Raw genomic sequence first — 57,671 nt, 5'->3', positions numbered from 1 at the left:
GAGGCAGACCCCGTGGATGGTAACTATGCCACCGTAACGCTGAATGGCGGCGGTAAAGCCGTTACCGGGGATGTGGCCATCAATCCGGGCGACAGCATCACTTTCGATTTTACCATCACTACCCAGCGGCCGATGGCCTTTGTGGGCATACAGAAAAATCCCGTGAACCATACGGCCTTCCTGGTAAGGGACACGCTGAAAACTGCCACAACTACCTATAGCGCCAGCAAAACGCTGAAGGCGGATACAATCAATGGCAGCTACCTGTACCGCATTGTGGCGCATGACTCCTCCGGTACTTACATCGGTTCCAAAGACCTGGTCATCACCGTGAATCCTGATTTTTACTATTACACCGTGCGGGTGCTGCGGGTACCGGATACGACCGGCAAAACCAATCCCTGCTACATGGCCGCCACGACCGGGGAAACGTTTAGTTATACCACCGGCGCGGCCAATTCCGCGAAAATCGATTTTGGTATCATGTTCGACACCACGGGGCTGGCTTCACCTTCCACGACGGATGACCTGCGCTTTTGCCTGTACGCATTGAGCGCGCCGCAGGGGCAGCTGCCTTTCTATGACCTGGGTAGCTGGACGAAAAATAATACGATTATGAAAAAGGCTACTAGTCCGGCGTTTAATAAATTATTATCAGGGGGAGACCTTAGAGCCGCGGCCAGAACAAACCTCGCTTCAGGGACAACCAGCAAGGTAACCCAACTCGCAGCGGGTAATCTCGTGTTTTTTAAAACGGCCTCCGGAAAAGCCGGTTGCCTCAGTGTCAACTATGTGAACGGTAATTCTCCTGCAGCCAGCAGCTTTATGAACGTGGACATAAAAATAGAACGCTAATTAATATCTTTCCGAATACACAATCTCCGGTGAAATGAAAACAGTCGTAATGAAAAAAGAAGTTCTCCGCCTGGCATTGATGACAACTGTTGGTTTATGTGTTGCATCGAATGTAAAAGCACAGTATCCGCAAATACCTGCCGATGTGCAGCGGGCGGCGGATTCGCTGATGAAAGCCGCCACCAGGCACTCCGACTCTGCCTGGGCCGTAGCATGGCCTATCATCCAGGAAGAGGCCAAACAAGGCAAACCCTTTATTCCATGGGCTTCCCGTGTGGATGAACTCCCGCAGGCGGAAATAGCCGCTTTCCCCGGAGCTGAAGGCGGCGGCAAATATTCCTTCGGGGGCCGCGGCGGAAAAGTATATGTAGTGACCAACCTGAACGATGACGGGCCGGGAAGCTTGCGCTGGGCTTGTGAACAGGGCGGCGCCCGTACGATCGTTTTCAACGTGGCGGGCATCATCCGGCTGAAAACGCCGCTGATCATCCGCGCCCCTTATATCACCATTGCAGGGCAAACGGCGCCTGGCGATGGCGTGTGCATTGCCGGAGAGAGCGTGTGGATCAATACCCATGACGTCATCATCCGCTATATGCGCTTCCGCCGCGGCGAAACCTGGGTGGGCCGCAGGGACGACGCCATTGGCGGCAACCCCGTGGGCAATATCATGATCGATCACGTGTCCGCCACATGGGGCCTGGATGAGAACATGAGTATGTACCGGCATATGTACAACGACAGCACCGGGAAAATTGAAGATAAATTCCCGACGGTCAATATCACCATTCAGAACTCCATCTTCGGCGAGGCGCTGGACACCTGGAACCACGCCTTTGGCAGTACGCTCGGCGGGGAGAACTGTACGTTTATGCGTAACCTCTGGGCCAACAACGCGGGCCGTAACCCTTCCGTAGGCTGGAACGGCGTGTTCAACTTCGTGAACAACGTGGTGTTTAACTGGGTACACCGCAGTATAGACGGGGGTGATTACCGCGCGCAATTCAACATCATCAACAACTACTTCAAACCTGGGCCGGCCACGCCTAAAAACAATGTAGGGCATCGTATCCTGAAGCCTGAAAGCGGCCGCAGTAAATTGAAGTATAAAGTATATGGCCGCGCTTACGTTAACGGAAACATCATGGAAGGCTATCCCGAGATCACTAAAAATAACTGGAACGGCGGGGTGCAGGTAGAAGAAGAAAGCAACGCAGGGGAATACATGGCTAACATCAAATGGCCTAAGCCGCTGCCTATGCCAGGGATTACCATCCTGCCGGCAGAAGAAGCCAAACGTTACGTGCTGGCCAACGCCGGCGCTACCTTGCCCCGCCGCGATGCGGTGGATACCCGCATCGTGAAACAGGTGGCCACCGGCAAGATCGAGTGGGACCCGAAGGTGACGCCGCCGGAAACCCAGTTCAAACATCGCCGCCTGCCGCTGGACTCCTATAAGATAGGCATCATCACGGATGTGAGCCAGGTGGGCGGATACCCGGAGTACAAGGGCGCGCCTTATAAGGACAGCGACAACGACGGGATGCCGGATGATTACGAAAAGAAGAAAGGGCTCAATCCCAACAATGCGGCCGATGCGGCGCAGTATGCCAAATCCGGTTCCGGCTATACGAATATTGAAGAGTACCTCAACAGCGTAGTGCCGCTGGCCAATGTAACACCGGCTAAATAAAGATTAAACAGAGCAATGATAAAGGTGCGATTGTTATTTTCAGAGAAGTTGGCACTGATAGCGGGCATATGCCTGCTATCAGCTGTTTCAGGCTATGCCCAGAAAAAACCGAAACCTGTTCCGCCCATTGCGTTTGCGCAGGGCAGGCTGCAATATGCGCCGGATTCGCTGGGCAACCGTATCCCGGATTTTTCCTACAGCGGCTATAAGGCCGGGGAGGCGGCCATCCCGGAGGCGCCCGTGCGGGTGGTAGTGCCGCTGCAAAGCGGGGACGCTACCCGGCGCATTCAGGCTGCGATTGACTATGTGAGCAAGCTGCCGCTTTCCAAAGCAGGATGGCGGGGCGCAGTGCTATTGCAGGCGGGTAACTACCGCGTGCAGGGGAGCCTGCTCCTGCATACGGCAGGCGTAGTGCTGCGTGGCAGCGGTTTTGGAGATGGGGGCACCATCCTCACCGGCGCGGGGCGGGACAGGGAAACGCTGATCCGCATTGCCGGCAAGGATGACCGGGTGATGAAAGACAGCACCACCATTACAGATACCTATGCGCCGGTGAATACCCGCACGCTGCATGTGGCTACGGATAAGGGATTGCAAACGGGGGACCTGGCCGTGATTACCCGGCCGGGCACGCAGGCATGGATCAACGCACTTGGCACGGATCATTTTGGCGGAGGCATTACCGCCCTCGGCTGGAAGCCCAACCAGCGCAATATAAACTGGATCAGAACAATCACCGTTACCGGTAATAACACCATATCCCTTGATGCGCCCATCACCACCGCCCTTGAGCAGGCGTATGGATACGCTACCCTGGCCACTTTCAGCTGGCCGGGGCGTATTCATGACTGCGGCGTGGAAAACCTGCAGCTGGTGTCCGAGGTGGACGGCAGTAATCCCAAGGATGAAGATCACCGCTGGATGGCCATTACCATGGATAACGTTACCGATGCATGGGTGCGCCAGGTAAGCTTTTCCGGGTTCGCAGGAAGCGCTGTGGCCATTTATGAAAACGCTTCCCGTATTACCGTGGAAGATTGTATCTCCTTACATCCAGTTTCAGAAATAGGGGGGGAGAGAAGAAATACTTTTTTTACAGCAGGGCAGCAAACACTTTTCCAGCGTTGCTATGCAGAGTCCGGGATCCACGATTTCGCGACAGGCTTTTGTGCCGCGGGCCCCAATGCATTCGTGCAATGCGAATCCAGTCGCCCGTATAGTTTCAGCGGCGGGCTGGACAGCTGGGCTTCCGGCGTTTTATTCGACATCGTCCAGGTGGATGGCAACGCCATCAGTTTCATGAACCGCGGCCAGGACGGACAAGGGGCCGGGTGGAATATAGCCAATTCCGTACTCTGGAATTGCAGCGCCGCGCGGATCGACTGCTATGCGCCGCCTACGGCTCAAAACTGGGCGCTGGGCTCCTGGAGCCAGTTTGCCGGCGATGGCTACTGGGGTGAATCCAATAACAGCATAGAGCCGAGGAGCCTGTACTACCAGCAACTAAAAGAGCGTACAGGCGTGGCCGATATATCGCGCCAGCTGATGCTGACAGAAACGGACGCCAGTAGTAGTCCGTCGGTGGCTACGGCCGCCGCGCTCACCCAGGCCGCCCGCACTCCCGCCAAAACATTAAAAGCATTTATTTACGAAGCGCCACAGCGTAATCCTATCAGCATACAGGCTGCCGGCGTAAAAACGATTGACCAGCTGGTGCGCCTGCCTGTGGAGGAACAGCCTGCAACAACGGCCGCTATTCATTTGCAAAACGGCTGGCTGGTAAGCGAGGGCGCTATTGCCACGGGCCGCCGCATCAGCGTGCCGTGGTGGAACGGCAGCGCCAGGCCGTATGGGCGGCTGGCCGCAGGCCCGGCCATCACCCGCTTTGTGCCGGGGCGTACAGGCCGCGGCTGGACGGACGACCTGGCAGCGCTGGCAGATACGATGCTGCTGCGCCGCACCATTGCCGTAGAGCAGAACTACGGCTTGTGGTATGACCGCCGCCGGGATGATCATGAGCGCATCCGCCGTATGAACGGCGAGGTATGGGCGCCTTTTTACGAACTGCCCTTTGCCAGAACAGGCCGGGATACCGCCTGGGATGGGTTAAGCAAATACGACCTGACTAAATACAACCACTGGTACTGGAACCGCCTGAAGCAGTTTGCCGACCTGGCGGATCAGCGGGGGCTCCTGCTGGTGCACCAGATGTATTTCCAACATAATATCCTGGAAGCGGGCGCGCATTATGCGGACTTCCCCTGGCGCGCGGCCAACAACGTCAACAACGCAGGCTTCCCTGAGCCGGTGCCTTATGCGGGCGACAAGCGCATTTTCATGGCGGAGCAGTTTTACGACACTACGCACCCGGTGCGGCGGGCCCTGCACCAGCAGTACATCCGCCAGTGCCTGGATAATTTTGCCGGCAACAAAGGCGTGATACAGCTGACGGGCGAAGAGTTTACAGGGCCGCTGCATTTTGTGCAGTTCTGGCTCAACACCATTCGCGCCTGGGAAGCGGAAAAGGGGCAGCGGCCGCTGATAGGCCTCAGCGCTACCAGGGATGTACAGGATGCTATCCTCAACGATCCTGCGTATAATCAACTGATCGACGTGATTGATATCAGGTACTGGTACTACCAGGCAAACGGTACCGCCTACACGCCGCAGGGAGGCCAGCACCTGGCCCCGCGGCAGCATGCGCGGCTCCTGAAGCCCAAAAGCACCTCCGCCGGGCAGGTGTACCGCGCGGTGCTGGAATACCGGCTGCGCTTCCCGGAGAAGGCGGTGATCTATTCCGCCGACGCCTGGGATAAATTCGGCTGGGCGGTACTGATGGCCGGCGGCTCCCTGCCGGTAGTAACGGCAAAGGATAAACGATTTTTATCGGCGGCTGCCGGCATGCGGCCGGTGGCAACCGCTGACGGGCAATGGGTGCTGGCGGGGGAGCAGGGCCGGTTGGTGTACACGGAAAACGGCCGCGTAAATGCGGACCTCGCGCAAAGCAACGGGAGATATACTATTAACTGGATCAATACCGCTACCGGCGAAGTGCTGGCTACCAAAGAGGTAGCGCAGGGCGGTAAAGCCGTACAGCTGAACAAGCCTGCCAACGGCAGCTGGGCGCTGTGGCTGAAAAAAACAGGATAACAGGTTATGAAAAAATGGATATTGGCAATAGGCGTATTCGTATATGCGGCAGCGTTATCCGCACAGACGGCGCTGCCTTTGAAAGTAGCGGAAAATAAACGCTACCTCGTTACCGCTGACGGCAAGCCCTTCTTTTGGCTGGGCGACACCGGCTGGCTGCTGTTCGTGAAATGCACCCGGGAAGAGGCGGTGAAATACCTGGATACCCGCAAGCGGCAAGGGTTTAATGTGATACAGGTCATGCTGCTGCACGACGTGCGGAAAGCAAAAAATGCCTATGGCGATTCCGCCCTGATCAACGGAGACGTATCCCGCCCGCACCTGACGGCGGACCCGCATAACTACTGGAACCATATCAGCTTTGTGATCGATGAAGCCGCCAAACGCGGGATGTACCTGGCGCTGGTGCCGGTATGGGGCAGCAATGTGAAAGCCGGCTATGTGACGGCAGAACAGGCGGCGGCCTACGCGCGCTTCCTTACCTCGCGTTTTGGCAGCAAGCCTAATATCATTTGGGTAAATGGCGGCGATATCCGCGCGACGGAAGGGATGGAGGTCTGGCAGACCATTGGCCAAACGCTGCGGCAGAACGATGCGCAGCACCTGATCACCTACCACCCACGGGGGCGCTATTCTTCTTCAGAATGGTTCCACCAGGCGCCCTGGCTGGACTTCAATATGTTCCAGAGCGGGCACAGGACCTATGCGCAGGATACCAGCGCCAATGATAAAAACCATTACGGGGAAGACAACTGGAAATACGTGGAAGCGGACTATCGTTTGCAGCCCGCCAAGCCGGTGCTGGATGGAGAGCCTTCCTACGAAAATATTCCACATGGGCTGCACGACAGCCTGGAAGTACGCTGGAATGCGGCGGACCTCCGCCGGTACGGCTATTGGAGCGTGTTTGCAGGCGGGGCTGGATTTACCTACGGGGAAAATGCCGTGATGCAGTTTCATTCGAAGGGCGACGAAGGCGCGAACTACGGGGTGAATATGGACTGGGAAAAAGCGATTAACAGCCCGGGCGCCAACCAGATGCAGTACCTGAAGCAGCTGATAGAATCCCGCAGGTACCTGGACCGCCAACCGGCGCAGGAGCTGCTGCCGGAGAACAATGGCGCGCAGTACGAGCACCTGGTAGCGACGAAAGGCCGTGACTACGCTTATGTATATACGTTTACCGGCCACCCGTTTAAAGTGGATCAGGCGAAGTTGGGATTCCGCGTGGGAAAGGCGGCCTGGTATGATCCGGCCAGCGGTAGGTACCGCAAAGCGACGCCTGATCAGCGCGCAGCGGTGGTGAGTTATACGCCGCCGGCAGGGAGAGAGAATGGAAGTGATTGGGTGCTGGTATTGGAAAAATAGCATTTGGCGCAAAGCTGACCAGTAAAATAATTGATACCATTATGCCTAAACCGCTTTTATATATCCTGCTCGGATTAGTTGCTGCACTTACCGCATGCTCCCGCCGGGCTTACCTTTTCACCTCTTTCAGGGAGCCCGCCACAGACGGCCTCCGGCTGCTCTATTCCTACGACGGTTACCGATGGAAGGATATGGATACCGTATTCCTGCGGCCGGAAGCAGGCGCCCAAAAAGTAATGCGGGACCCCAGCATGGCGCTGGGGCCGGACGGAACTTTTTACCTGGTATGGACCAGCAGCTGGCGCAATGATCAGGGCTTTGGGTATGCCACTTCCAGGGATTTGCTGCACTGGTCCCAACAGGGGCAGCTACCCGTGATGCAGGGCACAGGCGCGGTAAACGTATGGGCGCCGGAGTTATACTATGACCAGGCCGCCAGGGACATGAAGGTGGTATGGGCTTCCTGCATCCCGGGCAAGTTTGCCAAAGGGTTGGAGGAGGATAGTAACAACCACCGGCTGTATTATACACGTACAAAGGATTTACAGCATTTCGGGAAGAGTGAATTGTTCTTTGATCCGGGATACAGCGTCATTGATGCGGTGATTGTGCGGCAGTCCAAGCACCGATACGTACTGGTATTTAAGGATAATACAAGACCGGAGCGGGACCTGAAGGTAGCGCATGGCCGTAGTCCGCTGGGGCCATGGAGCAACGTTTCAGCGCCGTTTACCGGTAAACTCACGGAAGGGCCTTCCGTGGTGAAGCTTAAAAATAAATGGCTGATCTATTACGATGCCTACGGCAAAAAGACGTATGAAGCGGTTGAAACCGCGGACTTCAGAACCTTCCGGCCGGTGGAAAATATTGCGCTGCCGGAAGGCCACAAGCACGGTACGATTGTGCCGGTGAAAAGGAAAGTAGTAGACGGCCTGTTGAAACAACTCGGAAAACCATGAAGCTGATCAGGATGAGCTGCCTGGTATTGTCCGCCTGTATGCTGCCTCTATTTGCAGCGGCGCAGGATACGGTACGGTACACCGGCGCCACGTTATCGAATGTAGACTACCACCATGGCCAGTTATCGCCGGCCATCGGGGTGCATAATATCCAAACCATGCGGGCCAACCGCGGCGATACCGGCGTTACCAGCTGGACGTACAACCATGCGCCCATGCTGGCCTACTGGCAGCGCCGCTTTTACCTGGAATACCTCAGCAACCCCGTTGGCGAGCACGTGCCGCCGGGCCGCACGTTGCTGCAATCCTCGGCGGATGGCTACCATTGGAGTACGCCGGTGGTCATCTTCCCGGAATACAAAATACCGGATGGCTTTGTGAAGCCGGGCCGCAAGGATACTGCCCGCAACAGCCTGGCGGTGATGCACCAGCGCATCGGCTTTTATACTTCCAAATCCAACCGGTTGTTTGCCCTGGGGTATTACGGCATTGTACTGGGTGCGAAGGATGACCCGAACGATGGCAACGGCATTGGCCGCGTGATCCGGGAAATCAAGGCGGACGGGAGCTTCGGGCCGGTGTACTTCCTCCGGTACAACCACCAGTTCAATGAAAAGAACACCAGCTATCCTTTTTATAAATCCTCAAAGGACAAGGGATTGATCGCCGCCTGTGAGGAGATATTGCATAACGGCCTGCTGATGCAGCAGATGGTAGAAGAATCCGACCGCAATGATGAACTGATCCCTTTAAAGAAAGACTTCAAGGCCATGAGCTACTATCACCTGCCGGACGGGCGGGTGGCGGGCCTCTGGAAATACGCGCTGACGAGCATTTCCACGGATGAAGGCCGCAGCTGGCAATATAACCCAACCCGGGCGCCGGGCTTTGTAAATGCCAATGCAAAAATATGGGGGCAGCGTACTTCGGATGGCCGCTATGCCACCGTGTACAACCCGTCGGAATTTCGTTGGCCCCTCGCCGTTAGTACCAGCGCAGATGGCCTTAATTATACCAACCTCTTGCTGGTCAACGGGGAGATATCCGCCCTGCGCTATGGCGGCGCTTATAAAAGCTATGGCCCTCAGTATGTAAGGGGCATCCAGGAGATGGATGGCCATCCGCCGGATGGGCATATGTGGGTGACCTACAGCATGAACAAGGAGGATATTTGGGTGAGTAAGATACCGGCGCCGGTGATCGACAAGCAGACGGAAGATGTGCAGGAAGTATTTGCGGATATGCCGGCGGAGCAAACCCTCCGGTACTGGAATATTTATAGTCCGCTCTGGTGCAGGGTGGCAATGGAAGGCGGGGCGCTGGCGTTGAGGGACAGTGATCCGTTTGATTACGCGAAGGCCGAGCGGGTATTCCCCGAAGGCCGGCAGGTACAACTGGAATGCAGTATTACCCCGCAGCAGGATAGCACCGGCCTCCTGGAAATAGAGGTGACGGACCCCAAAGGCAGTCCCTGCCTGCGTTTGATATTGGATAGTACCGGTACCGTATATACGAAACAAGGTTACCGGAACCGGAGTATAGGGCGCTATAAATCCGGCGAGCGGTTAAAAATAAAACTGGACATTAACACCGCTACCCGCTTTTACACCGTGCAGCTCAATGATGCCAGGCCGGTGTTGAACGTGTACTTTGCGCCGGTGGCCAGCGTGAACCGCATCGTATTTCGTACAGGCCATACCGTGAGATTCCCGGATGCCGATACGCCAACGGACCAGGATTATGACCTGCCGGCGGCGGACAGCAAGGCGCCGGAAGCCCGTTACCTGATTCATTACCTGAAAACTGCTACACGCCCATGAGGAAGAGAATAATGATTGCTTTGCTGCTGCTTTCCGGGATGGCCGGCGCGCAGCCGAAACACCAGGAGAAGGCGGCGGGATTGCATTCTTCCGGCCATGCGGCCGGAAGGGCCAACCAGGGACAGCACCTTTCCGGCCATGCGGGCAAGCCCATGGTATTGCGCTTTGCGGATTTTAAGCATTACGTTTCCTACTTCAATACCATGGAAGATGAAAACATAAAGCAGGCTATCCCGAACGACGGCGCCGCTGCGTGGATGCAGGAGAACATTCCCTTATTCGAATGCCCGCAGCAAAATTTCGAGGAGCTGTATTATTACCGCTGGTGGACCTTGCGCAAGCACATCAAGCATACTGAAAAAGGTTATGTGTTCACGGAGTTCCTTATCCAGCGTTCCTATGCGGACAAGTACAACCTGATTTCCAGCGCGTTGGGGCACCATATTTACGAATCCAGGTGGCTGCATAATCCGCAGTACATGAACGATAACCTGCACACCTGGTACCGGGGTAATAACGGCGGCCCTATGAAGAAGCTGCGCTTTTACAGCAGCTGGAATATAGACGCCATTTACAACCGCTACCTGGTAAACAACGATGCCTCCTTCGTGAAGGACCTGTTCCCTGACCTGGAAAAGGATTACAGCGCCTGGGAAGCAGAGCGCCGCCTGCCCTCCGGCCTGTACTGGCAATACGATGTGCGGGACGCCATGGAAGAAACCATCAGCGGGGGGCGCAAGGAAAAGAATGCAAGGCCTTCCATCAACAGCTACATGTACGGCAATGCCCGGGCATTGGCAAGCATAGCAACAATGAACGGAGAGCCGGCCAAAGCGGAGCTTTACAACAGGAAAGCCGATACGATCAAACAGCTGGTGCAATCCAAACTCTGGAACGCCGGCCAGGAATTTTTTGAAGTGCTGAAAGAAGCGGATACCCTTTCCGCGGTGAAGGAAGAGATCGGGTTTATACCCTGGTATTTCCACCTGCCGGACCCTGCGTACAGCGTGGCCTGGCGCAGTTTAACGGATACGAAAACCTTTTGCGCGCCTTTCGGCATCACGACGGCGGACAGGAGCCACCCCGCGTTCCGCAGCCACGGCTGCTGCAAATGCGAGTGGGATGGAGCGGTATGGCCTTTTGCCACCGCGCAGACGTTGACGGCGCTGGCCAATGAACTGAACAGCGGTCGCGCCGCTGGAATTGCGGACAGCAATTACTTCCGCCTCCTGCAAACCTACGTGGAATCCCAGTACTACCGTGGCCGCCCGTACATCGGCGAGTACCTGGACGAAAAGACCGGCTACTGGCTGAAAGGGGATGAGGAGCGGAGCCGCTACTACAATCATTCCACCTTTAATGACCTGATCATCACCGGCCTGGCAGGCCTCCGCCCCGCGCCGGGCAATGAAATAACCGTACATCCCTTGTTGCCGGCAGGTACCTGGGATTGGTTTTGCCTGGATAATGTGCTGTACCATGGTAAATACCTCACCATCATCTGGGATAAGGATGGTACCCGGTACAAAAAAGGAAAAGGATTAAGCCTATGGGTTAACGGAAAAAAAGTGGCTGCCTCGCCTGAGTTGCAGCCTGTTGTTGGGAAGTTATGAGCAAGCGCTGGTACATCACGATATGGTTTCACCTGTTACTGCTGCCCGCCCTGGCGCAGCAGACGGAAAAAGTGTACCTCAGCGGTACAGGTAGCGACGATGCCGTGCCCTGGCAGTTTTACTGCACGGAGGGTAGGAACGCCGGTAAATGGACGACGATCCCCGTGCCGTCCTGCTGGGAGTTACAGGGCTTTGGGAAATACAATTACGGTTTTGCGAAGGACAGTGCGAGGGGGCGGGAGTCCGGCCTGTATAAATTCGCGTTCGACGTGCCGGCGCGATGGAAAAATAAATCCATCAACCTGGTATTTGAAGGCGTGATGACGGATGCCACGGTGAAGGTGAACGGCCAGCCGGCGGGGCCTATGCACCAGGGCGCATTTTATGCCTTTAAGTACGACATTACGCCGTTACTGCAATACGGCAAAAAGAATACGCTGGAAGTAAAGGTGGATAAGCATTCGGCCAATGAGTCCGTGAATGCGGCGGAGCGCCGGGGCGACTACTGGATTTTCGGCGGCATCTTCCGGCCGGTATGGCTGGAGGTACTACCTGCTACGCATATACGAAGTTTAAGTATCAACGCCGCAGCGGATGGCACGTTTGCGGCCACGGTGGCCACCACCGGCGATGCGGACAGCCTCGCGGTTGCGGTATATGATCGCGACGGTAAAGCGCTGGGTTTTACGGCAGGCCTTAAAGCCTCCGGCGGGTTTGTGGTAAACCGGCAGATGGCATCGCCGGTACTGTGGAACCCCGAGGCGCCGTACCGTTACAGGGCTATATTTTCTCTCTATAAAAATAACCAGCTGGCACATGTTGTCAGCCAGCCTGTCGGATTCAGGACCGTTACGTTGCGACAACGGGATGGGATATACGTAAATGGCGTGAAGGTAAAAATGAAAGGGGTGAACCGCCATTCCTTCCGGCCGGAAACCGGGCGTACGCTGAGCGTCCGCAACAGCGTGGAGGATGTGCTCCTCATCAAAGAGATGAACATGAACGCGGTGCGCATGAGCCATTACCCGCCGGATGATCACTTCCTGGAGGCCTGCGATTCCCTGGGGCTGTTTGTGATGGACGAACTGGCCGGCTGGCACGGGCACTATGATACGCCTACCGGTACAAAACTGCTGCGGGAAATGATGGCGCATGACGCGAACCATCCGTCCATTGTGCTGTGGGCCAATGGCAACGAAGGCGGGCATAACCGGGACCTGGATTCCCTCTTCTATGCCTGGGACCCGCAACAGCGGCCGCTGCTGCATCCCTGGGAATTGTTTAACGGCATTGAAACGCAGCACTACCGCGAGTATAATTATGGGATTGGGAATTACAATAACGGCCCGGAAGTGGTCATGCCTACGGAATTCCTGCATGGGCAATTCGACGGAGGCCATGGGGCCGGGCTGGAAGATTACTGGGAAATGATGTGGCATGATCCGCTGAGCGCCGGCGGCTTCCTGTGGGACTTCGCTGACCAGGGCGTGGTGCGCAGGGACCTCCGCGATTCGCTGGACACGGATAAGCATCGCGGGGCGGACGGTATCCTGGGGCCTCACCACGAAAAGGAAGCCAGCTTTTACAGTATCAAAGACATCTGGAGCCCGGTGTATATCGCCAGGCGGGAAATAGCGCCGGGATTTGACGGCCGGTTTATGCTGGAAAATCGATACCACTTTACCAACCTGCAAGCATGCCGCTTTACGTGGAAGCTGAAGCGACTGGATACCGGCCGGGAAGTGAGCGGTAACGCCGCATCGCCGGACATGGCGCCATTGCAGCAAGGCACGCTGCAGGTACCGCTTCCCGCGGACTGGCATCACTACGACGTATTGCAATTACAGGTAACGGATAGCCATGGCCGTGAGATATTATCGCGCACCTACGCGGTACGCCGGCCTGCGGCAGTAGCGGCGGACCTGGTGCAGCTTTCCGGGAATCATCCTATTCATACCACGGACCAAGACTCCCTGCTCATGGTTACAGCAGGAGATGTGAAAGTGACATTTAATATGAATACTGGTTTGCTGGCTAAGGTGGTGAATGCCCAAGGGGATATTCCGCTGGCCGCTGGTCCTTTAATTGTGGAAGGGACAAATAATTTTGCTAAATTATCGCGGCGCGAAGAGAACGGGCAGCTGATACTGGAATCCGCCTTCCATCAGAAGGAGCATTACAATACCCTCCGGTGGACGATCTATCCCTCCGGCTGGGTGCGGCTGGACCTGCACTATTTTCCTGCGTCATATTTCACCAATTATGTGGGCGCTACTTTTTCCTTTCCGGAAAAGGAGATCACTGGTGTTACGTACATGGGCGACGGGCCCTACCGCGTATGGAAAAACCGCCGCAAGGGCGTACAGCTGGGCATCTGGAACAAGCCGTATAACAATACCGAAACCGGGGAATGGCCATGGGTGTACCCGGAATTTAAAGGATACCATGCCAACCTTTACTGGGCTACGTTTCATATGAAAGGCAATAGTTTTAAGGTGGTTACCACCACGGAAAACCTGTTCCTGCGGTTGTTTACGCCCGCCTGGAAAACGGACCAGTGGCATAATTACGAGCCGCTGTTCCCGCCCGGAGATATATCATTTTTGCAGGGCATCAGCAGTATTGGCACCAAGACGCAGCGTAATGAAACAACGGGCCCTATGGGCGGAAAAAATATTTTTTACGATTATGAAAAGGAGCCTTCCCGGGCTTTATCTATGACATTATATTTTGATTTTTCTGGGAAATGAGAAAAGTAACTTTCCAATTAACACTGCTGCTGGCCTGCCTTTGCGGCGCCTTTACCGTACTGGGGCAGGTTACCGTGAAGGAGCTGCGTTGCGAAGGGCTGAAAGATCCGGCCGGTATTGATGCAGTTGCACCGCGGCTCAGCTGGCAGCTGCAATCTACGCAGCGGGATGTGCAGCAAACGGCCTACCAGGTGCTGGTGGCCTCTTCCAAAGCGTTGTTAGACAAAAATGTCGGGGACCTCTGGAACAGCGGCGTCATTAACTCGGATGCCTCCCTGCATATCCGCTATGGGGGGAAGTCGCTACAAAGCCGCCAGGCCTGCTACTGGAAAGTGAAAGCCTGGACCAGTAAAGGACAAACGCCATGGAGCACCGTGCATAGCTTCAGTATGGGGCTGTTGCAACCGGGCGACTGGAGAGCCCGCTGGATCGGGTATGATCATGCTTCGCCGTACGACAGCATTTCCCAATGGTCCCGTTTATCCGCACGCTATTTCCGCAAAGCTTTTACCGCAAAGGGCGGCGTGAAGCGCGCCACCGTATATGCGTCCGGGTTAGGCGTGTATGCCCTCAGCATCAACGGCAAGCGCATTAACAGCTATGGACTAACGCCTGCGCCTACTGATTTTGGCAAAACGGTGTTGTATAATACATTTGATGTTACGGGAGAGATAACAGCTTCCAATGTGATCAGCACGGTCGTAGGTAACGGACGCTACTTCACGATGCGCCAAAACTACAAGCCCGCCAAACACGTTACCTACGGATATCCCAAATTATTACTGCAGCTGGAAATTGAATATCGCAACGGCGAAAAGCAGGTAGTGGCTACGGACGAAACCTGGAAGCTCAATGTAGACGGCCCTATCCGGACTAACAACGATTACGACGGGGAAGAATATGACGCCAGGAAGGAATGGGCTAACTGGCAGCAACCGGGCTTTGACGATCGCAACTGGCTGCAGCCGGAACTGGTGGATAGTCCGGGCGGGGAGTTACGCGCCCAGATGATACCGCCGGTGAAGATCATGCAAACCCTGCGCCCTGCGTCCATTAAGGATTTGGGTAAGGGGAGATATATACTGGATATGGGCCAGAACTTCGCGGGCTGGCTGAAGATAAAAGTCAACGGTAAGCCGGGGGAAACGGTGACGCTGAAATTTGCCGAGAGCCTCCAACCCGACGGGCAGCTGTATGTGGCCAACCTCCGCGACGCGAAGGTAACGGATAAGTACACACTAAAAGGGGGCGGGCCGGAAACCTGGCAACCGACGTTTGTGTACCATGGCTTCCGTTATGCGGAAGTAAGCGGGTTCCCCGGGACGCCCAGCCTCAGCGACTTTGAAGGAGAGGTGTTGTATGACGACATGGCGACTACCGGTACTTTCGAATGCTCCGACCCCATCATCAACGCCGTGCATAGGAATGCCTGGTGGGGCATTGCCTCCAATTATAAAGGCATGCCGATGGACTGCCCGCAACGCAACGAGCGCCAGCCCTGGCTGGGCGACCGTGCTACAGGCGCTGCGGGAGAGGCTTTCCTGTTCAATAATGCCGCCCTTTACGCCAAATGGCTGAACGATATTGAAGATGCGCAAACGCCGGAAGGCGCTCTGCCGGATATAGCGCCGGCCTACTGGCGGTATTACTCCGATAACATCACCTGGCCGGGCACTTACCTGATGGTGGCCGATATGCTTTACCGCCAGTATGGCGATGAACAGGCTATAGTGCGGCATTACCCCTCCATGAAAAAATGGATGGATTATATGAAAAACAAATACCTGAAAAATGGTATTATGACGAAGGATAAGTATGGGGACTGGTGCGTGCCGCCTGAAAACCTGCGCAGTATTCATGCGAAGGACAGTGCGCGTATTACGAATGGAGCCTTACTATCCACCGCTACCTATTATTACCTGCTTGGCATGATGCAGCGGTTTGCGGCCATTGCTCATTCGGAGGCGGACATCCCCACGTACCAGCAACTGCGTGATTCCGTGCGGGATGCCTTCAATCAAAAATTCTTTAAGGCGGATAAGAAGTATTACGACAACAACACGGTTACTGCGAACCTCCTGCCACTGTATTTTGACATGACGCCGGAAGGCCAGCGGGAGGCCGTGTTTAATAGCCTGTACAACAAAATTAAGGTCGCGGATAAAATGCATATCAGTACCGGCGTGATCGGTACCCAATGGCTGCTGCGGGGGCTGAGCAACTTCCAGCGGAGCGACATCGCCTTTACCCTTGCCAGCAACGATACTTACCCCAGCTGGGGCTATATGGTTAAAAACGGGGCCACTACTATCTGGGAACTCTGGAACGGCAATACGGCCAACCCGGAAATGAATTCCCAAAATCATGTGATGCTGTTGGGCGACTACCTGATATGGCTATACGAAAACCTGGCAGGTATTAAGAGCGATGCCAGCGGGATAGCATTCAAGCGCCTCGTGATGAAGCCGGAAAACATTGATGGACTGGACTTTGTGAACGCTGCTTACCAAAGCGCTTACGGAACAGTTGGCAGCAGCTGGAAAAAAAGCATCGGGGATTTTAACTGGCAAATCAGTCTCCCCGCTAATACTTCCGCGCTGGCGTACATCCCGGCCAATGACAGCGCCGGCATTACGGAAGGCGGTAAGCCGCTGGCCAAAGCCGCCGGTGTGCGATTCCTCCGTATGGAAGGCCGGTACGCCGTTTTGGAGCTGCGTTCCGGTACTTACCAGTTGCGTTCGGTTTTTAGTGGTAGAAAAGGGGTGGTGAGAGATGAATTTATTTTCCGGCGGGCAAGCTTCCCGGAAAGTCATGCCGCCACCCTTGCGGAAACGCCGGAGGGCCTGGTGGCCGCCTGGTTTGGCGGTACCAAAGAAGGATTCAGGGATGTGTGCATCTGGACCAGTCACTTTAAAAACGGAGGCTGGACGACGCCCGTGATGGTGGCGGACGGCGTATTGAACGACTCGACCCGGTACGCATGTTACAACCCGGTATTATATTATACGCCGGAAAAGGAGCTGCTCCTGTTTTATAAGATAGGCCCCAACGTAGCCGGGTGGACGGGCTGGATGATGCGGTCCCGCGACAACGGTAAAACATGGAGTCAGCGGGAAGCCCTGCCGGAAGGCTTTCTCGGCCCGATCAAAAACAAGCCCGTGCTGCTGGATGGCCGGCTGATCTGCCCTTCCAGTACGGAAAGAGACGGCTGGCGGGCGCACCTGGAAATAACTACGGACTACGGCAAAACCTGGACGAAAACAGGCCCGCTCAACGATGGTAAAACGGTGAGCGCCATTCAACCTTCGCTGCTAACCTATGCGGATGGCCGCTGGCAGCTGATGTGCCGCAGTAAAAACCGGACCATCAATGAAACGTGGAGTACGGATCATGGCAAAACGTGGAGCCCTATGACTGCTTCGCCTTTACCGAATAACAATTCCGGCACGGATGCCGTGACGTTGAAGGACGGCCGGCAGCTGCTGGTGTACAACCATGTGAAGCCCGCGCCGGAATTGAAGAATGGCAAAGGGGCGCGTACGCCGCTGAATGTAGCCGTATCAAAAGACGGCAAACAGTGGAGTGCAGCCGTGGTGCTGGAAGATTCGCCCGTGAGTCAATATTCCTATCCATCCGTTATCCAAACCAGCGATGGACTGGTACACATCGTGTACACCTGGCGCAGGGAGCGGATCAAGCATGTGGTCCTCGATCCGGCTAAACTGGAACTGAAGCCCATTGAAAACGGGCAATGGCCGGGCAATAATCCGGATGACGCGGCCAATGCATCGGAAGAATAATTAAAAGTTATAGTTATGTGGAGATATTTTTTCGCCGTGCTGGTAATGGCGGTCTGCCTGAAAACCGCTACAGCGCAGAATTCCGACGATCAATACCGCAAGCCGCTGAAGCAGGTGCTGACGGATATTGAGCAAAAATACCAGGTGAAAATTAAATATGCAGATACGGCCGTTGCCGGCAAATGGGTTACATATGCCGACTGGAAATACCGGCCGGACGTGGAAGCGACACTGAACAATATCCTGCAGCCGCTGCAAATGAAGGTAAAGAAGGAGGGCGACAACAAGTTCAAACTATCGAATTACGAATATTACCGCTGGCCGGTGGCAGAAGGCTGGGCCGAGCTGGACCGGATTGCTGCTCAATACCACAACCTGGACGAGTGGGAGGCGCGTAAGCGCGAGCTGCGGCCCTGCATTATGGAGGCTTTGCAGCTTTCGCCCTTGCCCGCAGCTCCGGCGGCGGCGCCTATTGTGACGCCCGTGAGGAAGCACGATGGCTATACCGTTGAAAATGTGGCGCTGGAGATTTTGCCCGGCGTGTGGGTCAATGGTTCCCTGTATAAACCGGCGAAGTATTCAGGGAAGATACCCGTAATTCTGAATCCGGAAGGCCATTGGGAAAAGCAGCGTTACCGGGCGGATTGCCAGCTCCGTTGCGCCGCCTTCGCCCGGATGGGCGCCATGGCGTTTAGCTACGACCTGTTTGCCTGGGGCGAATCCCTGTTGCAGTTCAAGCCGGAAGATCACCGGCGTAGCCTGGCTATGACGATACAGGTGCTGGGAGGCATACGGATACTGGATTACCTGCTATCGCTTAAGTCGGCGGACCCTACCCGTGTAGGCGTTACCGGTGGCTCCGGCGGCGGCACGCATACCACCCTGCTAACGGCGGTGGATAAACGAATAACGGTCGCCGCGCCTGTGGTATCGCTTTCCAGTTACTTCTACGGCGGCTGCCCCTGCGAAAGCGGTATGCCGGTACATAACTGCGCCGGCCGTACGGACAATGTGGAACTTGCCGCCATGGCAGCGCCACGCCCGCAGCTGGTTGTCAGCGATGGCGGCGACTGGACGGACCGGATGCCAGAACACGATTTCGGCTACCTGCAGAAAATTTACAGCTGGTACGGCCATAAAGAGAACGTGGAGAATGTACACCTGCCGGCGGAGAAACATGATTATGGTATCAACAAAAGAACGGCCGTATATCAGTTCATGGCGAAGACGCTGAAGCTGAATGCCGCCGCTATACTGGATGCCAGCGGCAAGGCCAATGAAACCGGTATCACCATTGAACCGGAGCAGGCTATGTATGTTTTCGGGGACCATGGAGAAAAACTGCCGGCCCATGCAGTGAAAGGCTTTGAGCAGCTGGAAGCGGTGTTTAAAGCCGCTACACAGGCTGCCCGGGAGAACCAGCGTTACAAAATCGGCCTGATCGACCTCATGCTGCTGAAGCGTCAGAAGCCGGGCGCTATTACGCTCACAGCGGAACTCGGCGCCGACGGCGTGGAGGTGGATATGGGCGGCCTCGGCAACAGGCCTACGTTTGATAACAAGCTACTGATCGATTCCGTGAGAAATACTTTCCTGCAAACGGCGAAAGCCAACGGGGTGGAGATCTTTTCCCTGGCGATGACAGGGTATTATGCACAGTCGTTCTGCGGCCGGGAGGAGTACAAACGCTCTATTGAAGATTGTATTAAAACCATGCAACTCATGCAGGTTAAAACGGCTTTTCTGCCGCTGGGCGTGCAGTGCGACCTTAAAAAAAATCCGGAAATACGCAGGGCGGTAGTGGAGCGTTTGAAGGTAGCCGGTAAAATGGCCGCGGCAGCGGGCGTAGTCATTGGCATAGAAACCCCGCTGGACGCGAAGGAAGAGGTAAAGCTGCTGAAGGAAATTGGTTCTCCCGGTATAAAAATTTATTTCAATTTCTCTAACCCCCTCAAGGAAGGGCGGGACCTGATCAGCGAACTGAAAACGCTGGGGAAGGACCGGATTTGTATGATCCATGCCACCAATAAGGATAGTGTATGGCTGCAGCATGATCCGCAGGTTGATATGTATAAAGTGAAACAGGCGCTGGATGAGATGGGATGGAGCGGCTGGCTGGTGATAGAACGCAGCAGGGATGCGACGAAGCCGCGGGATACGCGGTATAATTACGGGGCTAATACGGCGTATTTGAAGAAGGTGTTTCAGGGGGAGTAGTGGGGTATCGACATTCAGAACCATATTTAAATATTTGAAGTATTTATTTGCCTGGCTTGAAACAGGAATGTAAATGGGATTTAAAAAAATAGTAAAATCCTCCATCATTTTGATCAGTACTAACATTTTTCCGCCGCGCAGCTAAAAGTAAATTTAACTGTATTCTATAAACTGCTCCAGACAACAAAGATGAAACGAGTGAGTGTATTTTTGTTGGCAGTTGCTGTACTGATACAGTTACAGGCTTTTGCTGCCGACATCCACGTTAGTCCGGCCGGCGCTGATACCAATCCAGGCACCCGGCAACATCCTATGGCAACCCCTGCTGCGGCCCTGCGCCACGCCAGGGAGCTTCGCCGGTTAAATGACCCGTCCATCAAAGGAGGGATACATATCATATTACATGGCGGTACTTATCGTTTATACGAGCCCGTATTTATACGGCCGGAAGACAGTGGTACGCCGGAAAGTCCGACCATTATTGAAGCGGCGGAAGGAGAGGCGCCCGTTTGCAGCGGAGGGCAACCCGTTACCAACTGGAAAAAGCTGAACTCCTCCGTGTCCGGCCTGCCTGCACTTGCAAGCAAGCAGGTATGGGTGGCGGAATTACCCTATCATCCACTGAGCCTGACCGGCTTCCGGCAGCTCTGGATCAATAACGTAAAGGCCGTGCGTGCCCGCGATGTAAGCGGGGATAGCATGACCCGCATTCTGAACTGGAACAGGGAGACGGAAACCTGCGTCATCCCGCTGAATAAAGCACTGCTGACGGGCAATACAGCCGGGTTGGAAATGTGTATCCAGCAATGGTGGGCCATTGCGAACCTGCGCATTCAATCCATGGAGGCCAGGGGCGACTCGGCCATCCTGCACTTCCTGCAACCGGAAAGCAAGATACAGAGCGAGCATCCCTGGCCGGCGCCCTGGCTGTCAAAGGAAACGGGCAACTCGCCTTACTACCTGAGCAACGCCATCCAGCTGCTGGACGAGCCCGGCGAATGGTATTACGACATTCCCACCCGCAAACTTTACTACTGGCCGCGGCAAAACGAGCAGCTCCGTACTGCCGTTGCCGTTATCCCCGAACTGGAGACCTTGCTGCGTATAGAAGGCACGGCAGAACGGCCGGTAACGGATGTGTATATACGAAATATTGCGTTTGAGCATACCGGCTGGCTGCGCCCCAGTCAAAAAGGGCATATACCCCTGCAGGCCGGCATGTACCTGTTGGATGCCTATAAGCTCAAACAGCCCGGCACGCCCGCCAAAGCCGGACTGGAAAACCAGGCCTGGATAGGCCGGCAGCCTGCCGCGGTGGAACTGACGTATGCCCATCGCATCCGCATAACAGGTTGCAGCTTTCAACACCTCGGGGCCACCGGGCTGGACCTGAAGAAGGGGACCCGCTATGATACCATTGCCGGCTGCCTGTTCAGGGATATTGCCGGTACCGGTATCCAGGCAGGCGTTTTCTCCGATGAAGCGTTTGAAACCCACCTGGCTTACGACCCTGCGGACGAGCGGGAACTATGCCGGGATATACTCCTCGCCAATAACCTGGTGAACCGTGTGGCCAATGAAGACTGGGGCTGCGTGGGCATTAGCGCCGGTTATGTACGCGATTTTCATATTACCCATAACGAAGTGAGCGAAGTGCCATACTCCGGCATCTGCGTGGGCTGGGGATGGACGAAGGCGGTAAATGCGATGCGGAACAACCTCGTTTATGCGAATAAAGTCCATCATTACGCCATGCATGTGTATGATGTGGGCGGTATTTACACCCTTTCCGCCATGCCGGGTACGCTGATCACTGAAAACTACATCGACGCTATTTACAAAGCGCCATATCCGCATGATCCCAATCACTGGTTCTATTATTACCTGGATGAAGGCTCCTCCTACATCACGGTAAAGAACAACTGGAGCCCGGCAGATAAGGTCATGCGCAATGCCAACGGACCGGGAATTACCTGGGAAAACAACGGCCCCGGCGTGGCCGATTCCATTAAGATAAACGCCGGCATACAATCCACTTATCCAAACCTGCTTAAAGCAATTAAACCGGTTCAAGATGACCGGCCTATCAACCACTAACGTTTACGCTTATGCTTACCATCGGTATTTTAGGATTGGGAGAAGGCAGCAGTACGATTTCTGCGGCTATCCATAGCAAGAAAGTGCAACTCCGGATGATCTGCGATCAGGACCTGAACCTTTGCAGGAAACGGGCCGACGAGTTCAAAGCCTATGAGTACACCACCGACTACCAGGATATGCTCAATGACAAGGGCATTGACATCATCGCCATCTATACCCCGGACCACCTGCACTACGAACACGTGAAACAGGCGCTGCTGCACAATAAACATGTCGTATGTACGAAACCATTTATTGACGACCTGGCCCATGGCGCGGAACTCATGGCCCTGCAGCAACTCAGCGGCAAGAAGGTTTTCGTAGGGCAGAGCAGCCGCTTTTTTGAACCGTTTAAAAAGCAACGGGCGGATTTTGAAGCCGGCGTCATCGGCGAGCTGATGACGATAGAAAGTTATTACAACGCTGATCACCGCTGGTTCCTGGAAAAAAAATGGGCATTGGAAAAATCCTTTAAATGGTTGTACGGCGGGCTGAGTCACCCGGTGGATTTCATCCGCTGGTACCTGCCGGATATTGAAGAAGTGATGGGCTATGGCATGATCAGCCCCAATGGCAGGCAGGCGGGGTTGCAACATGAAGATACCATGCATTTTATATTCAAGGCAGCGGACGGGCGCGTAGCCCGGGTGAGCGGTTCCTATACAGGGCCTACGCAGCCAACGAACCGCGACAGCGGCATGAGCTGCATCCTGCGCGGCGCCCTGGGCGCGAGCCAGGCGGATTATCATGAACTACGTTATGCCGTTACCGATAGAACAGGAGAGCAGCGGGTGATCACCTGGGGCGATGAGCAGCTGAATTATTATTTCCGCTTCGAAGGCCAGAAGCACCATGCCGGCGAATACCAGAATTACCTGGAATATTTTGTGGATGCCATTGAGCAGCATTACACGGCCTATCCGAATTTGCAGGAAGGCATTGGCACGGTGGCGCTGCTGCAGGCTATGGACCGGAGCCTGCAAACGGGCCGGCCGGTGCGGATCAAGGATTTGCTGAGTCGCTACGGACTGCCGGAAGACCTCTTAAGCGCGCACCTGCCGGCGGCTGCTATCCCCACATCACAACCCACGCAGGCATGAACATCAAATTACAATCCCTCGATTACATCATCGTAGTGGCGTACCTGTTAGTGCTGCTGGTGCTGGGGTACCGGGCGAGTTTCCGGAATAAGCAGCAGGATGAAAATTTGTTCCTGGCCGGTAAGTCGCTCAACTGGTACAGCGTAGGCTTCAACATGTGGGGCACCAACGTGGGCCCTTCCATGCTGCTGGCCTTTGCCAGCATTGGCTATTCAACGGGCATTGTAGCAGGCAACTTTGAATGGTACGCGTTTATATTTCTCTTTTTACTGGCGATGGTATTTGCGCCGCGGTACCTGGCGAGTAGAGTGACGACCATGCCCGAGTTTATGGGCCAGCGCTTTGGCGACGGTACGCGCAATATACTTGCGTGGTATGCGCTGATCAAGATACTTATTTCCTGGTTGTCCCTCGGGCTGTTCGCCGGCGGCTTCCTCGTCCGGCAGATACTGGGTATTCCCATGTGGCAGTCCGTGATTGCGCTGGTGCTGTTTGCCGGTTTGTTTGCCTTCGCCGGCGGATTGAAAGCCATTGCGCGGGTGAACGTATTCCAGATGATATTGCTGATCATGGTATCCCTGTGGCTTACCGTTATTGGTATTAATAAGGTGGGCGGCGTGGCAGCCTTGTTCCACCGCGCGCCGGCGGACTATTGGAACCTGGTTCATCCCGCCGGCGATGTGGCTTATCCCTGGCCGGCAATACTGCTGGGGTACCCGGTGTCCGCCATCGCGTTTTTTTGTACGGACCAGGCCATGGTGCAGTCGGTATTGGGTGCAAGAAACCTGGAACAGGGGCAGCTGGGCATTAGCTTCATCGCCTGGCTGAAAATACTCTCCCTGCCGCTGTTCATCATTCCGGGCATCATTTGTTTTGAGCTGTTCCCTGGTTTACAGGACCCCAGCGAGGCTTATATGACCCTGGTGACGAACCTCTTCCCGGCCGGGCTGAACGGCCTGGTGATCGTGGTGCTGATCGCCGTGCTGGTAGGCACGATTGGCTCCTCCCTGAATGCGCTCAGCACTGTATTTACAACGGATATCTATGCGAAGAAGATTAATCCCGGGGCAACCAACCGGGAGATCATAAAGGTAGGCCGCATCACGGTGCTGGCGGGCTGTGGTTTTGCCATAGGAATGGCCATTGCTATTGACAGCATCAAAGGGCTGAACCTTTTTGATGTATTCCAGGCAGTGCTGGGGTTCATTGCGCCATCGCTGGCGGTGGTGTTTCTCCTGGCGGTCTTCTGGCGGCAGACGAGCCGGCGGGCGGTCAATTTTACCCTTTCCTGGGGTTCGGGGATTAGTCTGGCTATCGGCATATGTTACCTGTGGGTCTTCCCGAAGGACCAATATCCCATATGGCCGCATTATCTCTTATTATCCTTTTACATTTTTGTTTTGTTGTTGGGTATGGCGATGGGAATTTCCCTGCTGGACGGCGCTTCGCCTAAAGCGGCGGTAGTGCGGGGGCAGGTCCTGGTGAGGCCAACGCCGCTGGTATGGGGTTCCTGGATAGCGTTGGCGATTGTGATGGCAGGCCTTTACCTCTTCTTTAACGGATTTTAAACCACGTTATATCATGAAAAGAAATTTGCTCCTGCTGGCAGTTTTCGTTGGTACGTTGCTGTTATATAGGAATACAGCCTTTGCTCAAAAGGCCCGATGGATCTGGTATCCCGGGGATTTTGACATCTGGCTGAGCAATAAGGTGCAGAACCGGCGTACGGAGCGGGGCAGCTTTTTCCCGGTATTCTGGAAAATGGACAACCACTATGTGCTGGTGGATTTCCATAAAGTGGTGGACTTGCGGGAACCGGAAGCGATGAGCATCCGGGCGGAAGGCACGTTTAACGTAAAGATTGATGCTAAGCTGGTACCGGGCATGCCGGAAAAAGTTTTAGTGCCGGCGGGCAGGCATAAGATCAATGTCAAGGTATTTTGCCAGGAGGCGGCGCCCTCCATTTTTGTTTCCGGGAAAACGATTTTCAGCGACAGCAGCTGGCTGGTGACTTATGAAGATAAAGAGTGGATTGATGAAACCGGCAAGACGTCCGACCTCTCTGCAACCAGCTACCTGCAGGCGGCTTACGGGGATTTTACGGATCCGCTCCGCCCGCCGTCAACTTTCCGGCTACCGGTGGTAGCGCAAAGCGCCGTTAGGGTAGAGATGAGTCCCCGATCCAGGCTGATTGATTTTGGGAAGGAGACGTTTGGTTTCCTCCGGCTGCATGGCCTTAAAGGCAATGGCCGGCTTACGGTATATTATGGCGAAAGCAGGGAGGAAGCGCTGAGCGCTGCGGGCGCTGAAACGCTGGATCAGCTGCAGATAGCCCTGCAGGACAAACGGGACACGGTGATGCCACTTTCCAAGGCATTCCGTTTTGTAAATATTGTGGGAGATGGAAATGTCCGCCTGGATTCCGTTTCCATGTTATATGAATATGCCGGTATGCCGGATAAGGGAAGCTTTACCTGCTCTGATACGGCGCTAAACCGGATTTACGAAGTGGCCAGATATACCCTGCACCTTTGCAGCAGGGAGTTCTTTATTGACGGCATCAAGCGGGACCGCTGGATTTGGAGCGGGGATGCCTACCAGAGCCACCTGATGAATTATTACCTCATGAATGATAATACCACCGTCACCCGCACCCTATACGCCCTCCGTGGTAAGGATCCGGTGACCAGCCATATCAATACGATTATGGATTATACCTTCTATTGGTTCATGGGGATTTATGACTACTACCTTTTTACAGGGGATAAGCTGTTTGTACGGCAGAACTATGATCGTATGAAATCCCTGATCAACTGGGTGCTGGCCCGCCGCAACCAGGATGGGCTGCTGGAAGGCTTACCGGGGGACTGGGTGTTTATTGATTGGGCGGCAGGACTAAGCAAGCAGGGGGAGGTCAGCTTTGAGCAACTGCTCTTTGCGCGCAGCCTGGAAACGATGGCGCTCTGTGCGGGATTGGCAGACGACACTGCAGGCGCTTCGTACTACGGTGAGCTGGCGTCCTCCTTAAAAAAGAAGTTGTTCGATTATTACTGGAGCGACCGGCAACAAGCCCTGGTGCATAGCCGGATGAATGGAAGGCCTACGGAAACGGTTACACGTTATGCCAATATGTTCGCCATTTTCTTTAACTATTTCAACGACGTACAAAAGCAGACAGTGAAAAAATCGGTTTTGCTCAATGATCATATTCAAAAGATTACCACGCCCTACATGCGCTTCTATGAGCTGGAAGCCCTGTGCGCCATGGGCGAGCAGGCATATGTGCTGAAGGAAATGAAGGAATACTGGGGCGGTATGCTGCGGCTGGGCGCTACCAGCTTCTGGGAGGAATATAATCCACATGTCAGCGGCGCGGACCACTACGCTATGTATGGCCGCCCTTTCGGCAAAAGTCTTTGCCACGCCTGGGGCGCAAGCCCGATTTACCTGCTGGGCAAATATTACCTTGGCATACAGCCACTAAGCGCCGGTTACGGTACTTACCTCGTGCAACCCGCACTCGGCGGCTTGCAGTGGATGAAAGGCGAGGCGCCTACCCCCGGGGGTAACATCAGGCTGGAAGTAAGTAGGCGACAAATAAAGATAAAGGCGCCCGGCGGGGTGGGGACGTTGCGTGTAACGAGTAAGACGCTGCCGAAAGGCGGTAATATCTCCCCAACTAAAAAAGGAGAAAATATTTATGAGATAACCATACAGCCCGGGAGGGAGTATGTGATAAATTATACGGCGATATGAAGAAGTGGATATTGACGGCGATCATACTGTTTCGTATAGGCGATGCATTTAGTCAGCAAGGACTGGTAAATACCAATGGCAGTCCTTATGCCAAACTCCATCCGGCGGGGATGCAGTCCGTCGTATGGACAAACGGGTTCTGGGCGGAGCGTTTTGAAACCTGTAAAAACGCCATGATGCCGGAGCTCTGGCGTACTTATACGAGCGATACCATGTGCTTCGCCTTTCAGAACTTCCGAATCGCGGCCGGCTTGGATACAGGGCATTTCCGTGGTCCTTCTTTCCACGACGGCGACTTCTACAAAACCCTGGAAGCGGTAGCGGCGGTGTACGCCGTTACGAAGGACCGGCGGCTGGATGCCTGGATGGATAGCGCTATTGCCGTTATTGCAGCTGCGCAGAAAAGTAACGGTTACATCTATACGAAAAATATAATTGACCAGCGTAACACCGGGAAAACCAGTATGTTCGATGATAAGCTCAGCTTCGAAGCTTACAACTTTGGCCACCTGATGACGGCCGCCTGCGTGCATTTCCGGGCTACGGGTAAGACTACGCTTCTACAGGTTGCTACGAAGGCCGCGGATTTCCTGATCGGCTTTTACCATACCGCCACGCCGGAGCAGGCGCGCAACGCGATTTGCCCATCTCACTACATGGGGCTTACGGAGCTATACCGGACCACGCGGGATCAAAAATACCTTGCGCTGGTTCGCAAGCTGATTGACATCCGGGGCGCTGTGCCGGGAACGGATGATAACAGCGACCGCGCCCCGTTCCGGGAAATGAGCAAGGTAGTAGGGCATGCCGTACGGGCAAATTATCTCTTTGCCGGCGCAGCGGACCTGTTTGCCGAAACGGGCGATAGTAGCCTGCTTCGCGCACTGGATCAGCTCTGGGATAACGTCGTGCATACGAAAATGTATGTCACCGGCGGCTGCGGCGCGCTGTACGACGGCGTGTCCGTAGACGGTACTTCCTACAACCCGGACACGGTCCAGAAAGTACACCAGGCTTACGGCCGGGATTACCAGCTGCCCAATTTCAGCGCGCATAACGAAACCTGCGCCAACATTGGTAATGTACTCTGGAATTGGCGCATGTACCTCATTACCGCTAACGCTAAATATATGGATGTGCTGGAACTGGCGCTGTACAACAGTGTGCTGAGCGGGGTAAGCCTGGACGGGAGCAGTTACTTTTATACCAACCCGCTGGCGGCAGCGGCAAACTATCCTTACCACCTGCGATGGGAAGGGGGGCGCAAGCCATATATCGCATTGTCCAATTGCTGCCCGCCCAATACAGTGCGCACTATTGCCGAAGTGAGTGATTATGCTTACAGCCTGGATAAAGCAGGGCTGTACGTGAACCTTTATGGCAGTAACCGGCTGCAGCAGGCGGGTTTGGAACTGACCCAGGAAAGTAACTATCCCTGGGACGGGCAGGTGAACCTGCGGATAGATAAAATTCCTTCCCAACCTTTTACTATCTTTCTAAGGATACCCGGCTGGTGCCGGCAGTATGCAGTGCAGGTAAACGGGCAGCAGGTACCGCTTACGCCGCAGGAGGGATTTGTAGCGGTTAAGAGGGCCTGGAAACGGGGGGACAGCATCTCCTTGTCCATGGATATGCCGGTGACGCTGGTGGAATCGAACCCATTGGTGGAAGAAACCAGGAACCAGGTGGCGGTTAAACGCGGGCCGCTGGTGTATTGTATGGAATCGTCCGATCAGCAGATGAATATTTTTGACGTAGCGATTCCGGCGGGTATGAAATGGGGGATTAAAGCAACTATGATTGGGAACCGGCCGGTAGTAGCGATTACAGGGCAGGCGAGGCGCAAGGTAGGGGCTGCATGGGGGCAAATGCTGTACAGGGAGTTGAAAAATGATTATCAGCCGGTGGAGGTTACTATGATTCCTTATTACGCCTGGGCGAACCGGGGGAAATCAGAGATGACAGTTTGGATGCCATTAATGAGGTGATAGGAAGAGATGTAGGGGGATGGTTTATGACTGTTTGGACAGGTTGGCTCAAATAACAGAAAGAAATACAGCTTGATAGTGCATGACTGTTTGGATACTATTAATCAGATGATATGAAGAAATACAGCTTGATAGTGCATGACCGTTTGGATACAATTAATCAGATGATATGAAGAAATATAGCTTGATCATTTTAATAACTTTCTTTGCCGGCCGGCTGCTTGCGCAGCAAACCGCCGTACCGGCAACCGTGATGCAGGAGATATATGAACAGGTGAAAACGCCTTATAAATACGGACTCGTGATTGCCCCTGATGGCGGCCGCAAGGCCGATTGCCCTTCTGTATTCAGGCAAGGGAAATACTGGTACATGACTTACATCCTCTTCGATGGCCGGGGGTATGAAACCTGGCTGGCGAAAAGCAGCAACCTGCTGGACTGGACCACCCTTGGCCGCGTGCTGTACTTTTCGGACAGCAGCAGCGCCGACTGGGACAAGCACCAGAAAGCCGGCTACATCGCCCTGCAGGATTATACCTGGGGCGGATCCTACCAGCTCCGGAAATACGCCGGAAAACATTGGATGAGTTATATCGGTGGCAATGAAACCGGCTATGAAACCGGGGCGCTGGCTATCGGTATCGCCTATACGAACAAGGATATTACCCGGCCGCACGACTGGCAGCGTACTGTCCAGCCTGTACTGTCCGCCACAGATAAGGACGTACGCTGGTGGGAAAACAAAAAATTGTACAAATCGACGATCATCTGGGACAAGCAAAAAACAACCGGTCATCCTTTTGTGATGTACTACAATGCAAACGGCGATACCAGCGGCAACAAACCAAAGTACCGCTGGTTTGAACGTACAGGCATGGCCGTATCGGATGATATGCTGCACTGGCAACGGTTCCGTACAGACCCCGTGATGCATCATCCCATTGGGCTTACCGCTGATCCCATGATCCAGAAAATCGGGAACGTATGGGTGATGTTTTATTTCGGGGCTTTCTGGGAAGGCCGCAAGGACGCCTTTAACCGTTTCGCCTGCAGTTATGACCTGGTGAACTGGACGGACTGGACAGGTCCGGACCTGGTTAAGCCTTCCGAATCTTTCGACGCGAAGTATGCGCATAAAAGCTTTGTGGTAAAGTATAAGGGTGTAGTGTATCATTTCTATTGCGCGGTGGATGCCAAAGATAACCGGGGGATTGCAGTAGCTGTGTCGAAGGATTTGGGAACTAGTAAAGTAAAGTTTGAGAAGTGAAGGTGAAATGGGATTATGGAGTATTTTGAATTGTAAAGCTGCGTTGGAGAAATGAAGTATCTAAAGTTTAATTGCCTCCTGTTGTTACTACTGGCCGGCACTACAGTATATAGTCAACAATCGCTGCGCCAGGCGTTTCTACAGCCATCCGCCAGTGCCAGGCCATGGGTCCTGTGGTATTGGATGCATGCCGCTGTTTCCAAAGCCGGCATCAAGGCGGACCTGGAAGCTATGCAACAAGCGGGCATCGGAGGGGCATACCTGGTAACGATTAAAGATACGTCCGCTGCCGTTGGATTTTCGCCAATGGTAAGGCCGCTCACCCCCGAATGGTGGGAGATGGTGCGCTATGCCATGCAGGAAGCCAAACGCCTTGGCCTGGAACTGGGGATGCACCTCAGCGATGGTTTCTCCTGTGCGGGCGGCCCCTGGATCACGCCTTCGGAATCCATGCAGCAGGTGGTGTGGACAAAGAAGTATGTTAACAGCGCAGATACAGGGCCTATTATACTGGAGCAGCCATTAACCCGGGAAGGTTATTATAAAGATATTGCCGTATATGCCTACCCGTTATCATCCCTGCCCAGCAACGCCACGCCGCATGTAACTACCAGCGCCGGTACTCAAGCGGATTACCTGGCTGTAGCCGGCAATCAACAAAGTTTTAAATCGGACAGGGACTGCTGGATCCGGTATGCATACAATTCTCCTTTCACCGTTAAATCTGTTCATATTGAAACGGGCAGTAATAATTACCCTGCGCAACGCCTCAGGCTGGAATGCAGCAATGACGGGGCGACTTTCCGGGAAGTTATAAGATTTACCCCTGCGCGCCATGGCTGGAAGGATAACGTGCAGGGATATACGTATAGCGTACCAACTACTACTGCTAAGTATTTCCGGCTGGTGTATGAAAAGGAAGGCGCCGCGCCGGGAGCGGAAGATTTGGATGCAGCGAAGTGGAAGCCAACGTTGAAGGTAACGGGGATTTTCCTGGGTGGGGAGGCAGTGATTAATGGGTTTGAAGGGAAGAACGGGAGTGTATGGCGGGCGGCGCCTCCAACCAACCTGCCCTCTGACGCCATCCCGCTAAACACCATCCTAACCCTCACGGATAAGCTCTCCCCGGATGGCCGCCTCAACTGGCGCCCACCTTCCGGCAACTGGGTCATCCTCCGAATGGGCCATACCTCTACAGGGGAAGTAAATTCCACCGGCGGGGCTGGCAAAGGCCTGGAATGCGACAAGTTCAGCGCCGCTGCCATCAATAAGCAATTTGACAACTGGTTTAAGAAGGCGTTTGAAAATACAGCTCCCGCATTGGCGAAGGAAGTCCTTAAAACATTGTATGTCGACAGCTGGGAATGCGGCAGCCAAAACTGGTCCGCCACATTTCCGCAGGAGTTCCGCCAGCGCCGGGGGTACGACCTGATGCCTTACCTGCCGGTAATGGCAGGCATCCCAATCGAGAGCGCCGCCGTTTCCGAAAAAGTACTCCACGACGTACGCCAAACGATCGCGGACCTGGTCAGCGATGTATTCTTCAAAACCCTCGCTGCAAGGGCACATCAACTCGGTTGCAAATTCAGCACGGAAAGCGTGGCCCCCGTCATGATGGGAGACGGCTTGCTGCACTATCAGCATACGGACGTTCCAATGGGTGAATTCTGGTTCAACAGTCCCACGCACGACAAGCCCAATGATATGCTGGACGCCATCAGCGGGGCGCATATCTACGGCAAAAACATCGTGCAGGCGGAGGCGTTCACCACCCTGCGCATGGACTGGAGCGAGCACCCGGGTGGACTAAAGATCACGGGCGACCGTAACCTGGCCCTTGGCGTGAACCGCATGGTGATGCACGTATTCTCCCATAATCCCTGGATGAACCGCCGCCCGGGTATGACGCTGGACGGCGTCGGGCTATATTACCAGCGGGACCAGACCTGGTTCCGTCAAAGTCGGGCCTGGATCAAATATATAACCCGTTGCCAGTCGCTGTTACAGCAAGGCCGCCCCGTGGCGGATATAGCGGTATTCACCGGCGAGCAATTGCCGCGCCGCTCCCTGACCCCTGACCGGCTCGTTAGCTCGCTTCCGTGTTTATTCGGCGATGACCGCGCTCGTAAAGAACAGGAACGGTTGCAGAACAAAGGGCTGCCGCTGCGTTCTATTCCGGAAGGCGTCACCCACAGCGCCAATATGGCCGATCCGGAAGACTGGGTGGACGCACTGAAAGGTTACGCTTATGATAGTTTTAACCCGGACGCGCTGATGCAAATGTCCGTAAAAGACGGCCGGGTACTCCTGCCAGGCGGCGCCACCTATGCCGTGCTGGTATTTCCGGACAAGCATCCGCTGATGCCGGATGCCGGCCGCTGGTCCGTACCGGCCGCCAATAAGCTGCTGCAGCTGGTGAAGCAGGGAGCCAGTGTGATGATGAACCTGGAAACACCGGTTTATGGCATCGGCTTTAAGGATGCAGATACCGCTGTACAAAGGATATTTAAAGAAATAAAGTCCACTGGGAAGGTGATCCCGTTGCCATATACAGCGGCTGCGCTCGGAGTGGCAAAGGACGTGGAAGTATTGACAGGCCAGGGAAATATTGCCTGGACTCACCGTAGTGCCGCCAACGCGGAGATTTACTTTATTGCTAACCAGCAGGCATATACGCAGGAAACGAGGATCCGGTTCCGGGCGCAGGGCATACCGGAAATCTGGGACCCGGTCAGGGGAGTGGTGGCGCTCAAACCGCTTGTACTGGCGGATAGCAGTATTCAATTGACGCTTGCCCCGGCGCAATCGTTGTTTGTGATTTTTGAGAAGGACGGACAGGAGAGGGGCTTGGGGAGGGTTCCATCTGCCGACAAACATCAGCAAGGAAATGCTGAGGGGTCAAATGTTGTGCGTGGTTCGAAGGACCTTCCATCTTCCACCAAACATCACCAAGAAAATGCCGTCCTCGTTTCGAAGAACCTGCCATCCCCCAACCAGCAGACCTCCCTCCAGCTCCGCACCCCATGGCGACTTACCTTCGACCAATCCAACGGAGGCCCCGCCATGCCCGTACAATTATCCACCCTGCGTAGCTGGACGGACTTACCCGATTCAGCTGCTATGTACTACTCCGGCACAGTCATTTACGAAACCTCGTTCTCCGTACGAGCCACTGACCAGAAAAAACATTTTTATCTCCACATAGACAGTATATTTAATATTGCCACCGTGACAATTAATGGAACCGACTGCGGCACCCTCTGGACGCCTCCATATGTACTGGACGTTTCCGGCGCCGTCAAAGCCGGTACCAACAAGCTTACCATCACCGTAAGTAATACCTGGCATAACCGTTTGATATGGGATCATCACCTGCCTGAAAACAGGCGCATCACAAATACCACCGCGCCGTATAGATTTAAGGATGAAAAGCTGCTGCCGGCAGGGATCATTGGAAATGCACAATTATGGATGGAATGAAATTAAGAGGAAAAAATATAGGAATAGAATTGATCAGGAGGCGCGGCATTCCGCAAATTGGCATTGCTGTTTTTCAGCGCATCACGAGCAAGCTCCCATTGCTAGCCATCTTTCACTGCATCCTCCTCACCATCCCATCCACCGCCCAACCCACCCAAAACTACGACCTCGTCTGGACCACCCCCAGCGCGAACGCCGGCGCATCCATGCCTTGCGGCGGTGGCGACATCGGCATGAACATCTGGGTCGAAAATGGCGACCTCCTCATCTACGTCGCCCGCAGTGGTAACCTGGACGAAAACAACGGCCTGCTTAAAACCGGCCGCCTCCGCATACGCCTGTCCCCGAATCCGTTCACCGGCAAAGGCTTCCGGCAACAACTCCACCTCCGCAAAGGCTACGTCACCATCTACGGAGCAGACAACGGCGTAACGGCCACCATGCAAATCTGGGCGGACGTCATGCAGCCCGTAGCGCACTTTCGACTAACTGCCGACAAGCCCGTCCTCGTCGATGCCGCCTACGAAAACTGGCGCTACCAGGACCGTATCATCGCTCCCAGGGAAAACTTCGGCAACTCCTGGAAATGGGCCGCGCCCAAACCCAATACCATCCGTAAAGACAGTATCGCGTTTACGAAAACAGGCATCCTGTTTTACCACCATAACCCAGCAAAAACGATATTTGACACCACAGTCATCCAGCAGGGGCTCGAATCCGTGAAGGACAGCCTTTATAACCCGCTGGCATACCTCGCCTTCGGTGGCAGCTTTTACGGTAAAGGTTTCCAGCCCGCTGGTACCTACACAGGCAGCTACGCCAGCACTGACTTCAAAGCCTGGAAGCTGCGTTCCGCAAAGCCGGCCAAACGCCATGACCTGACGCTGGCCCTGGCCACCCTGCAAACACGCGATATCAGCCAGTGGCGCCATCAATTGCAACAACTCATCGCCGCTGCTGATGCCGCTGACATACCCGCAAAAAATCACCAATGGTGGCAGCAGTTCTGGAACCGCAGCTTTATCGAAACTACGCAACCGGCTACTTTCGAGCTGGGGCGCAACTATCAACTGTTCCGCTACATGCTCGCCTGCAATGCTAACGGTCACTGGCCTACGAAATTCAATGGCGGCCTCCTGACAGTAGACCCCGTGTTTACGGATAGCACGCTGCAACTAACGCCGGACTACCGCAACTGGGGCGGGGGACTGCATACCGCGCAAAACCAGCGCCTCGTGTATTTTCCCATGATCCGCTCCGGCGACTGGGATATGCTGCAGCCACAGCTAAATTTCTATCTCCGCCTGTTACGCAATGCGGAACTCCGGTCAAAAGTCTACTGGAACCATGAAGGCGCCTGCTTCACGGAGCAAATGGAAAATTTCGGACTGCCCAACTTCGCGGAATACGGCCAAAAGCGGCCGGACTATTTCGACAAAGGGCTGGAATACAACGCCTGGCTGGAATACCAATGGGATACCGTGCTGGAATTCTGCCTGATGATGCTGGAAGAAGAACGCTATACCGGCAAAGATATTCGTATAGCCATTCCATTTATAGAAAGCTGCCTCCGCTTTTTCGATGAGCATTATCAATACCTCGCCAGGCGCCGCGGCCGTAAACCCCTGGACGAACAGGGAAAGTTGATCCTCTATCCAGGCTCCGCCGCTGAAACATTTAAGATGGCTTATAACGCCACTTCCACCATCGCGGCGCTGCGCACCATCAGCGCCCGGCTCCTGCAGCTCCCGGCTGCTTACCTGGATCCGGCGCAAAAGCAGTACTGGACCGGGTTCTATAACCGGCTGCCGGAGCTGAATTTCACAAAGGATTACGGCGCTGTCACCATTGCGCCGGCACGCGCGTGGGAGAGGATCAACAACGTTGAGTCGCCACAGTTATACACCGTATATCCGTGGGGGTTATACGGCGTTGGCAAACCGGGACTGGATACTGCCCTGAACACCTGGCGGCTCGATACGAATGTAATCCGCTTCCGTAGCCACGTCGGCTGGAAGCAGGACAACATCTGGGCGGCCAGGTTGGGTTTGAGAGAAGAGGCCTTTGCGCTCACGGCTAAGAAGCTGGCTTCAGGGCCCTGGCGGTTCCCGGCTTTCTGGGGCCCGGGTTTCGACTGGACGCCGGATCATAATTGGGGCGGCAGCGCCATGATTGGCTTCCAGGAAATGTTGCTGCAAACAGACGGCCGGCGCATCCTGCTTTTCCCAGGATGGCCGGCCGGTAAAGATGTTCATTTTAAATTACATGCGCCTTATAATACTACGGTAGAGGCTACACTGAAAGGAGGGAAGCTGGTTGGCTTGATCGTACTGCCAAAGGAGCGGCAGAAAGACGTTGAAATTCTGTTGCCTGATTCCCTACCAACTATCCGTCCTAAAACTTGACACCGGGAACCCTTCTGTACTAAACAAATCACCCACCACAAAATCCTTAAACGCATACCGCACCGCCACCGGCGCGCTCACTTCCGGCGCGCTCAGCTGCACCGCCCCTTGCTTAATCACCGCCGTCGCCGGATAGAATTTCCTATCGCTGCCGGCAATCTCAAACTGCTCCAATGTTTTTCCAAAGGAGGTCAACCCGTTTGGCGCGTCTTTAAATTTGATGGTTGCAGTATTCCCATTCACCACCAGTGAATCATAATCCGGGCTAACCGCCGCAAAGCCTTTCTGCTGGTAGGTTTTGGATAATGCCAGGTAAGCAAACCGTTTGCCGCCGGTTTCCTTATCCGCCGGATGTATGCATTTGGCTTCTCCCAGGTCCATCAGTACTACCATGCCGCTGTTCGGGATGGTATGCGCCGCTTTCCGCTGCGCATCCCGCAGGTAGGCGGAGTTCCTGAATTCATCCCGCTTCGGGTCAGGATGCTGTACATAAGTGTAAGGGGCAATCTGCGCAAAGTAAAATGGAAAATCCCCCTGGCCGAATTCCGTTCTCCATGATTTCACCATAGCCGGGAACAGGGTTTCATATTGTGCAGGCCTGTCCGCATTGGTTTCGCCCTGGTACCAGATGCAGCCCTTGATGGTAAAGCCAATGAAGGGATGTATCATCCCGTTATAAAGCGTAGTCGCCACTTTGTTGGTCAGCTTGGTGTCTGCCTCTGGTAGCTTGATGTCCGGAAACTCCTTCAACGCGCTGGTGCTCATAAACGCTTCCGCCGGAGAGCCGCCATAGCTGATACATACGAGTCCTACCGGCACTTTCAGCCGTTGCTGCAACAGCCGGCCAAAATAATACGCCGTGGCGCTGAAGTTGGTAACGGATTCAGGTTCCGCCGCCTTCCATTCGCTGGGCTTGCAGGTATCCTGCGGTGTGCCGGTTACCGCCCTCGGTAAGGTGAAGAGTCGCAGCTGATCGTTGGCAGAGTTGAAGATCGCGTCATTGGAGCCAATGATAGGCTGGTCCTTGAAGCCTTTCATCGGCATCTCCATATTGGATTGTCCGCTGCAAAGCCATACCTCGCCGATCAGTACATTCTTCAGCGTGAGCGGGCTCCCGTCCGAAATCGTAATCTCGTAAGGCCCGCCCGCCGCTGGCGTGGCTACCTGCAATTTCCATTTGCCGCTGGCATCCGCCGGCTGGGAATATTTTTTCTTGTTCCAGGAAGTGGTGACAGTCACGGTACTGCCGGGTTTAGCCCAGCCCCAGATGGCTGCGTTGGTTTGCTGTTGCAATACCATGTTGTTTCCAAAAAAATACGGCAGTTTAACGGTAGCGGCTACACGCTGTGAATGGATCAGCAACGGCAGCGCCAACAGTAACATCAGTTGTTTGAATCGCGAAATAAAATGCATGTCTCTGTATTGTGTGATTGGCAAAATAAAGTCAGGAAGGCGTTTTGCGCTGGTCGTTGTTGAGCAGCCGGTATTTTTTGGGCGACATCCCAATGACGGCTCTGAAGCGCCGGGAAAAATAATACGGATCATCGAAGCCCATACTGAAGGCGATGTCCTTGACGGAACGCGTCGTGAAGTCCAGCTGCTGACAAGCCTTTTGCATTTTCAGCTGTACAAAATAATCAATCGGGGCATAGCCCGTTTTCTGTTTAAACAAATTGGAAAACCTGGACACGGAGTAATTATACTGCTTGCCCAGTTCGTTCAGCGAAATCTTATCATTGATGCGTTGTTGCATATAGAGGATGGCATTGTCCACGCAATCGGATTTATCCGTCTGCGTAGCCTCGTAATGGCGCGCATTGTAAATAAACAGGTTGATGAACTGCACCAGGCACATGTTCGCGTACACGAGGTTGTCCAGGCTATACCCCAGTTCCAGCGATTTGTAAATCTTGTTGAACAGGGGAATGATGTCGCCGTTATTTTTGATGTAATGCGGTTCAAAGTATTTCTGTACAGCCTGCATGCGGTTGAATTCCGCTAGCCCGTCGCCACCAAAGTGCACCCAGTAAATGCTCCAGGGATGCTCATCGCTGCTGCCATAGGCGTGTTCTACATTTTGCGGCAGTATGAAGCATTCGTTCGGGCCTACTTCAAAGCGCTTCCCGTTTACCTCATACCAGCCGTGGCCATCCACGCAATAAAAAAGAAAATTTTCCGGCAGCCCTTTCTTGCGGTAGGTATAATGGTCCTGCGCTTTCGGATAATAGCCTATAGAGCGGATGTGCAGGGCTTTCATCAGTTGGTTGCCCTGTACTTTGGCCTTCAGCACGGTTTTCGGAATTTCAATCCGGTGCCGGCCAATGCCATACCAGATATTTTTGTGCGAGCCCTTTTTATTCTCATGCTCTTTCTCTGCCAGGTGGCTGCTGTTTGGTTGCATAAAACGTGGATTCCTTATGGACGTTTAAATTACTAGGAATTATGTAGATGCGCAAGTAGGGACTGTAAAAAAGTGATGACCGGCGCGGGGGGGCATGTATTTATTGTAACGCTCAATCGGGAACTTTAACTCCCCCGAACGAATTCCCGAAATTACCCGCACCCTCAATCGCGGACTTTCCCACCCCCGAACTGTTAAACAATGTCAACTACTGTTAAATACCGTTAACCTTCCATCCCCGCACCTCAAGCTATTTTCCCCTGAAATCCCCTGCAGTCGACACTTCTCACTTTTCCTTAACATTCCGCACCCGGCAACCCTGCCACCGCCGCCCTTATCCGCGCCTTAAACTTCCGTAAATTGGTAATATCTAAAATAACAAACCAGGTATGCTGAACGATCAGTATGACTGAAGAAAAAAATAGTCATCACAAAAACTCTAAATCTAACATCATGATGAAGCAATTATTTGTAGCAGGTTTGTTAATGGGCGCCACCTTTTTCACCGTTGAAACCTACGCGCAACAACCGCAACAGCCACAACAGGACCGCCGGGAAGGTTTCTTCAAAAAAATTGATACCGATAACGACGGCAAACTGAGCAAGGCAGAAGTAGATGCAGCCGCTAAAGAAGATAAAAGAACTTCCCGCCTGAGCGAAAATTTTGCAGCCATCGATGCCAATAAGGACGGCTTCCTGACCAAAGAGGAACTGCAGGCTTACAGAAAAGCCAATCCTCCGCAGGGCGGCCCCCGTCAAAAAGAAGGCGGCAATAAGTAATATGGTTTTAATATTAGTTGTGTAAAAGCGGCTGCCCCCAGGCGGCCGTTTTTTTATGCCGCACCCTCGCCATCCGGAAAACGCTGCCAGCACCCTCGCCAGCAAAAAAAATCCTCCACCCGCATTCACCTACCAGTCAGAAAATCCTGACCATACATTTTCACACACTAGATAAATAGAAATTAATTTTTAAATAATGGGAGAAAAAGAGCTACTCCATCCTCAGGACCACTGCATCGTACCCGCAGCAGCAGCCCGTTTGCGCCGCTCCTGCCTTTTATACCCGCCCTCATACGCATCGCATACCCCATAAACCCATCGCCAAAAATCCGCTTTATCCTCCGCTTAACATATTCCCTTTACTATCAATATAATAAAAAGTAATTTTATCGCGTTCCTTTTTTGTATATTTAAAAGGAAGCAACCTATGGCTTATGTAGCCCGTGTTACATACCCAATAATAAAAAGCTTAACAACCAAATCTAACGTCGCTCGTTCATCATTTTTGAGATGTACCCGCACTATTTAATCTGACAATGCTGCCTGGGAGATGTTCCGGTGCGGATGAGCTGTTGTACCCCGTGGTAGTGTTAACGTAGACGTATAAACGTAATTTTTTTAACTGTAGCGCTGTGCTGTGGAATTACCCTTCCATGCCTATACCATTACATCTCAGCAATCAAGTTCTATTAAATATCCGGTAATTATGAAGCAATCAATTACGCATTTTCCCAGCCTATGCTGTGTAGTGATTACCCAACTACTATGCAGTAGTACCGTGATGGCCAGCTCGCCGGCGCCGCTGCCGGCATCCGCCGCCCCACGGTACTATTATTCTGAAAAGGCCGTACTGGACCTCCAGGGTGTGGTAAAAGACGAGAAAGGCGCCCCGCTGCCCGGCGCCAGTATCCAGATCAAAGGCACCAACCAGGGAGCCATCGCTGATGCCAACGGGGTGTTCGTCCTCAAAAATGTAACCCCCGGCACAACCCTCATCATCTCCATGGTAGGTTTCAAATCCCGGGAATACGTGGTCGCCAGCGCCACCCGCATCCAAATCGTCCTGAGCCCTAACAACAACATCGGTGAAGTAGTGGTTACCGGTTACCAGACACTCAGAAAAATCGATTACGCCGGCGCCGCCACCACCGTCCGGGTAAAGGATATCAAGGTGCCCAGCATCGGTACGCTCGATAAAATGCTCCAGGGGCAGGTAGCAGGCGTCGCCATCCAAAACACCTCCTCCGTATTCGGTACCGCCCCCAAAATCCGCGTGAGGGGTAGCGCCTCCATCTCCGGTATCAACGAACCCCTCTGGGTGCTGGACGGTGTGCCGCTGGAATCCCCGCTCAATATCGCGCCATCGGAACTATACGCCGGTAACGCCCGCAACCTCCTCGCCAGCGCGCTCTCTACCGTCAACCCGGATGATATCGAAGATATCACCGTACTCAAAGACGCTACCGCCACCGCCATGTACGGTACCCGCGCGGTGAACGGGGTAATCGTTATCACCACCAAACGCGCCCAGAAAAGCGCGCCGCTCCGGGTGAACTATTCCTTCAATGGTACCTATTCCCTAAAGCCTTCTATCCGCGACTTCGACGTACTCAACTCGAAAGACCAGGTGGAACTCAACCAGGAACTGTTTACCATCTACGACGCCTACCTGCAAAACTTTACCGCCAATATCTCCGGCCCTTATTCCGACCTGCTCAACCAGTATAACCGCAAGGAAATTACCGAAGCGCAGCTCCGCGAAAAGATCCGCGACCTCAAAACCGTAAATACCGACTGGTTCGATGCGCTGTACAAAAACAGCTTCACCCAGCAACATTCGGTAAGCGTTAGCTCCGGCTCCGACAAAACAAGCACCCGCCTGTCCCTCAGCTATTACGACGACCCCGGCAAAACCCTGGGCGAATACGCGAAACGGTACACCGCCAACCTCGTGAACGGATGGCAGGTAACGGACAAATTCTTCGCGGAAGTAATGCTGAAATACGCCCGCAGGGACCAGCGCCAGCCCGGCACCCAGGTGAACCCCTTCATCTACGCCAGGGACGCCAGCCGCGCCGCCAAACCCTATGACGATGATGGCAAATACAAATACTATAAAAAAGGATACGCTGATTTTAATATCATCCAGGAAATCGACAATAACTACATCAAGCTGCAAAATAGTGACTTCTCCGGCCAGCTCAACCTGACCTATAACATTACCCCGAAGCTCAAAGCCTCCGGCCTCATGAACATGCGCTTCGCCAACTCCACCATCGACGAGATCCAGACGGAAAACTCCAACTACGCGGAACAATTCCGCGCGGATGAATTCCGTATCCGCGATTTCAATGAACGGCTCTATAAACGCCCCGGCTCACCGTCCTACGAACTGCCGCAAACCGTGCTGCCGGAAGGAGGGATCCTCGATAAGGAAACAGTGGAATCCAGGTTCTATACCCTACGCGGACAACTGGAATGGACCGTCTTCGATACCAAACAGCATAAGCTCTCCCTCATGGGCGGTATGGAAGTAACGCAGAACAAACAAACCTCTTCCTTCTCCCGCAACTATGGCTACCGGGCAGACAGTAAGACCTTCGCCTCCTCGCCGCTGGCCTACGAACGCCTGCAGGTGAGCAACAGCCTGCCTGCGGATGAAAGAAGGATGTACAACGGCCGTAACCTCCTCCAGGGCGCTGCCGCCTACGTGAACGACTTCACGCGCAACGCAGTGTCCTACTATTCCAGCCTCTCGTATAACTACAGCGGTAAATACGTGCTGGACGCCTCCCTCCGCAACGATGCCACCAACGTATCGGGCAGGGCTACACGTAATCGCTTCCTGCCCACCTGGGCAGTGGGCGGCGCCTGGAACTTCACGGAAGAAAGCTTCCTGGAAGGCATCAGCAACGTCGTGTCTAATGGTAAACTCCGCGTATCCTACGGCCTGAGAGGTAATGCCGGCTACAGAGGCCCTGAACTCGTGGCCTACTACGTAAACATCGTGCGCCCTTCTTTCCCCGCATATAATACCACCGGTGTAAATATCGTTGAGGCGGAAAACTCCTCCCTCGAATTCGAAAAGGAATACATGTTCAGTACCGGTATCGACTTCACCCTCTTCGATGCCATGGACTTCACCGTGAACTACTACAACAGGAAGAACTTCGACCTCGTAGGCTACAAACAGGTGCAAACCTCCTCCGGTTACCAGACCAAACTCTTTAACTGGGCCGATATGCAGAACCGCGGTATGGAAGCATCCCTGAACATCCGCCCGATCAAAGTAGTGGGCGATTTCAAATGGTCTGGTATGGTCAACGTGGGCTACAATAAAAACACTGTACTGTCCGACTACCAGGGTAACAACCCATCCGTATTCGATGCCACCGTATCCGAAGGCTTCGCCCGCAAGGGAATGCCGGTAACAGGCCTCTACGCGTTTCCGTTCGCCGGCCTGAACGACCAGGGCCTCGCTACCTACCGGGATTCCAAAGGCGGTACCGTACTCGGGTTTCCGAATGCCAGCAGGGACCTGAGCAACATCGTGTACCAGGGTAGCCGCGATCCGATGTACTCCGGCGGTTTCACTTCTAACTTCGCATACAGAAACTGGCTGCTGGGCGTATCCTTCGTCTTTAACACCGGCCACGTAGTGCGCAAAGCAGATTACTACAGGGGCGGTACGCTCTCTTCCCTCTACCGGGATGACCTGAACCAGAGCGGCGACTTCGCCTACAGATGGCGGGCAAAAGGAGATGAGGCCTTTACCAATATCCCGCGCCTCCTCCTGCCGGATGATGTGAATGATTACATTAACCTCGGCTTCTTTGATGAATCCGTATTCGGCCTGTACAACCGGGCGGATATCCGTACCATCAACGCGTCTTTCCTGCGCCTGCGCAATATCATCCTGCAATACAACTTCTCGAAATTTGCGCGCTCCCTGCGCATGCAAGGCCTCACCGCCAGCCTGGAAGCTTCCAACCTGGCCGTGTTCGCATCCGAGAAATTCAACGGGGTAGACCCGGAAACAATTCTCAGCGGTATGAATATGCCACCGGTTAAATCATTCACCTTCAGCCTGTCTGCCACCTTCTGATCCAGACCGGACCACCTAAATTAAAATGTATAATATGTTGAAGAGATATAAATTAAAAGGTTTGCGTACATACGGATTATCCGGCGCCGTGCTGGCCATCAGCACCGTGCTGACCCTGTCCAATGTATCCTGTAGCAAATTCCTGGAAGCGCCGGTAGACAACAGGACGCTGATCGTAACCCTGCCGGATATGGAGAAAACGCTGAACCAGCTCATGCCGTACTCGGATCATCACTTCACCGATATCATGAGTGATGACTACATCTTCAGGGACCTCGCAGGCCACAACGTAGAAGATGCAGTAAACCAGATTTTGCCCATATTCGAGTTCGACATCTGCCGCCAATCCCTGCCGGCCACACGCTTCCTCTCGTCCGGGTTCAATCCCGTATCCGCCTTCAGGCGCTATTACAACTGTATCATCAACTCCCTGCTCATCATCGATAAACTGAAAGCCTATACGGCTGCCAGTCCCGAGGAAGAAAAAAGAGTGAAAGTAATCCGCGGAAAAGCGCTGGCAATCAGGGCTTACTGCAATTACATGCTGGTAAACCTCTTTGCAAAACAATACAACCCGGCCACCGCAGCTTCCGACAAGGGTATTCCGTTTATCGAAGCCTATAGCGGCGAACCGGTAGTGGGCTACAAACAGGTGCCCGTGCAAAAAGTCTATGACGAAGTGATCAAAGACCTCACGGAAGCCCTGACCCTCGTGGAAGACCAGCCCCTGCAAAACCCGCAGTTCAACTTCAGCGTCGACGCTGTGAATGCGCTGCTTTCCCGCGTGTACCTCAACAAGAAAGACTGGGATAACAGTATCAAATATGCCAACGACCTCCTGCGCAGACGCAACACGCCGCTCAACGTGAAGAACCTCCGCAACACCATCGTTGACTATATGCAGTATTCCACTGCCTACTTCAACCCGGCAAACGCCAGCTACATCCTCATGGGCAACAACACCTACCAGCTGCTCGCGTATTTCTGGATGGGCATGTACCCTTACCCGGCCGTGCAAATGCTGAGGGATGAAGGCGCGGACCCGCAGAACAACTACGTGATCATCACCAGCGCCCTGCATAACGACTACGTGCCGCAAAAGCTGATGCTGTTCCAGTCGCTCGCTACCCGCAGCGGTAACCTGCCCCTGCTCACGGTCGACGAAGTGCTGTTCAACAGGGCAGAAGCCGAAATCGAAAAAGCCAAAGGCATGACGCCCCAGGCCCAGGCCGATCTGACGCTCCTGATCAACAACCAAACCTTCCGCAACGATTCCGCCGCCGCCAGGATTGCAGCCCTGCCAAAGCTAACCACCCGCGATGCAGCCATTCAAATGCTGCTGCGTATTAAACGGATCCGCTTCAGTAGCGAGGGTATGCGTTGGTTCGACATGCGCCGCCATAATATCCCGGTGACCCACCAGGGCCGCTCCGGTACTTATAAAATTGACGGTACCAAGCCGGAGGACTACGTCATCCAGCTGCCTACGGAAGAGATTACACGCAACCCTGATCTGTAAACATTTTTAGCCCAAATTCTATTTCATATGAAATACAATAAAAGGACCCTCTGTTTGCTGGTGACCCTCCTCGTGGTACTGGCATCCTGCAGAAAGAAAGAAGATCCGCTGACCGCGGATGTGGACCCGGCGCCAACGTTTGACACACGCACGCCGCTGGGTAAAAAACAAAAGGAAATATTCGACAAGTACGGCATCATCGTGGAATATAAATGGAACCGTTTCGCCTATGCGCCGGACGTTGTAGCCAATCCGGCCAGGGAAGAGGATGTGCTGCCTTACCTCGAAATGCTGGAAATTATTTACTTCAAAGCCATGGACGCCGTGAGCGGCCCCGCGCTTACCGCTACCAAAGAAACGCCGGTACGGCTCCTGCTCATCGGCAACGGACTCAACTACGGCGGCAGCGAAAGCTTCGGGGAATCCACTGCCGGCCAGGCGGGTAACATCCAGCCAAACAGGCTGACCCTCGGCGGACTCACGCCATTCGGCCAGGTACTGCGGGCCACCGGCCCCGGCGCGGACGATGACTTCCTCAACGCCATCTACAACGAAGCGCCTACCAGCTTCCCCAACGATGCCGGCCTGATTGGCTTTGTGTACCACGAATACACGCACTTCCTGGATAGCAAACACCAGATACCCATCGGCTTCGAAGTGCCCGCCCGTACCAATTACCTGAGAGGTTCCAACCAGTACCTGCGCGTAACCTATGAGGAAGCGATCTCCAAAGGATTCTTCATTCCGTACGGTATGCAAAACGAACATGAGGACTTCGCCACTTACGTGCAAACCATCATCTGGCTCTCCGATGCGGAAATCCAGACCTATTACCTCACCAACGAAGCTACCAAAACTAAATACCAGCTGGTGACAAGGTACTTCGCCAACCTCGGCATCCCCATCACCGCCCTGCGCGATTACCTGCAACAGCAGTCAGTGGTGGATGAACTGATTGCCCTGAAAAGAAAGTACGAGTGATTTGTATCCGTTAATTCAATTTGATCTTTTATGAAAAAGCTGCATAAATTCTTTCATACGCATAAGCTGGTCTTCGCCGCGGCAGCTGTCCTCGGCCTTACCAACGTTGCCTGCGAAAAGGCGGACGACCTGAGTCGCCCGCCTGGCAATACCAACTCCTTCGAAAAGGACAAACAGGATGCCTTCAAAAACCTCACGGACGATGAAACGACCCTCTGGGCCTGGGATATTCCCATCAGTCCGTATAACAATAAGTTCCCGGCCTTCCTGTTACAGCTCTCCAAGGATTCCTCCGCCAATATCTTCTCCATTGATAACAATGGAATGGTGAGCGACCTGACAAGGCTGCGCGCTTCCGGAACGCTTACTGCCAGCGAGTCCTCCCTGGCCTTACAGCTCATCAATCTGCTGCGGCCTTATTCGGAATACCAGCTCCGGCAAATACTGGACAACCCGGCCAATGCATCCATCAAAAACGCGCTGGTACAACTGCTTCCCAACTACGCAAACTTCGCCTCCCAAACCATCTATACGGAGGAAATAGGAGGGGCCTTTGATACCAACGGGCCTATCCAGCTAAGCCTGACCTTCCATAACAGCGAATTACTCTCGCTGCTGAAGGAATACGGCTGGCTCGATTTTGATTTCCGCCTCCTGCGCTACAGTAAGGATACCGTGCAGCTGACGGGCTATTACTCCAACAGCGCCAACAAGGTGACCAACCTGTTACGCACACACGATGATCCGTCTTTCTTTGCCTACGCTTCCACCATCATCATGACCATCAACCCGGTCAAAGCAAAGGTGACGATGAAGGTGGACGGCAACGTGATCCCCGTGCCGGCAGGCTATAACTCTTGCCTGCATTACTTCTACAAATGCTTTAACCAGGGCTTCCTCCAGCCGGAAGGCCTCGGCTTCGGCTTTATTCCCAACGGGGTAGATGCAGACAAAGCGCCGGATGTATTCAAAAACACGAAACTGGTGAAAATCCATAACGTCCGTCAGGGCAACCCGTTGACCGCACCCGCCGGTACGGTGCTGATGACTTTTAAAGTGATCAGCAATACAGGTGTGGCAAAGGACGTGGAGCTCTCCAAAAACTAATCAGTGGCCTGCACATAAAAAAGGGTGTATCATAGCTGATACACCCTTTTTTTATTTTTTTGGGGAGAGATCTAATTTCGCTTTTCATCATATATCCCGAACTCCGCAATAGCAGGCGCTTCGGTAAAGCCGGTAATAACCATCCTGACCTTATTGCCCCAAACCCTCCGGAAGCGGTGTATCTTTACCCTGCCGGCATCCGTACCGGTACCCGGTATCGGTTTCCATATGCCGTTCTCATTGTATTCCAGGCGATAGCTGGTAATGCGTTGCTTATCTTCTGTAATCGTAATCATGTTGAAAGAGCGCTCTTTGGTAAACGCTACTTCGTACCAGGGTTGCTTTACCGCCGGGTTGGACTGCCAGGTGCTGCCAAAGCGGTCATCGTTGCCAAAGTCCATAATGTTCATATCATTGCTCCAACTGCCATTGGCCGGTTGGTGCTTGGCAATATTCTCCGCAATAATAGGCGCTTCATTGGCCGGCAACGGCGCTACCGGCCCCTCGTTCTTCCATTGCTGCCCAATGGCTTTCAACGCCGCAAGGGCATTGTCGTCAAACAAACCATCCCGGTTGGGCGCCACGTTCAAAATGAAATTACACCAGGCTTTATTATACGGTACAATAATCTCATTCACCAGTTTGGCCGGATCTTTCACCGGCGTGGTGGCAAAGCCGGTCTTGTAAAACCAGTTCTGCTGCAACGGCAGGCAGGCCAGTGCCGGCAGCCGGTTGGTACTGGTGGAAATATGCTGGCCCGCGCCCTGCTCGTAGGATTTGATATCGGTATAGAACAAAGCCTCCGCTGGATATTTCGCCGCATTCAGATCCATCACCAGGCAGGCGGGCTGCAGCTGTTTGATCAGCCCATAGATTTCCCCAAAAGGCACATCCTCGTACGAAATACGGCTCCATGGCGCATCCCAGCCGTCGATGATCATCGCGTCAATAGCGCCGTAGTTGGTAAGCAACTCCGTCAGCTGCGACTTGATCATCGCGATATGCTGCGGGGTAATATGCCCCGGCCGGATCTGGTGATGGGTATCCAGGATGGAAAAATATAACATCACTTTCAGGCCCTTCGCCCGGAACGCATTCACATACTCCTTCACCACATCGCGCTTCAATGGCGAGTGCATGACGTTGTAATCCGTGGTCTTCGTATCCCAGATGGCAAACCCGCTATGGTGCTTGGTCGTAAGGCAACCATAGCTCATATGTGCGGATACGGCGGCATCTGCCCACTGGCGGCAATCGAGCTTACGCGGATTGAAAATTGCCGGCGATGCGTCCGGGTCAGCCCAGTCGTCCTCCATAAAAGTAGGGATGTTGAAATGTATGAACATACCAAACCGCAGGTCTGTAAATTGTTGCTGGCGCTCATGTAACGATGGCTGTTGCTGTGCCTGCACAGGGCCGGCCGCCAGTAAAGGCAGCAGGCACATGGCAGTGATAATACGGGTCAGTTTCACGATGTATCGGTTTATAGTTGTGGTGGTTTTATTTCCAGGCGGATTGTTGTTGCAGTTTGCGGCTGCCATCCAGGATATTCTGCGGGATGGGCCATACATAGTATTTGTCGCTGTTGAAGTAACGGTCCTCCAGCTTCGTCTTCACGAATTTGTTGGTACTGCCGCCGGTAGCAGGCAGGTCGCTCAGGCCGGCGCTGGCGTCAAGCGTGTACACGGGACCGTTAAGCAGGTTTTTGCCTTCCTTCCAGCGCAGGATGTCGAAGTAACGATGTCCTTCCCCGGCCAGCTCAATCCTCCGTTCATGCCGGATGAAACGGCGCATCCCGGCCTGATCCAGCGTCCAGCCGTTGATGGCAAAGGTCTCGGCTACCTCCGGCATGCCCGCCCTGCGGCGGATTTGGTTGATGGCTTCCACCACCGCGGCCGTAGGCCCGGCTACCTCGTTTTCGGCCTCCGCAAAGGTGAGGAGTACTTCCGCATACCGGAGTATGTGCCAGTCGTTACCCCCGTTATCACGGACTTCCAAATCCGTTTTATCAAACATTTTCTTGAAGGCGTAGCCCGTGTAGGTAGCTTTATCTCCCCCGATTTTATCAAGGCTGTTATTCAACGGATCATACATTTTCCCATTGGCTAGCGTACTGCCGGGAAAATAAATAGTAGCCGCCAGGCGTGGGTCGCGCTGCTTCCACGGCGTGTGTACATCATACGCCGGGTCATTCGTGTACGGGTAATACCCCGCCGCGCTTTCATAATCATCTACCAGCGATGGCAAAGGATTTAAATACAAAGTACCCCCTGAAACGCTGTTCACGCCCGTGATGTCACGCAGCGCATTCGGCTTGATCTCCTTGATATGAATATAGCTGATGATGTTTTCGCTGGAATAATCACCCGCCTGCTGGAAGAGGTTGTAGTAATCCGGGTAAAGGGAATACGCCCCGCTACTGATCACTTCCTGCGCAGCCCTGGCCGCGCCGGCGTTATCCCCGTTATACAGCAGCACCCGCGCCTTCAGCGCCCGTGCCGCCCCTGCGGTAAAGCGCCCCTTATCGTCCCCGGAATAGGAAGGAGGGAGGTCAGGCGCGGCCTCGTCCAGCCATTTGATCACCTGCGCCACTACAGCCTCTTTTTTATCCTGCGGCACGTCCGCCTCGGCAGGGGAGCTGAAAATCTTTGTCACCAGCGGCACATCGCCGAAGAGGGTAGTCATCATGTAATAACGGTAGGCCAGGCAAACCTTTACTTCTGCTATCAAACGTTTCTTCAGCGCAGGATTCATGTCCGGTACCTTCTCCACATTGGTAAGGAATTCCAGGCAATGCCGGATCTGGTCATAGCGCCACTCATCGTCCAAACTGCCGGTGGTAGCCACAAACGTGCTGTTGCCAATCAGCTGCGCATTGCGCAGAGTGTTGCCCCAGGAAGCGGTTTTGGACAGCGCATTATCGCTCATCCCTTCATAGCAGATGAAGAAGTCGGCGCTGGGCATAAATTCGTATATCCGTGAGGCAAACTTCACAGCGTCCTGCTCCGTCGTCCAGTACGTAGCATCAGAATACTGGTCTAACGGCGGGCGGTCCAGGTATTTACTGCAGGAGAACAATCCTGTACTCAGTAAGGCGGAAAGTAATATATAGCGTGGTTGGAAGTGCATAGTCTTAGAATTTCAGGTTAAGGCCAAGTGAATAAGTTTTCAACTGCGGGAAGTTCACGCCTGACTGCCAGTTGTCAATCTCCGGATCGTAGCTGGAAGGGAAGTCCTTCGCCTTCAGGGTAAACGCATTTTCCATGATGACATAAATGCGCAGGTAGCTCACCTTCGCCCGCTGCAGCAAATGATTCGGCACCGTGTACCCCAGCTGCAGGTTTTTCAAACGCAGGTAACGGGAGTCAAACAGCCACCAGTCGGAAAACTCGGTGTTCACGCTCTGATCCTGCCGCATCAGCGGATAACGGGCATCCCGGTTATCCGGCCGCCAGGAGTCCAGCAGATCGGTAGTGAAAGTACCCCCGTACTGAAACGGGGTAGTGGCGTAACCGGTAAGGTAGGTCCTGTTCCGCAGCACGCCTTGTAACAAGAGGGATACATCCAACTGCTTCCAGCTGGCGTTGGCGTTGATGCCAAACATCAGGTGCGGCTCGGCGTCGCCCAGCAGCACGCGGTCTTCCGGCGTAATCTTGCCGTCCTGGTTGGTATCCTGGTATTTAATATCCCCGGGCTTATTCTGCGGTTTATACGCCGGGCTCGACTTCACATCGTCTTCCGATTGGTACAACCCGATTGCTTTATAGCCATACCATACCCAGCGGCTCTGGCCCACCATCGTAGGGTTCACGCCCAGGATGTCGGCAGTGCCGCCCAGGTCCAGGATTTTATTGCGACTGTTGTACATATTCGCCACCACGCCGTATTTGAACGCATGATCGCGGTTTTGATACCCTACTGATACTTCCCAGCCCTTGTTGCTCATCGCGCCAATATTGCGCACGCCCGCATCCCTGCCAAACATGGACGGTACGCTGGGGGTAAGCAGGATGCCGGTAGTCTTGTCTTTGAACACATCCACCGTCAGGCTCAGCTTATCATCCAGGAAAGACGCATCCAGACCCACGTTAGCCGTGGTCTTTTCCTCCCAGGTCAGGTCCGGATTGGCGGTATTGCTGTAATAGGTAGTGGTAACGGCCTTGTCGTTCAGATAGGTAGTACCCGTGCCGATGATGCTTGCCCAGGGATAGTAACCCGTAGCATCCTGGTTACCCACCTTGCCATAGGAGCCGCGTAATTTCAGGTTGGACACCACCTCCACGCCTTTCATAAATGGTTCCTCCGAAATACGCCAGCCGGCAGATACGGAAGGGAAGAAGCCCCAACGGTTATTGAGGAAGCGGGAGGAGCCGTCGTAGCGACTATTCAACTCCACCAGGTAGCGGTCCCGGTAGTTGTAGTACAAGCGGCCAAACAGCGACTGGATGGCCCACTGGTAGGCGTCCCCGTTAGTGCTCCATTGGTCCTTATTCGCCGAGCCTCCGTCAATCACATGAATATCGTTGTTCAGGAAATTCTGCCGGCCCAGCCCATAGCCTTCATAGAGATAACTTTCCTGGCTGTAGCCCAGCAACAGTTTAAACCCATGGTCGCGGAACTGGTGCTGGTAGTTGGCAGTAGCAATGAAAGTCTGGTTGGTGGCGCTGTTGAAGTCGTCCCGGAGGGAATTCGGGGACTGCTGCGTCGTCACCAGCTTTTCCTCATCGTCATAGAGCTTATAGGTAGCCTGGAATAATTTATGCCGTACATCCCGCTGGTTATAAGAATACTGCCCCTTTACGCTGAGATCCTTGGTGATATTATATTCCAGGTTCATGTTGGTATTGAAGTAAGCGTCCTTATACCGTTCAAAACCACCGTCGTTAATAATGGCCACCGGCTGGGAACCGCCGCGGTAGCTGCGGTTGCGGCCCTGGGGCGTGTATGGCCATTCGGTAGGGTTGAGGATGTAGGCCCAGTGCATGGCGGTATTGAAAATACCCGCGCCGGCAAAGCTGCGTGGGCGGCTGGTGTACACGGTGTTGATACCGAACTTCAGGTTGTCGAGCAGCTGGGTGTTCAGGTTTATACGAGAGGTAAAGCGCTCATTCAGCACGCCATTCACAGAGCCTTCCTGTTTCAGGTAACCGAGTGAAATGAAATAGTCCGTTTGCTTGCTGCCACCGGTGATGCCGATGTTATGCTGCATCTGCAGGGCATTTTCCTTGAAGATGGCATCCACCCAATCAGTGCTGGGCAGCTCGCCGCTGGCATATTTTTGAATGGTTGCATCCGGAAAACGCGGCGTGGCGGAAGGATTATCGTTCAATTGCGAAGCGTTCCATTGCCGCATGAAATCCACGGCGTTGGCCAGCTTCGGCAGGTAGGTAGGCTGCTGGGTGCCGGCGTAGGCGTCGTAGGAAAGGGTAGGGCGCTGGTTGGTTTTACCGCGGCGCGTGGTAACGAGTATAACGCCACCGGATGCACGCGCCCCGTAAATAGCCGTGGAAGACGCGTCTTTCAGGACGCTGATATTATCGATATCCTGCGGGTTCACCGTTTCCAGCTGCCCGGCAACGCCGTCAATCAGCACCAGCACAGGGTTGTTGGACAAGGTGCTGATGCCGCGGATCTGGATTTTATTATTACTGGTACCGGGCATGGCGTCGGTTTGCTGGATGAACAGGCCGGGGACTTGTCCCTGTAAAGCGTTGACGACATTGGGCACCGGGCGTTCGGCCACAGCGGCGCCTTTCACAGTGGATACCGCCGCCGTCAGGCTGGCTTTCGTTTGGGTGCCGTAGCCTACCACCACAATTTCCCCGAGCTTTTTCGGGTCCTCAGTGAGTACAATGTGCAGCTGGGTATCTTTCCCGGATGCAATTTCCCGGGTAGTGTACCCCATGAAGGACACCACCAGGATGGCGTTTTCAGGCACGCCTTTGAGTGTATAAGCGCCTTTGCTGTCCGTCATGGTAGCGATGGAACCGTCTTTAATGCGTACCGTTACTCCTGGCAACGGTTCGTCTTTTTCATTGACGACCACCCCGGATATATCCTTCAAAGCCACGGTCAGCCCGGGATCAGCGGTGATGTCATAATGCGGGTCTTCATGGCGGCGGATGAACACTTTTCCGTCGGCGGTAAAAAACTCCAGGGCGAAAGGAGAGAGCAGTTCTTTTAAAATATTGCCGGCTTGCTGCTGCCGGGCTTTTACGGTCACCACGCTGTTCAGGACGTCGGCATTCACGGCGTAGCTGAAGGAGAGATTGGCAGCGGCGCCGATTTCATTCAGCACATCATGCAGCTTCCCGTTTTCCTTGTTGATCGTGATTTTTTTCTGCAGCAGCTGGGCGTCTGTGGAACTGGCCAGGAGCGACAGTGCCAGGCTACATACAGCGATGGTCGTACACAACGATAATTTCATTAGCATGCGTATTACAGGTACACATTTTTTCATACTTTTAGGTAGATTAAGGTTGAGTAATAAGCCGGCTGCCAAAGGTTGTCCAGACTGATTTGGCAAACGGCGCTTAACTGATCGGGGCCTCTTCGGAGGCCTTTTTTATGTGGGCGTTTTTCGTTTAGGCATACTCGTTAGAATTCATGTTCAGCATCCGTTCATACGGATAAAAAAGGTCGCGTTTTTATGTTCCATGGTGGCGTTCAGCGTGAGGCAGAGTTGTTTCAGCGCCTTTTCCAGCGGTTCCCGGGTATTGAATTCTCCCACGTAGAAGCAGTTGGCAGTGCTGCCGGTGATGGTGATTTTCACGTTATAATAGTATCCCAGTTGGTCGGCCACGGCCTGCAGGTTGGCGCGGTCGTACCGGAGCAGGCCCTGTTGATGTTCCAGTATCCATTGCGTATCCACGCCGGTTTCCCGGAGCAGGTTTCCGTTTTGTTTGTTGTACACGGCGCGGTTCCCGGGCTGGCAGGCCACCGTTTCGCTGCCTTTGCTCACGGCCACTTTCCCCGTTAATACGGTAACGGCTATATCAGGCTGCGCGGCATATGCCTGCACGTTAAAGCTGGTTCCCAGCACTTTAGCTGTCACTGCTCCACTATGTACTTTAAATGGTTGCCGGCTGTTTTCCCGGATCTCAAAAAAGGCTTCTCCTGTGAGGGTGACGGTTCTTTCCTGTTTGCCATAATCTTTTTCTTGCTCTAATGTTGAGTTGGGGCTGAGGAAAACGATAGTGCTGTCCGGCAAGGTCACACGTAGGTGCTGTGCCGTTGCTGTGCGGTATGCCATGGGAGCGGAGCTGCTGATATGCCCGCTGTCCGGTTTACGTCCGAACCAGGCAATCCCCCCGGCGATGATCAGCAGTCCTGCCACGGCGGCGGCTATACGTAACCATGGCCTCATGCGAATTGTCTTATTGGTAGCCGGTTTCCGTATGGCTTGCAGCAGCTCCTGTTCGAGGCCGGCTTCCAGCGCTGCACGGTCGCCCATAGTGGCGTCGTTCCATTCCTGGGCAGGAAAGCTGTGGTAGTAGTTCATTAATTGGCGCAGCTCCTCCTCGGAAGCTGTGCCGTTGGTCCATTTATCAATCAGGTGAAAAAAATCTTCCCTTTGCATAGGTGGGTGTTTGGAGTTATAGTGTCAATTTTTTTGACCAACCCCCAAAGCCCCGGAAAAATTTTTGACGGAAAATTTTTAACAGAATAAAATTTCAGCGAAAGATAGCCCAGGCAGGAGATGACGCAGCACATGCAAGTCCCTTCCACGCGCCAACCTCCGCTCCGGACCCCTTCGCACCCAACCACCAACCTAATCCCTTTGCGAGCAAACCCTCCGCCCAAATCCTTTGCGCTCCTTGCCACCTTACGCCTCTCTGCGAGCAAACCCTCGCCCCAATCCTTTGCGCACTTTGCCACCTTATGCCTCTTTGCGAGCAACCCTCGCCCCAATCCCTTTGCGCTCTTTGCCACCTTACGCCTCTCTGCGAGCAACCCTCCGCCCAAATCCTTTGCGTTCTTTGCCACCTTACGCCCCTTTGCGAGCAACCCTCCGCCCGCTATCTATTAGCTATCAACAGCAGGAACACCGCATACGGAAACGCCTTACGCAGCTTCCGAATGGCAATCGTAATCTGGTTCTCCACCGTCTTAACAGAGATATTCAACCGCGCAGCGATTTCCTTATTAGAAAGCTGTTGCTCCCGGCTCATGCGAAAGATGACGCGGCATTTTTCCGGCAGGTTATCAATCAACGTATCCAGTACCTGTTGGAGTTCTTTATAGGCAAGTTCACTCTCGGGGGAGCTATGTTCCATGCGTTCTTCCAACTGATCAAACAGCGCCGCATTGTTGGGGTTACGCCGGATGTACCGGAACACTTTATACCGGATGCTTGCACGGAGATAGGCTTTGAGGTTAGTCTGCAATTCCATCCGCGGGGCCTGTTGCCAGAATTCCGTAAACAATTCCTGTACGATGTCCTTGCAGGCCTCCCGGTCCTTCAGCAGTTGGTAAGCGAGCAGAAATAATGATTGCCAGTGTTGTTTGTACAGGTAGGTAAGCGCCTGCTCATCGCCGTTTTTTAACCTCAGCAGCAGCACATCATCCGAAAGCACCTCGTTAGTTGGCATGAACAGTAAATCGATCTTAAGTTGATAAAATATGAATCGCAGTGAACGGCGTAAATATAGGGTATAATTTTTCAGAAAGGAAAGTAACCGTCGATAAACTCCACGCTCTTAATCCGAAGCTTCAGCACCCGGCGCTCATGCAACACCTTGATGAAAAGCCCGGACCGTAATACGCCGCTGGTGAAATCGCCTGCAAGCACGAACCCTTTACTAAAATTAAAACTGCGGTCTATTTGAAAGGTAGCAACTTGTGACATGGCAGCCAAGATACTAAATCCGGGCAGGTGAGGAGTAGTCGTATTAAAATAACGGTACATTCTCCCTGGTTTATTTCCCCTTTAGCTCTCCGGCTCTAAGCCTCACCGCAAGCGACCCAAAATCTTATTCTATCAGGACGTATTACTGATCACTCGCTGCACGCCAATATATCTGAATTCATCCCATTCATCTCACTCCGCCACCAGCCGCCCCCCGTGAAAGCTTAAAACTGCGCCTGCCTATAATCGGGCAGAAGGGCCTTTAGAAAGGAGAAATATCCAAATTACTACTTAACATAAGATAAATTATAGGAATTATCTCAACACAAAGATAGGGTAACTAATCAGATAAATTTATATTAGTTATTACACCGCTGTGCCCGCTGTTCCGGCCGGTCCCTTGTGAACGTTTGTCCTCATTATTGCCCCTAACAAATAGTTTCAATTCGGGAATCAATACAGCTGCTTATTTCCCAGCCAACCAATCCCCTTGTAAAAAACTCTCGGTTGCTTAAAACGGCTCTAAACGCAAAAATGAAATCACGCTATAAGCTTGCGTGAAATATATCACCGCCCCCTACCGAACCTGATCTGAAATTATTGGGGTTTTGAACCGCCTGAGAATGCGATAAAAATTTTGAAGCTGGGGAAAGTCTGGATAAACAAACACCGGAAGTTGGTATTACGCTTCGGCGGCCGTAATGAACACCCTGAGATTTCGCTATAACACAACATGGCTAACAACGCACCGAGAACACCAGGCTACCATACAAAAATGAAGGCGCTGAGAATGCGATAAAAAATTTTCACCTGGCCTACAACCCGGATATTTAATTCTCGCGAACCTAATACAGTGCTGTATTTCAGTTTTTTTTATCCCTGCAGTGATCCAAACATCCGTTAAAATTACAACCTAACGTACATGCATATACAGTCCAATTTTTATCCCGCCGGCAATCCATTAAACAAAATTATATATATCTAAAACTCCGCTGCCGCAAAAGCTAGCAGCATACGATTTAACTAAAAAATTTGGCAAAACAATTGCCTTTCATATATTTGAGAATTATTGACATAGCAATCTTAAAATCAGTGATAAATGGGAAGGTTTGATAAATCGGTTTTAATTGACAATGGAGTTGACAGGCGTCAATTAGGCTATTATTCCACACCAGAATTCATTGCGGATTTTATGACAGCGGCAATGCTTGAAATTAACCCTGATGGAAATACAGCACTCGATCCTTGTGTTGGTAAAGAAGAGCTGATTAAAGGCCTTTACAAAAGAAATATTAACATTGATGGGATTGACATTTACAACTATGGAGATTATTACTATTGCAATTACATACAAAAAGATTTTATTGAATTTTACAAGCAACAAAAACACAATCTCCAATTCGACCAGCAAATAAATCTTAAGTATGATTACTACATAGCTAACCCTCCCTATAATTGTCACGAAGTAGATTATATAAAAAATCATTATTGTCCGACAAAAATCGGGTTAAAAATGGCTGTAATCCCTTTCTGATAAGGATTACAGCCTAAAATTTGATTGTTTCAAAAT

Annotated in this window: 33 protein-coding genes (1 of these 33 running past the window's edge); 25 read left to right on the top strand and 8 right to left on the bottom strand. The window is 53.5% G+C overall.

The annotated features are described in order from the left end of the window. From BOC67_RS17100 to BOC67_RS17015, 18 genes are all read left to right on the top strand, one after another. Positions 1-855: the 3' portion of a hypothetical protein gene (locus tag BOC67_RS17100; protein WP_291911858.1), read on the top strand. The gene continues 66 nt to the left of window position 1, outside the view; only the last 855 of its 921 coding nucleotides appear in the window; the start codon falls outside the window, past its left edge; the stop codon is at positions 853-855. 49 nt (positions 856-904) lie between these two features. After that, positions 905-2,548 carry a polysaccharide lyase gene (locus BOC67_RS17095; protein ID WP_291911857.1) on the top strand — a complete coding sequence of 548 codons (1,644 nt, stop codon included), beginning with the start codon at positions 905-907 and terminating at the stop codon, positions 2,546-2,548. Between the two features lie 48 nt (positions 2,549-2,596). Next, complete coding sequence (locus BOC67_RS17090; RefSeq protein WP_291911856.1) at positions 2,597-5,698, top strand: DUF6298 domain-containing protein; 3,102 nt, start codon at positions 2,597-2,599, stop codon at positions 5,696-5,698. 6 nt (positions 5,699-5,704) lie between these two features. After that, on the top strand, positions 5,705-7,066 hold the full coding sequence (locus BOC67_RS17085; RefSeq protein ID WP_291911854.1) for a glycoside hydrolase family 140 protein: 1,362 nt from the start codon (positions 5,705-5,707) through the stop codon (positions 7,064-7,066). A 41-nt stretch (positions 7,067-7,107) separates the two neighbouring features. After that, a complete protein-coding gene (locus BOC67_RS17080) occupies positions 7,108-8,025 on the top strand; it encodes a glycoside hydrolase family 43 protein (RefSeq protein WP_291911853.1) in 918 nt (305 codons plus the stop codon). Beyond that, entirely contained in the window at positions 8,022-9,845 is a 1,824-nt protein-coding gene (locus BOC67_RS17075) for a six-hairpin glycosidase (protein ID WP_291911852.1), read from the top strand. Before BOC67_RS17080 ends, BOC67_RS17075 begins: the two co-directional genes overlap by 4 nt. After that, complete coding sequence (locus tag BOC67_RS17070) at positions 9,842-11,458, top strand: glycosyl hydrolase family 65 protein (protein WP_291911851.1); 1,617 nt, start codon at positions 9,842-9,844, stop codon at positions 11,456-11,458. Before BOC67_RS17075 ends, BOC67_RS17070 begins: the two co-directional genes overlap by 4 nt. Continuing rightward, positions 11,455-14,208 (top strand): glycoside hydrolase family 2 TIM barrel-domain containing protein, encoded by a 2,754-nt coding sequence (locus BOC67_RS17065; RefSeq protein WP_291911850.1) that lies wholly within the window; start codon positions 11,455-11,457, stop codon positions 14,206-14,208. The genes BOC67_RS17070 and BOC67_RS17065 overlap by 4 nt, the downstream gene beginning before the upstream one ends. Next, complete coding sequence (locus BOC67_RS17060; protein WP_291911849.1) at positions 14,205-18,008, top strand: family 78 glycoside hydrolase catalytic domain; 3,804 nt, start codon at positions 14,205-14,207, stop codon at positions 18,006-18,008. Before BOC67_RS17065 ends, BOC67_RS17060 begins: the two co-directional genes overlap by 4 nt. A gap of 15 nt (positions 18,009-18,023) precedes the next feature. Then, positions 18,024-20,225: a sugar phosphate isomerase/epimerase gene (locus tag BOC67_RS17055; protein WP_291911848.1), complete on the top strand. Its 2,202-nt coding sequence runs from the start codon at positions 18,024-18,026 to the stop codon at positions 20,223-20,225. Between the two features lie 189 nt (positions 20,226-20,414). Then, complete coding sequence (locus BOC67_RS17050) at positions 20,415-22,322, top strand: right-handed parallel beta-helix repeat-containing protein (RefSeq protein WP_291911847.1); 1,908 nt, start codon at positions 20,415-20,417, stop codon at positions 22,320-22,322. An 11-nt stretch (positions 22,323-22,333) separates the two neighbouring features. Then, positions 22,334-23,464 carry a Gfo/Idh/MocA family oxidoreductase gene (locus BOC67_RS17045; RefSeq protein ID WP_291911846.1) on the top strand — a complete coding sequence of 377 codons (1,131 nt, stop codon included), beginning with the start codon at positions 22,334-22,336 and terminating at the stop codon, positions 23,462-23,464. Continuing rightward, positions 23,461-25,032 carry a sodium/solute symporter gene (locus tag BOC67_RS17040; RefSeq protein WP_291911844.1) on the top strand — a complete coding sequence of 524 codons (1,572 nt, stop codon included), beginning with the start codon at positions 23,461-23,463 and terminating at the stop codon, positions 25,030-25,032. The genes BOC67_RS17045 and BOC67_RS17040 overlap by 4 nt, the downstream gene beginning before the upstream one ends. A 13-nt stretch (positions 25,033-25,045) precedes the next feature. Next, positions 25,046-27,220 (top strand): alpha-rhamnosidase, encoded by a 2,175-nt coding sequence (locus BOC67_RS17035; RefSeq protein ID WP_291911843.1) that lies wholly within the window; start codon positions 25,046-25,048, stop codon positions 27,218-27,220. After that, positions 27,217-29,208 carry a glycoside hydrolase family 127 protein gene (locus BOC67_RS17030; protein ID WP_291911842.1) on the top strand — a complete coding sequence of 664 codons (1,992 nt, stop codon included), beginning with the start codon at positions 27,217-27,219 and terminating at the stop codon, positions 29,206-29,208. The genes BOC67_RS17035 and BOC67_RS17030 overlap by 4 nt, the downstream gene beginning before the upstream one ends. 169 nt (positions 29,209-29,377) lie before the next feature. Continuing rightward, complete coding sequence (locus BOC67_RS17025; protein ID WP_291911841.1) at positions 29,378-30,475, top strand: glycosylase; 1,098 nt, start codon at positions 29,378-29,380, stop codon at positions 30,473-30,475. A gap of 51 nt (positions 30,476-30,526) precedes the next feature. Continuing rightward, complete coding sequence (locus tag BOC67_RS17020) at positions 30,527-33,955, top strand: glycosyl hydrolase (RefSeq protein WP_291911840.1); 3,429 nt, start codon at positions 30,527-30,529, stop codon at positions 33,953-33,955. Then, positions 33,952-36,360 carry a DUF5703 domain-containing protein gene (locus BOC67_RS17015; protein ID WP_291911839.1) on the top strand — a complete coding sequence of 803 codons (2,409 nt, stop codon included), beginning with the start codon at positions 33,952-33,954 and terminating at the stop codon, positions 36,358-36,360. The genes BOC67_RS17020 and BOC67_RS17015 overlap by 4 nt, the downstream gene beginning before the upstream one ends. Here BOC67_RS17015 and BOC67_RS17010 read toward each other — a convergent pair. Together BOC67_RS17010 and BOC67_RS17005 are read right to left on the bottom strand one after the other, a co-directional pair. Then, positions 36,334-37,773 (bottom strand): sialate O-acetylesterase, encoded by a 1,440-nt coding sequence (locus tag BOC67_RS17010; RefSeq protein ID WP_291911838.1) that lies wholly within the window; start codon positions 37,771-37,773, stop codon positions 36,334-36,336. The genes BOC67_RS17015 and BOC67_RS17010 overlap by 27 nt on opposite strands. Before the next feature lie 31 nt (positions 37,774-37,804). Continuing rightward, positions 37,805-38,761, bottom strand: coding sequence for an AraC family transcriptional regulator (locus tag BOC67_RS17005; RefSeq protein ID WP_291911836.1), 957 nt, complete (start codon positions 38,759-38,761; stop codon positions 37,805-37,807). Between the two features lie 453 nt (positions 38,762-39,214). Between BOC67_RS17005 and BOC67_RS17000 the strand changes: the two genes are divergently transcribed. From BOC67_RS17000 to BOC67_RS16980, 5 genes are all read left to right on the top strand, one after another. Further along, the gene (locus BOC67_RS17000; RefSeq protein WP_291911835.1) at positions 39,215-39,541 is read left to right on the top strand and encodes a hypothetical protein; all 327 of its coding nucleotides are present in this window, start codon (positions 39,215-39,217) and stop codon (positions 39,539-39,541) included. A 706-nt stretch (positions 39,542-40,247) separates the two neighbouring features. Further along, positions 40,248-43,646: a SusC/RagA family TonB-linked outer membrane protein gene (locus BOC67_RS16995; RefSeq protein WP_291911833.1), complete on the top strand. Its 3,399-nt coding sequence runs from the start codon at positions 40,248-40,250 to the stop codon at positions 43,644-43,646. Positions 43,647-43,680: 34 nt separating this feature from the next. Then, positions 43,681-45,165 (top strand): RagB/SusD family nutrient uptake outer membrane protein, encoded by a 1,485-nt coding sequence (locus BOC67_RS16990; RefSeq protein ID WP_291911832.1) that lies wholly within the window; start codon positions 43,681-43,683, stop codon positions 45,163-45,165. 27 nt (positions 45,166-45,192) lie between these two features. Then, the gene (locus BOC67_RS16985) at positions 45,193-46,146 is read left to right on the top strand and encodes a putative zinc-binding metallopeptidase (RefSeq protein WP_291911831.1); all 954 of its coding nucleotides are present in this window, start codon (positions 45,193-45,195) and stop codon (positions 46,144-46,146) included. A 30-nt stretch (positions 46,147-46,176) separates the two neighbouring features. Next, positions 46,177-47,253, top strand: a complete 1,077-nt coding sequence (locus BOC67_RS16980) for a hypothetical protein (RefSeq protein WP_291911830.1) — start codon at positions 46,177-46,179, stop codon at positions 47,251-47,253. 71 nt (positions 47,254-47,324) lie between these two features. Here the strand turns inward: BOC67_RS16980 and BOC67_RS16975 are convergent, their stop codons facing one another. From BOC67_RS16975 to BOC67_RS16960, 4 genes are all read right to left on the bottom strand, one after another. Continuing rightward, positions 47,325-48,725 (bottom strand): alpha-L-fucosidase, encoded by a 1,401-nt coding sequence (locus BOC67_RS16975; RefSeq protein WP_291911829.1) that lies wholly within the window; start codon positions 48,723-48,725, stop codon positions 47,325-47,327. 28 nt (positions 48,726-48,753) lie between these two features. Then, positions 48,754-50,382: a RagB/SusD family nutrient uptake outer membrane protein gene (locus tag BOC67_RS16970; RefSeq protein ID WP_291911828.1), complete on the bottom strand. Its 1,629-nt coding sequence runs from the start codon at positions 50,380-50,382 to the stop codon at positions 48,754-48,756. A gap of 4 nt (positions 50,383-50,386) precedes the next feature. Further along, entirely contained in the window at positions 50,387-53,680 is a 3,294-nt protein-coding gene (locus BOC67_RS16965; RefSeq protein ID WP_291911827.1) for a TonB-dependent receptor, read from the bottom strand. 183 nt (positions 53,681-53,863) lie between these two features. Continuing rightward, on the bottom strand, positions 53,864-54,832 hold the full coding sequence (locus tag BOC67_RS16960) for a FecR family protein (RefSeq protein ID WP_291911826.1): 969 nt from the start codon (positions 54,830-54,832) through the stop codon (positions 53,864-53,866). A gap of 201 nt (positions 54,833-55,033) precedes the next feature. Here BOC67_RS16960 and BOC67_RS16955 point away from each other — a divergent pair, with 201 nt between their 5' ends. Then, positions 55,034-55,282, top strand: a complete 249-nt coding sequence (locus BOC67_RS16955; protein WP_291911825.1) for a hypothetical protein — start codon at positions 55,034-55,036, stop codon at positions 55,280-55,282. Here BOC67_RS16955 and BOC67_RS16950 read toward each other — a convergent pair. Together BOC67_RS16950 and BOC67_RS16945 are read right to left on the bottom strand one after the other, a co-directional pair. After that, on the bottom strand, positions 55,272-55,844 hold the full coding sequence (locus tag BOC67_RS16950) for an RNA polymerase sigma-70 factor (RefSeq protein WP_291911824.1): 573 nt from the start codon (positions 55,842-55,844) through the stop codon (positions 55,272-55,274). The genes BOC67_RS16955 and BOC67_RS16950 overlap by 11 nt on opposite strands. Before the next feature lie 71 nt (positions 55,845-55,915). Then, positions 55,916-56,161, bottom strand: a complete 246-nt coding sequence (locus tag BOC67_RS16945) for a hypothetical protein (protein WP_291911823.1) — start codon at positions 56,159-56,161, stop codon at positions 55,916-55,918. A 1,039-nt stretch (positions 56,162-57,200) separates the two neighbouring features. Here BOC67_RS16945 and BOC67_RS16940 point away from each other — a divergent pair. After that, positions 57,201-57,635: a hypothetical protein gene (locus BOC67_RS16940; protein WP_291911822.1), complete on the top strand. Its 435-nt coding sequence runs from the start codon at positions 57,201-57,203 to the stop codon at positions 57,633-57,635. Positions 57,636-57,671: the final 36 nt, after the last annotated feature.

The sequence above is a fragment of the Chitinophaga sp. CB10 genome (genome assembly GCA_001870995.2).
GTDB lineage: Bacteria > Bacteroidota > Bacteroidia > Chitinophagales > Chitinophagaceae > Chitinophaga.
This window is presented reverse-complemented; position numbering and strand designations above follow the sequence as displayed.

Coding starts and splice junctions, on each gene's coding strand:
- BOC67_RS17095 (WP_291911857.1), top strand. CDS start 905: ATGAAAAAAGAAGTTCTCCGCCTGGCATTGATGACAACTGTTGGTTTA.
- BOC67_RS17085 (WP_291911854.1), top strand. CDS start 5,705: ATGAAAAAATGGATATTGGCAATAGGCGTATTCGTATATGCGGCAGCG.
- BOC67_RS17080 (WP_291911853.1), top strand. CDS start 7,108: ATGCCTAAACCGCTTTTATATATCCTGCTCGGATTAGTTGCTGCACTT.
- BOC67_RS17075 (WP_291911852.1), top strand. CDS start 8,022: ATGAAGCTGATCAGGATGAGCTGCCTGGTATTGTCCGCCTGTATGCTG.
- BOC67_RS17070 (WP_291911851.1), top strand. CDS start 9,842: ATGAGGAAGAGAATAATGATTGCTTTGCTGCTGCTTTCCGGGATGGCC.
- BOC67_RS17065 (WP_291911850.1), top strand. CDS start 11,455: ATGAGCAAGCGCTGGTACATCACGATATGGTTTCACCTGTTACTGCTG.
- BOC67_RS17060 (WP_291911849.1), top strand. CDS start 14,205: ATGAGAAAAGTAACTTTCCAATTAACACTGCTGCTGGCCTGCCTTTGC.
- BOC67_RS17055 (WP_291911848.1), top strand. CDS start 18,024: ATGTGGAGATATTTTTTCGCCGTGCTGGTAATGGCGGTCTGCCTGAAA.
- BOC67_RS17050 (WP_291911847.1), top strand. CDS start 20,415: ATGAAACGAGTGAGTGTATTTTTGTTGGCAGTTGCTGTACTGATACAG.
- BOC67_RS17045 (WP_291911846.1), top strand. CDS start 22,334: ATGCTTACCATCGGTATTTTAGGATTGGGAGAAGGCAGCAGTACGATT.
- BOC67_RS17040 (WP_291911844.1), top strand. CDS start 23,461: ATGAACATCAAATTACAATCCCTCGATTACATCATCGTAGTGGCGTAC.
- BOC67_RS17035 (WP_291911843.1), top strand. CDS start 25,046: ATGAAAAGAAATTTGCTCCTGCTGGCAGTTTTCGTTGGTACGTTGCTG.
- BOC67_RS17030 (WP_291911842.1), top strand. CDS start 27,217: ATGAAGAAGTGGATATTGACGGCGATCATACTGTTTCGTATAGGCGAT.
- BOC67_RS17025 (WP_291911841.1), top strand. CDS start 29,378: ATGAAGAAATATAGCTTGATCATTTTAATAACTTTCTTTGCCGGCCGG.
- BOC67_RS17020 (WP_291911840.1), top strand. CDS start 30,527: ATGAAGTATCTAAAGTTTAATTGCCTCCTGTTGTTACTACTGGCCGGC.
- BOC67_RS17015 (WP_291911839.1), top strand. CDS start 33,952: ATGAAATTAAGAGGAAAAAATATAGGAATAGAATTGATCAGGAGGCGC.
- BOC67_RS17010 (WP_291911838.1), bottom strand. CDS start 37,773: ATGCATTTTATTTCGCGATTCAAACAACTGATGTTACTGTTGGCGCTG.
- BOC67_RS17005 (WP_291911836.1), bottom strand. CDS start 38,761: ATGCAACCAAACAGCAGCCACCTGGCAGAGAAAGAGCATGAGAATAAA.
- BOC67_RS17000 (WP_291911835.1), top strand. CDS start 39,215: ATGATGAAGCAATTATTTGTAGCAGGTTTGTTAATGGGCGCCACCTTT.
- BOC67_RS16995 (WP_291911833.1), top strand. CDS start 40,248: ATGAAGCAATCAATTACGCATTTTCCCAGCCTATGCTGTGTAGTGATT.
- BOC67_RS16990 (WP_291911832.1), top strand. CDS start 43,681: ATGTTGAAGAGATATAAATTAAAAGGTTTGCGTACATACGGATTATCC.
- BOC67_RS16985 (WP_291911831.1), top strand. CDS start 45,193: ATGAAATACAATAAAAGGACCCTCTGTTTGCTGGTGACCCTCCTCGTG.
- BOC67_RS16980 (WP_291911830.1), top strand. CDS start 46,177: ATGAAAAAGCTGCATAAATTCTTTCATACGCATAAGCTGGTCTTCGCC.
- BOC67_RS16970 (WP_291911828.1), bottom strand. CDS start 50,382: ATGCACTTCCAACCACGCTATATATTACTTTCCGCCTTACTGAGTACA.
- BOC67_RS16965 (WP_291911827.1), bottom strand. CDS start 53,680: ATGAAATTATCGTTGTGTACGACCATCGCTGTATGTAGCCTGGCACTG.
- BOC67_RS16960 (WP_291911826.1), bottom strand. CDS start 54,832: ATGCAAAGGGAAGATTTTTTTCACCTGATTGATAAATGGACCAACGGC.
- BOC67_RS16950 (WP_291911824.1), bottom strand. CDS start 55,844: ATGCCAACTAACGAGGTGCTTTCGGATGATGTGCTGCTGCTGAGGTTA.
- BOC67_RS16945 (WP_291911823.1), bottom strand. CDS start 56,161: ATGTACCGTTATTTTAATACGACTACTCCTCACCTGCCCGGATTTAGT.
- BOC67_RS16940 (WP_291911822.1), top strand. CDS start 57,201: ATGGGAAGGTTTGATAAATCGGTTTTAATTGACAATGGAGTTGACAGG.